The following is a 57,671-nucleotide window of genomic DNA, read 5'->3' on the forward strand; positions in this document are numbered from 1 at the left end:
CTGACGCCGCAGGAGCTCATCATCAACGCGAACGGCCAGGCACCGATCCACGATGAGTTCATGGTGTTCCTCATCGCGAACAGTAACTCGGTTGGCGGTTTCGAGAAGCTAGCCCCCGGCGCCAGCATCGACGACGGTCTGTTCGACGTCATTGCGCTGCGCAAATGCAATCTAGCAGAGTTCGTCCGTGTCGTTCACCTGGCCCTGCGCGGAGAGCATTTGAACGATAAGAGGGTCATCCACTTCCGGACCGATTATATGGAGGTTGTCTCCCCGGGTCCAGTGCAGCTGAATCTCGACGGCGAGTTCGGCGGTGTGCTGCCAGGAACATTCCGCAACTTGCCGCAGCATCTGCGGATTTTTACGTGAGGCATGAATTAGATTGAATGTAATAGGAAGCTCCCGTATAATGATGGACGGAGCTTTTTCGACAAGCTCCCCTATGGGGGCTTTTTGTTGTTGGGTAAGATTTTGATTATGGATGTGCTCAATACAGGGAATATAGAGTGGTATGGGTGCACGCATTTGATATATACGGTAAAAGAGCTTTATAAGTCGAATGGAAAGAAGTGAGCAGCACATCATGAAGAAGAACCGTAGCGGACGCGGTCCGCACCGTAGCAGCAAGCCCTCGGCGGTAATTGCCGGATTGCCGGTGGCAAAGAATGACGAGGTTATCATAGACATCATCGGGATGAATCATGACGGAGAAGGGGTCGGCCGTGCGGAAGGCTACACCCTGTTCGTGCAGGGCGCGTTGCCGGGCGAGAAGGTCCGCGTGAAGGTGCTTAAGACAAAGAAGCAGTACGGTTATGCGAAGCTGATGGAGCTGGTGGAGGCAAGCAAGGCTAGGACTTCGGCACCTTGTCCGATCTATGACCAATGTGGCGGCTGTCAGCTGCAGCATATGGACTATGCTGCCCAGCTGGAGTGGAAACGCCAACTTGTGGTGGACAACCTGGAGCGGATCGGGAAGCTGCGGGTGCAGGATAGAGCGACTAGAGCTGGGATGAACGGTCAGGACGGGGAGCAGGGCGATGAGCCAAGTGGAGAAGCTGTAACTCAAGAAGGGATTATCGTGCGTCCAACGCTCGGCATGAGCGAGCCTTGGCGTTACCGTAACAAGTCACAGGTTCCGATCGGTGTTACCGAAGGCGGACTTGTTGGTGGATTCTATGCCCGGGGCAGTCACCGTATTGTAGATATGGAGACATGTCTTATCCAGCATGAGCAGAACGACGCTGTCGTTAGCCGTGTGAAAGCCATTGGCCGGAAGCTTGGCATTACCGCTTATAATGAAGAAACAGGACAAGGCCTGCTTCGCCATGTTGTTGTGAAGATCGGCTTTGCAACTGGGGAAATGATGATCGTTCTTGTCACCAATGGCGAGCGTATCCCTCACCTTGACCAATGGATCGCTGCGATTCGCGAGGAACTGCCAGCCGTCGTGAGCATCTGTCAGAACGTCAATACGCGTAAGACGAATGTTATTTTCGGAGATGTTACCCGTGTCCTGTGGGGACGCGAGGTTATCCATGACTATATCGGTGACGTGAAGTTTGCCATCTCTGCACGTTCTTTCTATCAGGTGAATCCAGCACAGACGGAGATCTTGTATGGTAAAACTGTGGAATATGCTGGGCTGACCGGCAATGAGACAGTTATCGATGCCTACTGCGGCATCGGTACGATTTCATTGTTCTTGGCGCAACACGCCAAGAAGGTGTACGGCGTCGAGATTGTCAAAGAAGCGATTGAGGATGCACGTGCAAATGCTGAACTAAATGGTATGAGCCATGTGGAGTTCGAGGTAGGAGCTTCCGAGGATGTTATTCCACGCTGGAAAGAGCAGGGCGTCGAGGCGGACGTGATTGTAGTGGACCCACCCCGCAAGGGCTGCGACCCTCGCTTGCTAGAAACAATCCTTCAGATGAAGCCGGAGCGGGTTGTGTATGTAAGCTGTAATCCATCGACGCTGGCAAGGGATTTGAGAGTACTCGAGGATGGTGGGTACCGCACCGTTGAGGTGCAACCGGTGGATATGTTTCCGCATACGGTGCATGTGGAGTCGGTTGCATTGCTACAAAGACAATAAGGCTGGAAATCTTTAATTCCAAGTACTAGAGTGTGGGAACACATATAGAATAATGATTTAAAAAGGTGCTATTAAAAATAGCACCTTTTTAATTTGAATCAACATCAATTCCCTCCTGCAAATCCTTATGCACTTAATCTCAACTGTTTTAAGCTTCAGACCACCCGCAATTTAATAAATCATCGTACTCAAGTTTTTTCCTAACTACGCATTAAATGTCGACCATTGTTGGTTTACTATTAGCGAAGTAAGGAGGTTTTCCGAAATAAAACTAGAAAAATATCTAAGAGGCTTTTGGAAACTAAGGAGGTAGTGTTATGGAAAAAGATCTTTTGGAACAGCTAAACCTATGGCATGAAGATGATGAATTTGAAAAAATAGTAGACAAGATTGCGGAAATTCCCGAACAGGACAGAGACTATGATTTAGTCGGCCATTTAGCGAGAGCATTAAACAATCTGGAACGTTACAATGAAGCATTGCAGCAGCTTTTGATGATCAAAACGTTAGGCGAACATGATCCTCTTTGGCATTTCCGTGTAGGTTACGCCTACTACTACCTATCGCAATATGAGGACGCAGTAACAGCATTCGAAATAGCGAATAAACTTGATCCTGAGGATGAAGATACTTCGTTGTTATTGAAATGGAGCCGTCACGAGGTTGGCCTAACAGACCGTCAAGAGAACTCAGTGACAGTGCAGCCAAACGCAATTGCTTCGGTGAAGAATGATATTGAGGCGAATGAGATGCTTGAACAGGAAAAGGACTTTGGTTTTGCCCGGGTGTACGCTGTGGAGCTAAAATACAAGCAGCCGCCGAAGCTGGACCGAAACCTGCTTTACGAGAAGATGGAACTTTACACGGGTAAGGTTGATCGCGGAGAACATCATCCGGATGCCGCGGGACTTGCTGTGTGGGAAGCGAACAGTCAGGAAGATCAGAATTTGCTGCATTTTTTCCATTTGAATTATATGGTTGAATATAAGGAAGGCGAAATGCCGGCGCAAACCAACCTGATGGATACAGAAAGCCGCCCGGTTACGGACTACGAGACGGCCATTCAGCAGTCCTGGCATTGGCAGGAAGCCGCTCAAGTCGTGAGTGATTGCGAGCACTCGCTGCTGTTGATCGACATGATGGCATCGGGACTCGATCCCAAATCGCGGTTGCAACTGTTCACCGGCTCGCTGCGGGCGGTGCTGGAAACGGCGCCTTGCGACGCCATCTATTTCCGGGAAAGCGACAAGCTCGTCGAACCTAGCGCTTACCTGGCGGCGATTGAAGAAGGAGAACTGTTATATGGTGCGCTGAACATTCGTTTTTATAATGTTGAAGGCACAGGCAGCGGCCGCCCTGAAGGTCTGATGGATTCATTGGGACTCGCCGCGCTTGGCATTCCGGATGTTCAGTGTCATTATTACGATCTGGAGCCTGATGAAGTAGCCGGGGATTTGCTTAATATCGCCTATTATTTATTCGACCGCGGGGACGTTATTGTCGACGGAGAAACAGTTGGTTTCACCGAAGAGATGCGCTGGCGCTGCGAACACCAATACGGGCTGGCCGTACCGCACCGGGTTGTCATCGATATAGATCCGGGAGAACCTTATTATGCCGGAAGACAAGGCGCAGAGCAGTCGTAACCAGCAGTTACCCATTCGCGATGGTGCCTATGTTGCATAGATAGAAAAATTAAAAGAAAATTTAGTTGCATTTTTAATACCACGAGTTGTTCTCACTGATCACTCGTAACATATGGAGAGTGTGGCACTGTTGGTGCGGACGGACAAATAGTTGAGATGTATTGGCGGAAATAGTAAAGAGGGGCGACGAACCCCTCTTTTTTAATGGGCTTGTTATCGTACTATGTTGATTTTTGAACAAAAAAATGACCACCATTTAGGTTTTCAGGCGGTCATGTGATTTCCATTAACGTTACCTTAATATTACCGTAAATACCTTCATCGCTTATATCTCTAACAGTAACAACTTCGGAAGCTAATTTCTTGTGTAATGATTCAACTTTGATCAAAGCAGGAGAATGGATCATCCAACCAGAAGAATTTATATCTAAGATATTTCATTGATTAGGTGGAAATGATGCCAATAAATAATAAGAGTATTCAGGGCTATAGTCCGATTCTCCATGCCAGGAGCGAGAAATATTTTTGGAAGGGTAAAGGCGCATTATCAATTAAAACATTTAAGAATGGACGAGCGTTCTATCATGCTGGTCATGGGCACTTTGCTGTTGATGAAGGGAACTATCTTTTGCTTATAAAGTCTGAATATACAAATAAGTATCTTGATATAACATGGCTAGAAGAAAAGTTATACGAATTAGCACATAGACTCCTAAAGGTTAATCGACAGGTTAATAAAGAAATATTGAAACTTCAGTCCCTAAGAGCCTCAACGCGTAAAGAATTGTATAAAAGAATACATATAGGTCATGAGTTTATATCTGCATACTTTGATCAATCAATAACCCTAACGGATGTGGCCAGAACTGCATGTTTATCGCCAAACCACTTCCTTAGAAGTTATAAGCAAATGTTTGGCATTTCTCCTCATCAATATTTAAGTGAAAGAAGGCTTCAAGAATCTAAGAGGCTTCTTCTTCAAACAACCCGTATTACATAGGATAAAACAGTCGGAATGGAGGCTAGATGAATGGAGTTAACACAAATCATTGATGAAGTATTTCAAGTAGTTCAGTCAGATGAAGCTTCACGGCTAAAAGATATTTTAGAATCTCACCCGCAACTTGCAAATACGGAAAATGGTGATGGACTTACACCTTTGGGATATGCGGCACATTTTGGTAATAAAGATGCAGTGCAGATATTGCTAAATTATGGCGCAGATGTTGTGGCGGTATCTCATTCCAAGATTTCTTACATTCCTTCGAATACAGCATTACATGCAGCAATAGCTGGAGAGCGTAACGTGGATGTTATCAGACTGCTTTTGACTCATAATGCTCAGACAAATATTTTCGACAGCAATGGTCATACTTGTCTGCACACTGCTGTATTCCATGACGATAACCTAGAAATTATTCGCTTATTGATCGAACATGGAGCCGATGTTAACGCTAGAATTGAAGGTGGAGAAACTGCGTTGTCTCTTGCAATCAAGCAAGGTAATAATAACGTAGCGGAACTTCTTCGCCAAAATGGAGCGCTACTCTAATTTTTTAGAGTAGCTTGCTACAAGTAGGTTTAGGTCTTGAATTTGACCTAGCCTCATCATCACTTATCATTGTAAAACATGGTGCGTGGTGTGTGTTACCTTTGTACAGGATCTCGATAAAAAACCGGATTTGGGCGTTATGCTTCTGAATCCGGTTTTTTAGTCCTGACAACTGGACGTCAGTCTCATTGTTCAGGGAGCGCGCTGGCATGTAAAATAATAGGCGTGTGCGAACATTAATACGTATTTTTATAATAGAGACGTTAACGGAGATGGCGAGATCAGCCGATGAATACGTAGAAAGGCGGGAGACAATGAACGAATTACAGAAAGAAGCGCTGGAAGAGATGAAAAAGGCAATTCATAAATGGTTTGAGGAACAGGAAAATCGAGTTGACGTAGAGGGATTGGGCAAACGCACCCCGCTGCAAATAGGCATCTTTAACTTTGTCATGCTGGATTATCGGCCGGGCAGGACCAGGGTTGACAGTTCGAAATCTGTGGGGAGTGCCGCAGGCAAAAAGTCGATGAAAGCTTCACCCTTTACACGGGAGCAGGTATTGCATGAGGTTCAGCCTCTGCTGGCGCAAATCGTAAGAGAGAGGCTGGACAAGCTGGAAACGTCGCCATTGATCGACTACCGGTTTACCTTTCAAGGAACCTTCGCAACGATGGACGGGCTTGCGGAATTAACGGTGCTGGAAACGATATATGAAGAGAAAAAGCGGCAGCTTCTGGAGCGAATTCAGTCCTATATTGAGAACGAACTGGAGAAGGGCTCTTACCCGACAAAGCGGTTGGAAACTTTCTTTTTGGCACGCCATCTGTTGGACCCGCATTTGTTTCCCGAACCGGAAGCCGAAAGGACGATCGCTTTATTTGACCGAATTCAGGAGTTAAATAAAGAACGGGTTGAGGCTCTTGCGGAGCATCGAAGAGATATCATTCGGGCTTTGACCCACTGGGCCGAGAATATATTCTTGCCACGTTATTACGATATCACCCGTAACGACTACAGGGCCAATGAATATGAAATCAAGTCGGATGCGGTACTGGAAAACAAGGATGAGCCGAATCAGCCTTTTGACCTTCTGTTGTACGGAGCGGTAATGATTATTCGTTATGAGCCGAATTTCAGCAAATTTAGGGGACAGACTTTTCTGGAGCTGGCGAAGCAGCTTGGCAGCGGCAAAGCCGCACGCATGTTGAAGGAGGGCAGCGACAGCTTTTCGCACGACGAAGTTCATATTTGCCATGAGTTGGTTGAATGCAAGGCTAATGATGTTTTTTCCAACTTTATGGTCGTTATTCGCAAAGAAGAAGCCGGGGCGTATGAGCGGGCAATTTTGTTTATTCTCTCTCTACTCAGAAAGGGCTTCCCGAAAAGCTATAAAATCAAGTTAAAATCCAGTGTCAGAGAGACTTTGCCTATCAAGGGGCTTGCCAAATCGGATACGCATCGATTTTTTGCAAATGCGTTGGCTTATTCCGAGCTGCATCCTTTATTGGAGGAATACGCTCGTGAGGCGATGGTAGAGTTTGAATGGTACGAGGATACGGAAAGCGAGAGAAGCGTAATGCCGGGCAGTTATGCTGTGTTCGGGCTGGGGCTTTTGTCTGAGCGGTATTTTCCGCTTGTTGAAGCTTACATGGACCTTGTGGATGATGAGCATCAGCTGGTGCATGACAAGTTCACAGCCATTTTTGCCGAAACCTATGGTATAACGGAACGCTCGACTCCCACCTTGATCGCCTGCCTGCTACGCTCCCACGATTCGCTAAAGCTGAAGATTCAGCCAGAGCTGGAAAGCGAAGACAAGCTGTCGCTATTCGTACAGCATATAGAGACTCTGTCGGATGACGAGGCCGAGCGCGTACTGTACCCGATCTGGGGCGAGGCGGAGAAACTGGCTGCATTGGCTCGCAAGGCGCGGGAACCACGCAAGGAACTGATAGCTCGTTTGATAATGAAATTATCTTAGTTGGGATAATTCCTAGGCTGAGTAGAACTTAATATTGTCTGCTCAGCTCAAATTGATCTGTCAGCCATTGTGTTGGAGTCTCATAAATCAGGCTATGTCGATCTGCATGATTTGGATGAGGCTAGGCAGCTGTGCAAATTTTATATAGATGCCTCCGAAGAGAATAGGAACCTGCTTCGGGATGAATTGTACAAGTTTTCCCGTAATCCGCTGGCCTGGAATGCTATGTGAAGAGATTGATTGGACTGTAGATCTTGATAAATAAATATAGTTTTATGTTCGCAGACTCACTAAAGATTAGTGTTGAAGCAGATATAAAGGATACGTTCAGCTTCGGGTTGAGAGGAAGGATGCCAGTGCACAAAAATTCATATTACTCTATAGGGCAGACGGCGAAGATTTGCAATATCTCCATCCAGACCCTGCGATATTATGACAAGATTGGCCTTATGAAGCCTAGTGAAATTGATAGAAGCTCTGGCTATCGGTATTATTCCAATCTGGATATCCTGCATATTAAAATCGTTCAAGATATGAAATCGCTCGATTTTTCACTTGAGGAAATTCGCCATGCATTACAAAGCGGGAGCCTGAACCGGGTCATGGGGTTGATGAAAGCCAAACATGAGGAAGCACTGCAGGAAATACGTCGACTGGAGCATATTACGACTTCCATTGAACAAAGAATCACGCAAATTGATGCTCTATTGGAGATGAACAGGGATACAAAGGATTCCGAAGTTCTTATTGAGTTGAAAGAACTTGAAGATCGTTATGTCGCTTTTGATCGGAAGCGATCCGTTTGTGGAATGGAGACTATGGTGCTGAAGTTTACCGAGCTGTTTGGAACGATTTATGAAAACGGAATGACCCAAAACGGATATATGATGACGATCTACCATGAGAATATAATGACGTTCGATCGGAACGATACCGATCTTGAAGTTGCTATTCCCATCAAGAGGGTCGGGACAAACTACAACTTCACACGCGTGATTCCAGGGGGGACTTATATTACGGCAATGTACACCGGGATTCCTACGGAACAAACGTACAAATACATATATGGGAAATTGCTGGAATGGATGGCCATGAACGGCTACTGTCAGGATGGTCCGGCTGTGGAGCAATATTTGGTGGATATGACGCAGATGGCGAAGCATGGGGATTATTTGATCGAGCTTCAAGTGCCTGTTAGTCAAAGAGATTGACCCTATAGTTGCTATAGGGTTTATTGTATTTGGCATGCAGACTTGAGAGGGGAGAATATCATGCACGTAATATTGGGAACGGGGCCATTAGGGATGTCCATCATGAGAGAGCTTATAGAACAGGGAAAGCGAGTAAAAATGGTTAGTTATAGCGGGAAAGACGCACTGCCTTCTGGCGTACAGCACGAGAAAGCCGATCTCCTGGATGCGAAGCAAGCTGCAAAAATCATGCAAGAGGCCACGGTCATCTATCACTGTGCGCAGCCGGCATATCATCAATGGGGAAAACTGTTCATGCGAATGCAGGATAACATCGTATCCGGTGCGATGGCTGCCGGGGGGAAGCTGGTAGTGGCCGAGAATTTGTATATGTATGGGTTGGTCAAGGGAAGTATGCACGAACAATTGCCCCATGCGGCCACGACTAGGAAAGGAGTTCTCCGGTCCGAAATGTCCCGCAAACTGCTGAAGCTGCATCAGGATGGATTGCTTCAGGTCGTCATCGGAAGAGGGTCCGATTTCTTTGGGCCGGGTGTTCTTGGTTCTGCGGTTGGGGAGCGCTTCTTTAAACCAATTGTAGCGGGAAAGCCTTGTACGGTGCTTGGCGACCCTGACAAGAAGCATACCTATACGTTCATCCACGATTTCGGTAAGGCGCTTGTTGCATTGGGAGGTCAGGAGGATACCTACGGCCAAGCCTGGCATGTACCGAATGCAGACGCAGTTACGACGAGGCAGTTTGCCGAAATGGCTTATTGTGCTGCCGGATTTCCGGCATCCATTCGGACAATGGGCAAGGGCATGCTCCGCATAGGAGGATTGTTTATTCCAGAGGCGCGCGAAACGATTGAGATGACGTATCAATTTGAGCATGATTTTGTCGTGGACCACCGCAAATTCAGCGCGAGATTCGAGCTTCCTGCAACGCCGCTGGAGCATGCGATCGCCCAAACGTTGGAATGGTTTCAATCCGCAAAATCCTAAGGTGGCTGGTTGACGCATAGTCCATGTGCATGGGGCGGAATCAAGTGAGGAAATGGTGGCGACTTGTGATAAATAACGTGATTATTAGGCTCCTGAGACTTCGTGGTTCAGGAGCTGCTTTGTGTTTTCGGAAACGACTAGAATAAAAGATATTCCGGAGTAACGAGGAACTCAGTCAGACGACGCATGTTTTAGCTTGCCGTTACAACTAGCGCGGAGAACCTTATTCTGAGCCTAAGCTGGTTTCCCTTGTAGGTGGGGAGGATGGAAACATGCCCGTACAAGCCGAAGTATTTGAGTCATATGGGACAATTCGATTCGTAAATATGTTTCCCATCATAATGAGTGCATTGGTTAGTGGAGGCACTTTGGTTATCGATGAGTTCGATGCTCCCCTACATCCAATGGCTTTAATGAGTATCGTGAACATCTTCCATAACGATGAGGTAAATAAGAATAAAGCTCAGCTGATCTTTAACACCCATAATCCGATATTCCTCAACTCGAATTTGTTTAGGAGGGATGAGATCAAGTTTGTAGAGCGTGATGATGATACCTTCTGTAGTACTCATTACTCGCTGTTCGACTTCGGCACCTCCGGCAGGAACGGGGTAAGGAACGGCGGTGAATATATGAAGAATTATTTCGTGAACCAATATGGAGCGATTAAGGATATCGACTTTACCTCTGTTTTTGAAAACCTTTTGGAAAGCAGAGGTGAACTATTCAAAGATGGCACCGAATCGGAAGGATAACAAGCAATACTTTTTCACCGTAGAGGGAGAAACAGAGAAATGGTATCTAGATTGGCTTGAAGCTGAAATTAATGCTGTCTTAGACGCTAATCCTGCATCCAATATCAAAGTATCGATAAAGAGCAAGGTAGAAAAGAATCCACTAAAGTACGCAAAAAGTCTCCCTATTATCTCTAAAGTGGAAGTTACTCATTTGTTGACTACGAAAGCCATGAACCGGTGCATGTTAAACAGTTCCTAGAAACTTTGGATCTTCCTAAAGAAGCTAACAGTATCAAGGGAAAACAGATTAAGTACCGCTTGGGGTATAGTAACCTTACTTTTGAGCTTTGGATGGCTATGCATAAAAGTAACTTTAACGCATATACCGAACATCGATTCCATTACCTCCGCCTACTGTTCTATTAATCTATATTCTTGACGAGGCTATTTCATTTTAATCAGCGAAGAAGCTAAAATTTGTTATAGTTTTAATAGTATATATCGATACTAACGGATGCGGGAACTGTCTTCTGTATGAGAGTCCAAAATTTCGAGCAGGATATATTGATCAGGGTAAATGCTCCGAACTTCTTGCCATTGCATAGTACTCACCTTGCTAATGGCATTTCATAAAAGGCTTAGCCTGCAGCTGCAGATGTGAACAAAATAGCATATTTGAAGGGAGAAATTAATATGACAACGAGTCCCAGCAGCAGTAAAAAGGAGTTATCACTAGAACAACATGAAGAACTACTCAAATTATTAAAAGCACGCTTCGAGAAAAACATGGACCGCCATCAAGGTCTTGAATGGGCTAATGTACAAGCAAAGCTTGAAGCTCAGACAGAAAAATTATGGTCGCTTTATGAAATGGAGAGAACTGGCGGCGAACCGGATGTCGTTGATCATGACAATAAGACGAACGAATACATTTTTTACGATTGTTCAGTGGAAAGTCCTAAAGGTCGCAGAAGTGTTTGTTACGATCATGAAGCGTTGGAGTCCAGGAAACAACACAAACCAGAAAATAGCGCTATTAACATGGCGGCTGTCATGGGAATTGAGCTTTTAACGGAAGAAAAATACCGAGAACTCCAGAAACTTGGAAACTTCGATTCGAAAACTTCGAGCTGGGTGAAGACACCTGATAGTATTAGAAAACTCGGCGGGGCTATCTTTTGCGATCGTCGCTATGACACTGTCTTCGTGTACCATAATGGAGCAGAATCCTATTACGCTGCTAGAGGGTTCCGTGGCTCACTAAGGGTCTAAATACTGGTGAAGGCTGGTTGCCGCATACTTCAAAGACGAATAGTCTTATCCATCGGAAAAATAAAACATGCATATTACTATCGCACCTCGTCACATGTGGAGTGTGTAGTATTGATGTCAAGGATTGATGGCTGAAAGGCTGATTTATTGAGGTTATCAAGGATATAGGAGAAAAATAGAGTGTTGGCAATCATCGTCGACACTCTATTTTTTGCGTTTGTGGGGAAACAGGTCTATTGGTGTAATGTGACCAAGAGTTCTACGGTTAGTTCGAAGTATTAAAACGTTGGGCGATCAGTTTCTATTACGAATATTTGTAAAAACACTTGTCAAAACATATGCCAGTTAAGATTTAGTCTGCAAAATGAGACTGTACTAAAATTTGCCTCAAGATCGTTAACTTTTTGGGGGTGAATTTTCTTATAATATTCTATAGGGGGCTATATCCAGATTCATTGATGAAATATGCAATCTTTTATAACTATTTTTTTATAAGGCCTATTAAGCGGAATAGGCAAGGAGGCATATATGAAACCAATCACAGAAGTTGCAGCACAACTGGGCCTTGCGCCGGGTCAGCTTGAGCTTTACGGAAAATGGAAAGCGAAGTTAACCGAGGATGTATGGGCATCTGTCTCGCAGCGGCCGGACGGAAAGCTTATCCTCGTTACCGCCATGAATCCGACGCCGGCGGGTGAAGGCAAGACGTTGACAACGATCGGGCTCACGCAAGGATTGAATCGGATTGGACGGAAGGCGGCGGCCGCGCTGCGCGAGCCATCCCTTGGACCGTGCATGGGCATGAAGGGCGGCGCCACAGGCAGTGGCAAAGCCCAGATTGTGCCGGCTGAGGATATTAATCTGCACTTTACGGGCGATATTCATGCGATTACATCAGCGCACAATCTGCTCGCGGCACTCATTGACAACCATATTCACCAAGGCAACGCGTTGCGTCTTGACCCGGCGCGCATTGTATGGAAACGGGCGCTCGATATGAATGATCGGCCGCTGCGCCAGATCGTAATCGGCATCGGCGACAACAACGGCACTGTGCGTGAAGACGGCTTCCTTATTACGACCGCTTCGGAAGTGATGGCGGTGTTGTGTTTAGCGGAAAATATGACTGATTTGCGGGCGCGGCTCGGCCGAATCGTCGTGGCGTATGACATGGACGGGCGGCCGGTGACGGCAGATGAGTTCCAGGCGGTGAACGCGATGTGCGCCCTGCTGAAGGATGCGATCCATCCGAATCTGGTGCAGACGCTCGAAGGCGATCCGGTGTTTGTTCACGGCGGGCCGTTCGCCAACATCGCCCACGGGTGCAGCAGCATACGGGCGACCCGTCATGCTCTCAAGCTGGCCGATTACGTCGTGACAGAAGCGGGATTCGGCGCCGATCTAGGCGCGGAAAAATTCATAAACATCAAGTGCCGCCTGGGAGGACTGCATCCGTCGGCTGCGGTCATCGTTGCGACCGTGCGTGCGCTGAAATACAACGGTGGTGTACCGAAGAAGGAACTCTTGAAGGAGAATGCCGAGGCGATACGGTCCGGATTCGGCAACTTGCGGCGCCACGTGGAGAACATGCGAGGCTTCGGTGTGCCGGTAATAGTCGCTATTAATCGCTTTGCGGCGGATACGGAGGCAGAGCTGGCGCAGGTTGCCGATCTCTGCGCAGAGCTTGGCGTGAAGGCGATTCTATCGGACGCCTGGGAGCGTGGCGGTGAAGGCTGCCGCGAGTTGGCGCAGGAAGTGGCTGCGCTGGCCGACGGATCGACGGAGGATACGTTCCAACTGCTCTATCCAGATAATATGCCGCTTGCGGAAAAGATTGAGACGGTCGTTACGCGTATTTATCGCGGAGCCGGGGTTAAATACCGCCCGGCTGCGAAGCGGGCGTTACAGGAACTGGAGCGGCTAGGCGTGCGTGACCTTCCTGTCTGCATGGCGAAGACGCCGTATTCGTTCACAGACCGTCCCGCCGTGCTCGGGGCGCCAGAGCAGTTTACGATTGAGGTGCAGGATATCCGCTGGTCGGCCGGCGCGGGATTCGCCGTCGTGCTGACGGGGCAGGTGGTCACGATGCCAGGACTGCCCGCGGAACCGGCGGCGTGGCGCATAAGGCTGGATGAGGCGGGACATATCGAAGGCCTGAGCTGATATGGCGAAATTATTATCAAAGGGAAGTAAGTTCTTGAAGTGAGCGAGTTTCTAGGTTATGGGGAAATAAACTCAAATCACTTCATAGGAAGTGGTTTTCAGATAGTAGAGGTAGAGAAACCCGATGTCTTTTTCAAAGACATCGGGTTTCTCTTTTGTTTACGGCATGTTCCTCATATTATTTTGCCAAGCTGTTAGCTAATTGTTTTTCTTTCCACAACATCGTAATTACAAGACCAATAATCATAATGACAGCAGCAAAGAGATACGGATAGTTGATGTTTACATCAAATAATATACCGCTTAATGCGGGCCCGATGATATTGCCCAAGCTTGTATATGTTGAGTTCATTCCAGCGACAAATCCTTGTTCTTGTTCAGCCGTTTTAGATAAATAGGTCGTTAATGCTGGTCGCAGCAAGTCAAATGCGAGAAAGATGAAGCAAGTTACTAGCAAAATGGCTAAATAGCCGGAGATCATGGTGGATACTACCGCAAAAAATACGCCAGCAATTAAGCATATCTGGATGAGTTTCTTTTCACCAAGTTTATCTACCATTTTACCAAACAGAAAGACCTGAACCACAACCCCGAAGATTGCACTTATTGTAATAACGGTTGCAATGTCTTTTGGTGTGAAACCAAATTTTTGATCTGAAAACAGACTAAATACGGTTTCATATGCTGATAGACCAAAGGCCAGTACAAACACAATAATAAAAGCGATAATGTATTGTGGATGAATTGATCGTTTCAGATCAGTTACAAAGCTGGTATCTTTTTTGAGCTGATTGATTTCCAAGAGCTGTTGTTTGGTTAGCGGCTCTTTTAAAATAAATAGGGATGAAATACATGTTATTAATGCGAAGCCTGCAGCAAAGTAGAATGGGGCACGCACACCCAGCTCAGCAATAAAACCTCCGATACCTGGGCCAATAATAAAACCGACACTAATAGCAGCAGAAATATAACCCATCGCTTTGGGCCTTTCCTCTACTGAGGTAATATCTGCAACAAAAGCAGTTACGCCTGGCATAATAAATGCACCACTAATGCCACCTAGAATTCTAGATAAATATAAAACGGATACGTGTGTGCCTAATCCAAAGATCAGCTCTGATATACTGAAGAGTAATAAGCCGATTATGATCATTTTCTTTCTGCCATAAGTGTCAATCCATCGTCCTGCCAGTGGAGACATGAGTAATTGTGCAAACGCAAAGGCTGCCATAAGATAACCCATCGTTTGGCCTGATAGATGCATAATATTCTTAAAGGATGGCATAACAGGGACGATAAGTCCGACTCCTAGAAAAACAATGAATATATTACTTAGTAGAATAAGTAAGACTGTTTTTTGTTCTTTCAATGGTTTCTTCATGAAGCAATACCTCTCTCTGTAAAATCATAGCTGTGAAATACCTCTCCCAAATACAGTTGGAATATTGAGCTCGACACAAACATCTGCTACAGACTTGGTCTGTCCTGAATGTATTTCACCGTCTGTTTTTTGAATTCTTCATTGTAACGCTGCCGTTGTTCCCCCATCAAGGACAGTTCTTTCGTTAAGTGATATTATCCGTGTCTCTAAACGTTGTGTCCACTGTTTATTCTAGTTTTAGAACAATCTGCTCGCAACACATTGGATTATCTATAAGAGGTTGTTCAAAAAGTCCGCTTTTGATCACGAAGTGAATCAAGAAGTGGGCTCGGCATCGAATCTTGAATTCAGCCGGTCCTTCTGGTGCTCACGTACCCAATACGTACGCTCCGCTCCTCAGTACCTAGCTTCATCCAACCTTCTCGGTGCTGAAAACCGACCTTTTTGAACACGTACTATAATGGAAAATTTAGTATCAGGAGTAAAAACCAGTTTACCAGTGCTAATAAACAATGCCGCCAAATATACTGTTCAAACTAGTACAATTACAAACACTTAAAAAATTTGATATAGTCTTAATAGTACGTATCGATACTAACGGATGTGGGAACTATGGAGTCTGAGCTGAGTTAAATTATCGAACATTGTACCTCCGGAGGAAGTGATAAACGATGAATTTAGAAATGGTTATGCAAGAGCTTGAAGCTCTCAGCAAGGAACGAACCAAGAAAATTTACGAATCCAATGGCGCGCACGCACCTCTTTTTGGCGTGGCTACAGGTGCTATGAAGCCCATAGCTAAGAAAATTAAAAAAGATCAGCCTTTGGCTGAGCAACTTTATGCCACAGGGAACTACGATGCAATGTACTTTGCCGGTATCATTGCAGACCCAGAAGCAATGACTGAAGATGATTTTGAGCGTTGGATGGATACGGCGTATTTTTATATGCTGTCCGATTATGTAGTTGCAGTAACTTTGGCAGAAACAGATATTGCACAAGAAGTTGCCGATAAATGGATCGCAAGCGGGGAAGAGCTGAGAATGTCAGCGGGCTGGAGTTGTTACTGCTGGCTTTTGGGTAATCGCCCGGACCGTGAATTTTCCGAAAGCAAAATCGCTAACATGCTTGAAATTGTGGAAAAGACAATTCACGATTCTCCCGAACGTACTAAATACGCTATGAATAATTTTATTTACACAGTGGCGGTATCCTATGTGCCGCTGCATGATAAGGCGATCGAGACAGCAAAGGCAGTAGGCCCAGTAGAAGTCAAACGGGACAAGAAAAAAAGCAGTTTTCTGAACGCTTCCGAAAATATTCAAAAGGCAGTAGATAAAGGGCAAATTGGTTTCAAACGCAAATATGTAAGGTGTTAAACTATCATGCTTAAATAAAATAATAATGTTTTAATCGGAGTAGCCTATTAGAGGTTACTCCGTTTTTTTTGCGAGCAAGTTGAATAACAATCGTAACTAGAGGGCGTACGGCAGATTCGTTTGGTGATGCCGTGACACGCTATTTCTTGGGCTTGTCTTCTGCCCCTTGACGGTTCAGCGCGGAAGCAGCGGCGAGGTCAAACTCCTTCTGGAGACCAGAGTCAAAATACATCGGCTGCAGGAAGCAATTTTTTTATTTGGTATATGATGGAAGAAATTGTTTCCTGAGAAGAAGCTTGTTGATCCTATTGTCCTATAGACAGGTTCAAGATGCTATATAGATTGAAACTAAAGAAAGGGGTGCTTAAACGAAGAAGGCGGAATTATTCTGGAGAAGCGCAGCGGGCGCCTAAAAGCTTACCAAAGGAAAGCTCACATCGGAAGCATAAGCTGTCCCCAGATTTCAACGTTATATAAAGACATGAAAGAAATCTGGGGGCAAGAGCGATCGTAAGAATAATCCGCATTCGTCTGGGAATCAGGTCAAACCAAGCTTCAAAAAATTTTCGATATCGAATTAACAAACGTAACTAGAGGAATCGTGAACTTACAACACTGAAGGTATTAGGCCATCAAAAAAATAACAGACTTATCTTTTCTAAAATATCATCCTAACCGCCTTGGAGGTAATTGTAGCTATACCGATAAGCGGCTATGTCTATAGTATTATTGTAAAGGCACTGTCGAGTAGCCATCAGCAAATTCCGGATCAATTAAATGTTATTGTAATGCTGGTATCTGTTATTCTTGCGTTTTTACTTACGATTCTCTCTAGCTTGCTGCTTCTGAAGAAAGTGGCTCGGATTGATATGATTGAGTCGTTGAAGAATGTGGAATGAGACTTTTGAGGGGATGGTGCGGATTGGCATAAATCGGAGATGTTTTGGTGGAAGCAGCAATGAGGGGGGGGAGGGTCCCTCTTTTTTTGTTATCTAATTAAATTTCGTAAAGTACCTTATTTCTTCTTGATCCGCACAGAATCCAACCGATTCGTATAGAGACAAGGCGGATTTATTTGTAGTTAATACCATAAGATTAGCTTTTTGTAGCTGATTAACTTTGAGATATCTCAGAGCTTGTGTAAGCAAATACTTGGCGATGCCACGGTTCCTCTATGGTTCGCGTACAAAAACATCCTCTATGACACCATGGTCTTCCTGCCATGCCATCAGTTCGCCAACAATGGTATCTGCTTGACGTATGACCATAGCTGTCCATAGTTTTGTTATTCTTGTATTCAGATAACCTATTAAGTCCTAGTGGAGTGTCGGGCCAAATTGCAGCTTCTACCTCAAGGAATCTCTTTCTTCGCTAGATGTCTCCATCTTCCAGTATGAGAATTGAAACTCCTCTTGTAGCTTTAACTCAGGAATTCATTAAAATCTCGATTCATGCGATACAATTTATTCAGATGAAGGTATCCCTTTTGGACAAAATACTGATTGTTTGCTGTTTCTGAAAGTCGTTACCAACACAAAGTATAGTTCCATATTATCTAGGCAAAGTTTCCTTTAATTGATGTGTTCTTATGACAAGATATTGATAGACTTGGGAGAAACTCAACGTCATTTTCTCTTTCGGGAATGGTTTTAATGCGAGTTCCCATTAATAAATGTGCCCCTTGCTAACAGTTGTTTACTCACAGCGAACGCTTCAAGTAACTATTATTACAATTGACATTGGACCATCGTATCAAATATAATTAACAAGTTTAATTATTTTCTACACCATGAATTAATTACCAATACCACAAAAGTGTCCAAATTATTATAAATATGCGATAAACCCGATGCTTAGCCTTCTCTAATACACATAACGTGCCTACTTTCAAAGATAGGTGGGGAAATACGTCTGTTTTTTGACAGAAGAAGATGTTTTCACTTGAACATTTCTTGCCATTACTAAGGAGAAAGGACGTTTCTTGGATTTCCTATATAGTACCGGCTGTAGGGTTGGAGTGGTAGAGAAGACCAACATGGAGGACCTGAACTGGAGAATTGCCCTGCAATTGTAAATGGAAAAAGTGTAAAACAAAGAGAGGTTTATTTCACAACTGAATGTAAAGTGTGGTTGAAGAAATATATTGAGAGCAGGGAAGATGCTTGTAAAGCTTTATTTGTAACAGATATGCTTCCTACATTAAGGTGCTCCTTTATAACATCTCACTCAAGGTATGTTGGGACATGAAAAAGCATTGCGCACTTAAGTCTATGGCAAACTGCTTGGGGAACGCCGGTGAAAACTAATTGAATAACGGTGGACTTAAAGAACTGCGGTTGCTCACTAACAGGCAGGATAGTTTAATTTAAGATCATATGAGGGGAACCGTATCATAAGTAAATGAGGTTTTTTGGAAATAATAAAACAGCACAATACCATTATTAGTGGAAGGTGCTGTTTTTGGTAAACGATATTTATAAATTTGATTGATATTCAGCTTCAAATTCAGCTTTTAATTCGTTTCTTTGATCTAATAGTGCTAACAAATAAGATGACATATTATCTAAATCTTTATATACGTCATTAAAGAACTGCACGAAGTTTTCTAAATCAATAACGATATTGTTGAATTCTGTAATATAAAATTGTGGTTCCAAATCTCTTGTTAAAGAATAACGAGTAAAAGTAATATCATAAACTTTTTTTCCATTATCTTTGACAGTTTCAATTTTTGTATAGAGTTCATCAATATATTTTTCTAATTGGAAAGACCATTGTAATGCTTCAGTTATATTATCAAACTCTACTGTTAGTTTTTTCGTTTCCGCTATTAAATTTTTAAGATTATGCGATGACTCAAAGGTTTCAGTTTTATTTAATAGCTGATTTAGGTTCCAACAGATGACTTTTAAATAAACTTCGATACCATGATTTAAATTAAATAGAATCGGAAAAATTAGCATATCTGCCTTTTTGTCATGATTATCTTTTAAGCAGGTTTCGGCTAATGAAATTGCAGAATTCATAAAACCTTCTGCTATTACATGCATATTATGAATATGATCAAATCGCCTTGTTCTCCAATTCATGTAGGCATTTTTATTGATGTCAGCATTATAGGAAAAAATATCTTTCATCGAGAAAACCTCCTTTTAGTTAAATAAATATTTGCTGCATAAAGGCTTGTTTTTGATTTTGTAATTCTCTCAATTTTTTCTCTTCAATAGAAATTTTTCGATCTTGTAAATCTAAAAATTGAGCAACTTTTTTCTGCTCTTCTATGCTTGGTACATCAAATTTTAAAGTTGAAAAATCTTTGTAACTAATAGCTTTACCATCTCTAATACCGTAAGTAGTTGAGTTTAATCTTGATATAAAATTATCTGTCTTAAAGACTTTTGCAAAGTACAAATTATATACAGAATCATTTTTTTTCCTAAAAACTGTATATGCAGGACTAACTAGGCCTTGTAATGTAGAGATTTCGATTCCTCCTTGGAATGAACGTAAGCTAATGATAAAATCATCTTCCTCTACAAGTTTGTATGATTTTAGGTTGTTATCATTGAATGACATATGTCTTTCTAAGCTATCTCTATAGACCATCCCACTTTCTTGAGTAGCAGAAAGGACAGGGTAATCACCATTATGGTTTTTATTAGAAACTGATTCAAATAATTCATCAGCTTTAATATTAGTTTTCCACTCAGGGAAATTGTCTCCATTTTCATTCTTGAATCGCAATTCCTGACTAAAAACTTTCTGTATATATCCTTTTTTCTGCTCCTTCAGCAAGTCGATTTTTTCTTGATGAAGATGAAGCTTAGTCTCAATTTTTTTTAAGAAAGATGAAATATACTTTTGTGATTCAAGTGTCGGTAATGCAACTTCTATATTGAAAAATTCTTTTTGGCCAAGTGTTTTATTTCGTCCTGCTCCACCAGGAGAAGCTGACTCCAAAAGTGTTTGTCCTTTCTTAGTTAAGAACAATCGAGTAAAATACTCTAAGTCTGCTTTTGAATTATTTACTTTATACATAGGAAATCGATGTGAGGCAATAAGTCCGTCAAGTTCTGAAGTCGTTCTTGCTACAGCTCTTTCCCAAGCAAAAACAATATTTACAATAAAACAATCGGGCTCTATCCAAAATACACGCTTGTTTCCTAATTCTCTACCTGTTACTTCTTCTTTTATAAATATTCCTTTGCCATGTGAACGAATGCCGATTTGCGTGTATTTTTGCTCAGGCACTACTTCAACAATGTTAGCGATTCTTTCAACAATATCTTTTAATTTGTAATGTTTCCATCCATCATTAAATCTCAATTTAGGTGCGTTCATATCTTACACCCCCAACTCTTTAAAGTACTTCTCTAGTTCACGATCCACTTCTACAATTTCTTCATCAATTTCTTTCAAACGTTGTGCTACAGCTTGTAGATCAATTTCGTCCTCTTCTTCGAAGGTATCTACATAGCGAGGAATATTTAGATTGTATTCGTTCCCCTTAATTTCCTCTAGTGTTGCTGCATATGAATATTTGTTGATGGTTTCACGGCTAAGATAAGTAGAGATAATCTTGTCTACATGATCATCAGCTAGAAGGTTTTGATTCTTCCCTTTTTCAAATTCGTTAGATGCATCAATGAAAAGTACGTTATCATCATGCTTACGGCATTTTTTGAATATCAAAATACAAGTAGGAATGCTTGTCCCATAGAAGATATTCGCTGGTAAGCCGATAACAGCATCTAAATAGTTTTTCTCCTCAATCAGATACTTACGAATAGCTTCTTCAGCAGCACCACGGAATAGAACACCATGTGGTAATACGACAGCCATTGCCCCATTATCATCTAATTGATGAATAAAGTGCTGGATGAAGGCAAAGTCTGCTTTTGATTTTGGAGCAAGCTTTGCATAGGCACTAAAACGTTCATCTTCTATGAACTTATCATCTGCACTCCATTTTGCCGAGTATGGAGGATTAGCAACAATCGCTTCAAAGCGTTGGTCGATGTGTTGTGGCTCTTCTAATGTATCTGCATTACGAATATCAAAACGTTGGTATGAAATGTCATGCAGCAACATATTCATTCGAGCCAAGTTGTATGTTGTAGACACTTTTTCTTGTCCATAGTATTTGTGCACTTTCGCTTCTTTCCCTACACGCAGTAGTAATGAACCTGAACCACAAGTGCCGTCATAAACATCACGAATTTCAGTTTTCCCAGCTGTGACGATTTTAGCTAAAATTTTCGATACTTGTTGTGGTGTGTAGAATTCGCCAGCCTTTTTCCCAGCATTTGCTGCGAATTGAGAAATCATATATTCATAAGCATCACCTAAAATATCAATCTCTACATCGTCTTGTAAGAATGGAATGTCTGCAATGTTCACAATTACTTTACTAATTAAATTAGTACGATCCTTTACTGTACGTCCTAAACGTGATGAAGTAAGGTCCATATCGTCAAATAGATTTTGGAAATCATCTTGACTATCTGTTCCAAAAGTAGAGGATTCAATAGCTTTGACACCGTTTTGCAGCATTTCAACATCAAAGTTACCTTTTGCACCTTTTTCGATTTCTTTAAGGAAATGAGAGAATAGGAATTGCGGCTCTACGACATAACCTAATTCATCGATTAAATACTCTGCTAAGTCCTCGCGATATTCTTCGTTTCTCCAAGCATCAGCGAATGAAATGTTATCATCTTTTAGTAATACATTTGCGCGAGTTTCTACTTTTTCCGAAAGGTAACGGTAGAAGATTAACCCTAAAATATAGTCTTTAAATTCGCTGGCATCCATTTGACCTCGTAAGTCATTTGCCATTGCCCATAATTTTTTATGCAGTTCCGCTTGTTGTTGACGTTGTTTTTCACTTGTTGTCATCGTTATTTCCTCCTAAGATGGTGGATTAGTTATTAGAAATACTCTGAATTAGTTTTTGTTGAATATACAGCTGCTGTAATTCACTTTTTTCGGCCATCAATGATTCTTTTCTCTTTTTAAGCTGAGCGATTTTTCCGATAATGATTTGCTGTTGGATAGGGGGTAAGTCAATTTCTAAATCTTTTAAATGGGATAGTTTCAATAATGAAATGACTGTCCCTTCACTTAATACCGCCAGCTGTTTCTGAATGAATGGATGGTCATTAAAGTACCATTCAAAAAAGGCTTGATCTACATCACTTTTTAATTGAATTTTAATAAAGTTGTTGGTTAACAATAACCCACTATATTTCTCCGGTAACAAAGCAACCTTTTGCGTATGCGTATGTAGAACAAGACTATTTGTATCTGTTAAAAGTTGGGGCACCAATTTTTCTTTCGGTACAGAAATCTCCGCATTTTTTTCATTTGAAATTCGATAAGCTAAACCAAGTGTTTCGTTAAATTCTTTTAATGAAAGAAGTTTAACTTTTGACGTTTCAATATCAGAAGATAATGTTTCTAAACGGTTCGTAAATGCACCCTGTGTTAATTCAGAGATTTCATAAAGTTTCATTGTACACCTCCTTGATATTTTTTAATATATCATATTCCATGGAAACTACTATAATTGATATTTTAAAAAATATCAATAGTTTTTTGTGTTTTTTTATGATATTTTTTAAAATATCATAAAAAAGAGCGCCTGATTAGCGCTCTTTAATCAAATGAAACAGAATCTATGTACCGTACTTTTCAGTAAAGTCACGGATAAAGGATGTAATAGCTTTAATTGCTTTGTTCTTTTTTAGGAATGAACCTGATAAAGAATCCATAATCGCATTTTTTTCGATTAAATTGGAATACTCATAAGTTGATACTTGTTCACGTAATACACTATTCTCAATATCTACTTCTTTCGCAAACGTTGAGAGCTCTTGCTCACTCATTTCTTCTTCGTAACGATTGTATGCATCTATAACAGATTCATCAGGTGCTAACGTTGGCGCAACCTTATCTAAGAAACCTTTAATTAATTCAATTTTTAGACGTAACTTCGGATCAGATGCATGGTCTAATTCTTGTTTGATGAAACGAATCTCTTTGTCACGTTCTTTTTCATTTTTTGTGTTAAGGGTCGCAATCAGATTCAAAATGTAGCTGACATTAATCTTGTCTGTATGCATCAGCTCTAACTCAAAGTCAATGTCATGTAAAATCGACTCTTTTGGAACTTCGCTACGTTTAAAATCTTCGTATACCTTGAAGTATTTACTCTTGAAATCTTCATATGATTGCTGTGAAATTGTTAGCTCTGTTTCATCAAACTCAAAATCAGAAAATGACTGTAAACGTTGAAGCAATTTCGTCACATTTTTGAATACAATGATAAATTGACGTTTATCTTCTTCTCTCTCTAGCTCGTCTACTTCTTCTGGGATGACTGTAATTGCTCGTAAATTCTTCACAGCTTCTTTGAACGCTTTTAAATATTCATCGAAGCTACCCATTAGAACGGTATCAACATTGTCAGTTCTAGAGAATAATTTAATTGCATCATCTGTATTATCTTTTAAATTTCGATAGCAAACAATATTTCCGTATGGCTTAGTCGATTTCTCTATACGATTTGTACGGCTGTATGCTTGCAACAAGTCGTGATACACCATGTTCTTATCTACATAGAGTGTATTGAGAGGCTTACTATCGAATCCAGTGAGGAACATTTTTACGACAAGTAAAATATCAACTTGGGCATTTTTTACTTTTTTCGATACATCAGAAAAATAACGATCCCATGTTTCTGTCGAGAAGTCTGTGTCGTACATTTTGTTATAATCTGTAATCATACGGTCTAACGCTTCACGAGAATGTTCACCTGTTCCATCACTGTCCTCATTTTGCCCATATGAATAAATCCCAGCGAGTTTTAGATCGTGATTTTTTGATTTGAAAATATCGTAATACTTAATTAATGTTGGAATGGAATCTACTGCAAACATTGCACAATAACCTTTACTCTTTGAACGTCGTAGATGATTATCAATAATATGGTCAGCTACGAGGTTTAAACGTCGTTCATCATGCCAAACTTCATCTGTATCAATCGCTTGTACTTTTGTATCATCTGTTTCATCAATATGGGCGTTAAATGTACGAATATATTCGACTGAGAAACCTAATACGTTACCATCACGAATCGCATCTTTAATGAGGTAATGATGCAGGCACTTCTCAAAAAGATCAGCAGTTGTACGTCCATCTTGGCTCTTGTTCTCGACAAAGCGTGGCGTTCCTGTAAAGCCGAAGTACTGTGCATTTTGGAAATGCTGATCGATTTCTTTTCGCATATCACCAAATTGGCTGCGATGACATTCATCAATGATGAATACAACATGCTCTTGTTTATATGGCTCCATGACGTTTGCATATTTTGGATTCTTAACAGCATTATTCATTTTTTGAATCGTTGTCACAATGAATCGCTTCATTGGATTTTGTATTTGCTCTATAAGGATTTCGGTTTTGTCTGTACGGTCAACCGCACCTTTTTGGAACTTGTTGAACTCTGCAATCGTTTGGCTGTCTAGGTCTTGGCGATCGACAAGGAAGAATACCTTTTTGATGTTTTCCTCATCGGCTAAAATTTGCCCTGCTTTAAAAGAGGTTAGGGTTTTACCAGAACCGGTTGTATGCCAAATGTAGCCGTTATTATTTGTTTCCGTTGCACGTTGTACCAATGCTTCTACTGCATACACTTGGTAAGGACGCATGACCATTAATGCTTTGTCTGTATCATTAATGACCATATAGCGGCTAATCATTTTTGCTAAATGGCATGGTTTTAGGAATGCGCTCGCAAAATCTTGTAAGTTCGTAATGAGTTCATTGTTTTCATTTGTCCAAAAGAACGTAAAGCCAAACTGAATGTCATAGTCTGAGTTGGAGAAGTACTTCGTATCTATTCCGTTACTCACGACAAAGATTTGTAAGAATCTATACAGACCAGTAAACGTATGACGACGATAACGTTGAATTTGATTGAATGCTTCTTTAAAATCTAAGCCACGACGTTTCAGTTCAATTTGTACAAGTGGCAAACCATTAATAAGTATGGTTACATCATAACGATTTGTGTAGGTTCCTTTTACTGTTGTTTGCGTTGTTACTTGGAATAAGTTCTTGCACCAGTCTTTTGTATTCATGAGTTCTACATATAGCTGTGTACCATCTTCACGTTCGATTAATAACTTATCGCGCAAAATCTTCGCTGAATCATATATGCTTTTTCCTTCAATCAGCGTTAAAATACGGTTGAATTCAATATCAGTTAATGGTTGCCCATCTAGTTTATGTTCGTTAAATTGATTTAGTTGATTTTTAAAGTTTATAAGGAGTGCATCATAATCTGCAATCTTTACGGGGTTATAGCCTTGATTAACGAGCTGTGTATGTAAACTTTTTTCGAGTTGTGCTTCTGGTTGGTAACCCATTATTGAAATCTCCTTTGATGCTGGTTTTCTTTATTATACTGAAAATAAGCACAATAGGGCTTCATGAATATGAATATATAATAAATACTTTTAAATAATGGTTTAAAGTGAAGAAAAAATATATTATTTATTTGAATAGGGGCTCCAGTAGAAGGGTTCGAGAATCTGTAGAAGATGATCGAACCTTTTTGCTTTAATCTCGATACGATTAACCATACAATGAATTACATTTTACGGTAAGATAGTGGTGGTAGTTTATTCTCGCCGAAAATGACGGAAGGGGTGACGTGTTTTGAATAGAACGGAAGATCAAAATTATATGTTTATGAAAGGGGGCTTGCCTTTTAGCGGAGGTCAGTCCTCTCATAAATAATGGGAGGAACGAACAAAATGACGAAGTTAAGTATCATGGTTAAAGGGTTGACTTCCGATTCCGTAGCTAGGAGTCTTATTCAAAACTGGGAACAGGACGAAGGTACATTAAAGTTCTGACGGGCCAGTTCAAAACCTCGTGTGTGTCTTCGAGAAAAACCAGGAGAAATATTTTTTGCGATTCAGCTTTGAACAGGAGACTTCGATGGAACAAATTGAATGGCTTCAATCCTTGCAGTAATAATGGATTAAATCAATTATGACTTTTTAATTGGACAACATATTTTATGAAGGGAATAACCGAACTTCAACATTTGTGATCTTCAGCAGCTCTCTATAGATTTTTGGTTAATTGAAATTCAGATAACTGGAGGTAAGAATTTTACCTGTTATTTCACGCATTTAGATCAGCCAGAATTTAAGTGTGGCTAGTCCACTCTCTGTTATTAATGAAACGTAGAAAATAAACGATCGATAGTGATCGATCCAATAAAGAAGTAAGCACATAATTACTGGTCTCTGTGTTGATAACCAAAAGCTTAGGTTTGTACTTGTTCAAAGATTCCTACTCATGATTAATGAACGCTCAGCTTAAGGAGTTTAATGGGATCTTTAATCTTATTTGATGAGCCTCTCTTGAATTTTTTTCACAGCGGGTATATCAGCAGGTGACCAATCCAGAGACATCAGTTCATCCGGTGACAGCCAGGATATCGCCACATGTTCAGTCAATGTAGGCTTTTATCAGATGACAATAGAAAGTAGTAAGATGGACAAAGCCAAAATCATATTCATAAACGGTGGTTTCGATCCCTTCTCCAATCTTAATGGTGCGCAATCCATTTCTTCGTTGATCTTACGTTTTATGCTGCCTGAGGTGTTTCGACTTCTTCAATTTTTTCACCTGGATTCCCATCTATATACTAATGTTTTCGTAGCTCCGCGCTGTGTATACAGAATTTTTACATCTTCGATGATTACAGCTCCAACGACGTGAATATGTTTTTTCATTTAAGTTACCTCTGGTCATGCAGCCTGATATTTATAGTGAATCCTGTAATTAATATTATTTCTATTAATGTTTCTCGAAATTGAGTCAATGATAGGGTATTGGTTCTTTTAAAAAGTGAGGGGATGGAAGTTATTATATAAGGTCCGATTGATGCAGATTCCAACTTCAATGGCAATAAGAAAAATACAGGGATATCATCAGCAAGCATGTTTAGGCGCAGGATACACAAGTTGATTCTGATGTATATACGCTTAACAACGACCAGTAATAAGATGAGGTGGCTTTCATGAAGAAGATAGAGACCTGGAAATACAGAATAATGGCGTTTAAACTTGGAGACAAATTTAATCATGATAGAGGGTCTGCCGTTTCAGCAAATCGAAGGCCAGTATGATTCATGATATTCTTGCCGAACGAAACATCAATGTCTGGTTTGTGATGGAAGGGGATGTAGACCATCGCCTCCATCTAGGCGGGGACTTTAATCAGGCCGACAAGCCATTGTGGTCTTGAGCATTGGCAAGGAAGCCATGTTGGTGACTTGCCAAATTTGGATGCAAGAGCAGAGGAATCATGGAAGTGGAGATGCTCATTTAGATGGAATACTTGAAATGGATCGGTCTAATTCGGTGATGGGACGATCGCTGATCATTCATGGCGGCAAAGATGAAGGCGTAAACGATTCAGCGGGAAATTCCGGCAAGCTGCCGGTACATGCGGTTTGCGATATGAATGCCAGCGATAAACGCATCTTTATATGGAAATGCGTTTTTTGTGTGGTTGAGCAACGGACTCCAAAGACATGGAAGGACCCGGTGGTCATACCATGGAGTCATGGAAGTAGCTCCAGCTGGAACACGGAAGATGTATTTCTTTTCCGTTATTTGGTCCGACCTAATATAGCAAATCAAGTTATGAGGGTTATACTGGTTTATTGTTAGAGTTGTACTAATCTTCTATCCCATTTTTTAATGATATTATCCATTTATTTATTATAAGACATTTATAGAGGACGACTCTAGGGTATTCAAAGCCGATCGTGCGGAGCATGTGTGTATTGCACTACGATGGCATTCGAAATGAATAGTATATCGAGATGCGGTCGGATCGATCGCGGAACCAAGGGTAGTGCCACGGATGCCTTATGGAAAACAATCCTAGAGTAGGATCGATTTCTCCGATAAGGATTCGAAACGGCTTTGGTAGTACAATGAGAGTAGAATAGGGAAGTTATCCAGTCATTTCCTTCTATTAATCGTGACTTAAGCCGGTGCATATGTAATCAGTGAATTATTGGTATGGGAATCATGAGATTCAGATTATATACCTAATGAAACTAAGTATGGAATGCTACAAGAACGCGCTTGCTTTTTGTTATGGGTTAGCTAAATCCTAATATCTTCATATACAAAAGAACTATTCATTAAGAAGGTAATATTATAGGTTTTCCAATTCCAGAAAAAAATATTTTCATAGAAGCTATAACTTACTTTTAATCTATTAAAGTTTAAAGATTGGGAAAATTCTTTTCGAATCAGATCTGAACGTGAATTCTCCAGCCATTTATTCCAATGGGAGGGAAGAAGATAAGAGTGTAAATAAAGTGATTGTAAGAATGAGTCAGGAAGCATTGAATTATAATCCATTCGTTGATATGAGTATATTTCGCCTTTTTTGCTTGATGCAATCATTAAAGCATGGTCAAAATAAAAACAGAACGCAACTAACCCGTTGGAGATCTCCGTTTTATAACTTTTATTGAACTGTTGGACTAATAAATGGCTGATGTGCTCTTTAATGAATGAATCTGGTTTGGAATTAAAGATTTGTTCGCTTACCGTCAGTTCTGGCATGTTATACCTCCATAAAAGCGTTAGAATAGAACGTATGTTCTTATCCTAACGCTATTGTACCATTCTATTCGATTCAATAAAACCTCTATTTTTTCCTACCTGTTAATTTCCTTGTAATTGTAGCAGTATCTAAAAATGAGTAACTTCTTGCTGCAATGTCGATATCTTCGAGTTTCTCATCAATATATTCTTTTGTAATTATGATATCATCAGTTGAAAAGATGGCAGTCAATTGTTTGTAAAAAATATCAGGTATTTTATCGATTTTATCCTTATGGTAGATAAATTGATCATATAAGTAGGCTAGGTCTTTAGAATTGATAAATACTGGTTTTGTATGATGACCTTTAGATATCTCTTCACGTATGAACTTGCTCATTGCTCGTGCTTGTCGATCTCTAAATTTGTTGCCAATAAAAATATGAGAAGTAATTTCTCTTGAGGTACAGTAATATGAAATATCGACCAGTTCGTTCAGTCGTTTTATATAATGTAAACCTTTACGATTCTCGGAAGCTCCTAACTTATAACCTGCGTTTTCCAAAGTGAATTTGCAATCATAAGTAAATCCATGTTTTATTTCGATTGACATAGCCCCTGTATCTTCCTTATATTGCACTGCAAATATTCCTTCAGGAACTGCATGACCCGAGTATTCTTTACCCCATTTTTCAGAATTAGGAAAAAGATGCTTGATTATAGTAAATACATCGTCTTCAAGCATATTCTCATCATATATATCTTTCAGATCGACCGTTTTATCACCGATATATGTGAGACTTTTTTTTGACTTCATAGCAGCAGTCACAACCTGATGATGGATGCGTTTTTCTAAATCTTCCAGATAATTATCCATTAACTTATGGAGTTGATCTTTTTCGTGATGAATATAAACCTCGCCGAAGGTTACCTGCTCAATCGTTTCGAGAGCATGACGGTCACTTGTTTGTTTATCGATTCCATAACACACGATGATTGTTGGAATTAACTTTTTTTCGATCCATTCAAGTGTCTTTCTGGTTAGAAGACTGTCTGTGACTAGTACCTGGTAAGGACGTTTGTTGTAAAGGAAACGTTTAAAAGTGAACTCGCTTTTTTTGAATTTTTGTTTGGAAATTTTTGGGTTATCACAGTTTTCATGGTTATTGACAAACTCATCGATCAGGCGATGAATGTATTTCTCAATCTTCTCTTTGTTTGGAATCAACTCTTCCAGAGTGGATTGATTGACCGATTCCTCACACTCAGGGCATATCAGTTTTCCTTTTTCTTCGTCATTTACAGAAACCAATTTGCGATCTATGGTTGTGAAGCTGCACTGCGAGCAATTAAAGCTGGTTTCTTCAATCACATCAATCAATTGAGAGGATTGCAGCCCAGCATATATATCCGTATGTTCATCAGTGAATTGATCAGTGCTGGCGAATCTGAAAACTTGATCAACCTTAAACGCTTCGCCGCCATCAAATTTGTTTTGCACAGGCTGATCAAGCGGAAAACCAAATTTCTTTAAAAACTTCTCTTTTATCGCACTTTTAGTAGAACCACTTAAACCGCCGTCATTGAGCTTGAAAATCACATTACCGTTTTCCAGCACGATGGAGCGAATCGACTTAGAGTGTTTTTCAGAACGAAAACCAATTTTTTTAATATCTTTAAGACTATAAAGATCAACAATTCCTCTTTTAAAAGCATCATTCACGCTGGGCCAAATATCACTACGTTTAAGCTGCAAAATGACATCAGGTGACTTGATTAGTAGTGAATTGGAAAATGTAATAGACTCGATGGAAAAATCTTCGGGTTCTTCATCGCCAACAGGTGTACCTTCCCGAAACAGTTGCACAATATCATTTGTGTTATAGTCGGAGAAAAGCTCGGTATCCATTTTTCGTAGCACTGTGTTAAACTGCTCATCAAAATATCTTTTTACACCCTTCACATCCGTAATTGCTGCCTTGATCTCCAACGTTTTTGTATTGGTATCGATTGCAAATAAAATTTCATCACGGTCTTTAATTCGCTTATTCTGGTCATAGCCAGGCCTCTTGGAGTCTTTTACCTTTTTATACATCAGATAGATCGAATGTTTTTCGCCCGTATCACAGTGTGCGACAACCCTGTAATCATTGTTCTGGCCAGAGTTTTTACGCATTATTTCGAGAAGTTTCGTTTGGTAACTGTTATCACTGCTAAGTTTGTTCCTTACATCGGGAAAATTTTTATCAGTAACGTAAAGATCACCGGAAGCTTTGTTTCTCCATTCATGAAGAACGAGAACTTCAAACAACCAGGAAGGACTTGTAAAGAACATATATATCAGTTTGATAAGTGGAGATACGGATGGATTGGAATAATCCGGTACTTTAAATCTGAAAACTTCTTCTACAGCTTTTTTCTTTCTCCGTAAGAAATCTTTCAAATAAAGAAAATTCAAAAAATTTGGGGTCTCTTTTAGATGTTGATTCCATTTTTGTTCATCCTCGAATTCAGGTATTTGAAGGATGGATTGCAGGGCTTCTTTATCCGTTGGGTTTAAAAAAGCAATGAATGCAGCCTGATCAGCTTCTGAATATGTCTCAGATATTCTTTCATGATTGACGAGTAGCTCATCCCAGTAGGATTCAGTAATATGTTCCATATCTTTAAATTTTAATGAGTACGACATGATTTCATACCTCCGACAATCTATTTCTACAAAAACTAGTTGAATGGATCGATAGGCCTAATTCCTTTATACTATATTTTAGGAATAAAACCAATAACATTAGGTCTATGGGTTTTGTTTCGAATGTTTTCTGAAAATGCAGAGATGAACTTGGAATCGTTGATATTTATACAATCCTCAACCTTTTTATCAGAGGAAAGTTTCTTGATCAGCAAGATACAACTTACACATCTAATAAATCTGATCAAGAGAGCGGACGCACTCTTTCTTTAGTTATTCAGCCAACTAGAATTGCCCTACGAAACATACCACTCTGTTTTTGAAAAATAAAGCTGGCCATCATTTTTTTAAGTAGCAATTATTTAAACTTCCCTCATCATACGTGCAAAAAAATAGAATCAATATACGCAGTTATTGAAGGTATCCTCATTAATTATCCGCTGGTTAATTTTGAAGTGAATTCCGGACAATTGGTTACCGTAGATCCTTATCCTGGATCGTCTAGAAAAATGAGGGTGACTGCTCATTTTCCTCAAATCCGTAAACAAGAGAAGCATGTGCTTTATTATAAACTCTCCAACTATTCACTGATGATGAAGTTAAGTACCATGGTTAAAGGGGGGGCTGATTCCGTTAGAAATTGTCGCTAAAGCAAACGCCTGTCCATCCTGTGCATATTCTCGAATCTACAGTATATTTAGAGAAGGAAATGAAAATCCCAGGACGCATTCTGAGGAGGTTGACTCAAATACATGGAAGCGAATATAGAAGGACTCCTTCGTGTATTGGGAGAGCATCATAAGAAGGTCGACAGCATTCCGGAGGCGGACATTCAGGCAAAAGAACAAAGCCTGGGCTTTCCATTACCGACGGCGCTGCGGAATTATTACAAAACTTTGGGACGTTCCCCATATATCACCCAAAGGTGCAATAACCAATATGAACCTCTGCCACTACAGGAAGTGTTCATTCCCGATAACACGTTTTTTACGGCAGACAAGGCGTTTCTGGTCTTCTATCAAGTGGAGGAGTCCGTGATATATTGCGGGATCCGAATTCAGGATCTGAAGGAGCAAGACCCACCGGTCTATCTGTGCGCGTGGAACTCCCCCGATTGGCAGCTGGAAAATCGATCGCTTCAACGTTTTCTCGCTGGCAAGGCGCTTGTTCAGCTGGGCGTGGAGGATCGGCTTCCGTATTGGGCCATTTTTGATGAGAGCATGTGGAGCTTGTCCGATTACCGCAGATGTATACGTCTGGAGGAACCGGAGCATGAGATAGATGAGGGATCAGAACTGAATGCGTGGAAAATCTATGTAAAGGACGATGTGCTGATCGTATTTGAACTCGACGTATCCGAAGAAGAGACGGATGAGCTGTTGGCCGTATATCTGTCATCCTTTCAGCGAGCGAGTATAGAGGATTTACTGAACGAGATGGGAAAGGCAGTTAGCTTGCCTGCGTTTCGAACGAATCTGTCAGTGAAATGATGGATTGAGGGGAGAAGTAGAAAGTGGATAGTGCATGCCGGAAATTCACAAGTATCAAGAGGATCTTTCTATTTCTCTTCCAACTCCCTCTCATCCCCCTCTATCAAAACAGAAGCCTTAACATGAAGCGCCCTTGCTAATGCCGTAATCGTTAGCAGAGTAGGCGCTTTTTCTCCGTTCTCTAGTTCACTAATATAAGATCGGTCGACACGGGAATACAGGCTGAGCTCATCTTGGGTGAGCTTATTTTCTTTGCGGATATTTCGAAGTGCTCTGCCGAAGGCAAGTAACTCTATGGGTTTATCACTATGATTAGTCACGTTATAACCCCTTAGAGAAAGCAGGCTGCTTTTACCAGGATACGATTCTTCTTCATATCAGTTGCCCTTAAGAATATATGAATTTATCCCTGCATTTCTTGGACAAAAACCTGCTTCACGTCAGTTTATTGCTATGCAACAGGGCACTAGAATCCAAGCTAAACGTCTTATATAAGGCAGGAGAGAGGGCAGCTTATTTCAAATATTTTACTATAATAGTTAGCTTTTAATCGATTTTATAATCTTTGGTGATAACTCTAAAAAAGCTGATCGGAATCCGATCAGCTTTTTTAACTATCTCCATCAATTCGCCTAAAAATTTCATTTAGTATATTTCGGACCATCTCAATATCTTTTGAATCACGTTCTCTCAATAAAGAGATAATGTCTTTCATACCCGACTCCTCTGTTAGTTCTTCCTGTTCTTTCAAATATGTAAAAAGCTCATACACTCCAACATCTAATGCACTAGCAATCTTCGCCAGATTCTTCATGGAAACATTACGTTCGGCTCGTTCAATAAATCCTATATAACTTATATTGAAGCCAGCCTTTTCTGCTAATGCTTCTTGAGATAATCCTCTTATTTTACGAAGATCCTTTATACGTGCTCCGACTAATTTTAGAACATCAGGCATCGTTACACCTCTCTTTAATAGAAGTGTAGGGAATGTTTTGATTTGCAATAATACATAGATAATAAGTTATTTGAATAAATTACTACTATACGGTAATATTGTATGTAGTTTGTATTTATTTATTCATCCTAAGTGAGTATTTATTTCTATATGTTTACTCTTTCTGATGAACTGAGCTAGAACTACTTCTTATGCACCTACAATTTTGGAAAGACCAATAAAGGAATTCAGTCGCAGCTGGGGTATCGCCAATAACCGAATAGGAGCTGACGTATGTGAATCATTTAACCTCCATCGACGAATGCAGAGATAGCAAAGATAGCAAAGATAGGCTGTTAAAAAATCAGGAGTCCTCTATTCATTCCAAATCAATGATTAAGATGCAGCATTTCGTACAGATCTATATGAACTCAGCAGCCCGGATGATGCATCCGATCTCTGCTTATGTATGTATCTTGTTTAGTGACCGCGCTTTAGGATGCATGCTCAAGGCATTGTATATGAAGAAGAATAATTGCATGTTTTCTCCATCTTACTTTTCGCTTCAGGATATCATCCAGCTAACGGGACAGAATTCCATCCCGGATTTGGATAAGGTGATGTTTATTCATACCCTTAATTTTGTGGTCGGATGCAATGATGCTTCAATTTTTCAACATATGGATGCCTTGCAGCTTCAGAAGCTTCTGAACCGCGTGGACGATGTGCTGATTCACCTATCGGGTAGAGTAGTATCCAATCCTTCCGAGTTGTATCGTTCGATTTTTTAATGGTATGATAGACCTTCACCCAAGGCCAATATTTTAACTTTAGAAATTTTGTTATTATAAATCAAACTAGTCTGGCACTATAGGTGTCATTGCCATAAATCTGCCGCGAAATACTGGTAGTCAGGCTTTGAGAACATAGGAGGATACATGTCCTGGAGCAAATTAAAGCAACAACTGGAGAGCTTTCTCTCTCCTGCGTTAAATGGAAGGGTCGAATACCGGGCAACCAGTTATCGTTATCTACCTGATAAATCCGGAATTTGTTATCTTGCAGTAGATAAAAAGAACGTACTCAATATGAGTGATACAACTGGCTCAATCAGATGGTATCAGACGGAGCAGGAAATTAAGAATGATCCGGATATCCAAATTCCTATCAACAATGATGAAATTGAAGCGATCAGAAAGGATACCAAGGGGACCGTTCCCGAGGATCGTCTTACAGTCATTGCAAGAAGCAGAAAAATTTCAGAACTTGCAAAAGAGCTTTTGTCAGCACAGGCCGCATTAAGTAAATCAAATTTTGCCGTAGTAGCTACTACGTTTTTATCGATTTCTATAGATGAAAGCTTGGAGAGTAATGATATTTTATTGAATATTTTAGCTTTGGTGGACAGACGAGTTGGCAAAAAGCGAATTTTAAACATGGCCGAGAAGATGAAGTTAAAGCATCCAATTGTGCAGTATTTTTATGAACTACGGCGCAGTACGTTATGAAAATGAACTTGCATTTACAAGTAAACCGGAGATCCATTGGAGAAATAGCAAGGAGGGGCATCGCCCCTCCTTTTTTTCGAATCTATGGGGAGTATGCTCCTCTCTGGGTTATGATATATGCATTGAAGTGTCTACGATTAACATATACTGCCGTTTGATTTACGTTGCTTAAACATGCTATAAGTGAAGAAAAAGCAAGAGCATAAACAGGTTGTATTTACCATTTCGGATAAAGATTTTTCCTGGTATTTATAGAGGGGTATTTGATATGACGGATAATTTTTGGCGCGATTTACCACGGCCTTTTTTTGTACTGGCGCCCATGGAAGATGTGACGGATGTGGTGTTTCGCCATGTCGTAAGTGAAGCAGCCAGACCGGATGTGTTTTTTACGGAGTTTGCGAATACAGAGAGCTATTGTCACCCGGAGGGGAACCATAGTGTGCGCGGACGTTTGACTTTTACAGAGGATGAACAGCCCATTGTAGCCCATATCTGGGGAGATAAGCCGGAATACTTTCGTCAAATGAGTATCGGCATGGCGAAAGAAGGGTTTAAAGGCATCGATATTAATATGGGTTGTCCTGTAGCGAATGTAGCAGAGAATGGGAAGGGAAGCGGCCTGATCTGCCGTCCCGACATTGCAGCGGATATTATCCAGGCCGCAAAAGCCGGGGGACTGCCCGTCAGTGTAAAAACAAGGCTCGGTTTTAGTAGCGTAGACGAATGGCGCGACTGGTTAACCCATATTTTGAAACAAGACATTGTTAATCTGTCCATTCATCTGCGGACAAGAGAGGAAATGAGCAAAGTAGACGCTCATTGGGAACTGATTCCGGAGATTAAGAAACTTCGTGATGAGGTGGCACCAGATACACTTCTAACCATTAACGGGGATATTCCTGACCGTCAGACTGGCTTGAAGCTCGCCGAACAATACGGTGTAGATGGAATTATGATTGGGCGTGGTATTTTTCATAATCCATTTGCTTTTGAGAAGGAGCCGAAGGATCATAGCAGTGAGGAATTGCTTGATCTGCTACGGCTGCATCTGGATCTCCATGATCAATATTCAGCACAGGAGCCACGTTCATTCAGACCCCTTGCCCGCTTCTTCAAAATATATGTCCGTGGATTTCGAGGGGCAAGTGAATTGAGAAATAGCTTAATGAACGCAAAGTCAACAAGTGAAGTACGTGCGTTGCTCGATGAATTTGGAAGCAAGGATCATGATGAGGTAGATGAACGGTAAAAGTTCAATAGGATGGATAGATTACTGCTTACGATGCCTGTCGAGAATGTGGCATTGTCGGAGTTAGTTTAATAAGAAGCAGCCAATATGTGAATTCGCATATTGGCTAATTTATTTTATGTAACAAAAATAAATCACTATAAAACTCTGAAGTTAATTCATTGCGAATCTCCAACCGTAAGTTCTAGTTGTAATTCCATCTTTTTTAGCATTTATGATTTCAGTTTCATAATATTTTGAAATGCTGCTACCAATGATAATACCTTTTACAATTGGAAGGCCCAATTCTTTTTGACACTGTTTAATATAGTGCTTATTATTCGGTATTAGAAAATGTATCATGCTTTAGATTTTTAAAATCACTTACCTGAAAGTAGTATTTGATACCTTGTTTTGGCCAATTGTTTTCTGTTTTCCGTTGATCCATCCAACGCATAAACTCCTACTGTATAGCTACGATAACTATTCAACTGTTAATTCACTCCAGTTTGATAGTAATCGCATAAATCAGTTAAAGAGCATTCTAAACATTTTGGCTTACGTGCGACACAAATTTTCATGCCATGTTGAATGATCCATTCGTGAGCATGTGTTTAAATTTAAATGGAGTTATTTCATTTATCGTATCTGCTGTGTCCTCTCTTGAGGTTGTGTCAATCCCTAAACGATTTACGACCCTATGAACGTGTGTATCTACAGCAATGGTTGGCTCGCTAAAAGTGAAGTGCATCAGTATGTCAGTACATTTACGTCCAACTCCAGTTAAAGCAAGAAGTTCATCTCTTGTATTTGGAACTTCCCCATTATGTCTTAGAATTAACTGTTGGCACATTTTTTTTAAGTTCTTTGTTTTTCTGTTGTAATGCGCAACCGGTTTGATTAATGAAGCTAATTCTTCATCTTCAAGTGCAATTAATTGTTTGGGGGTAGAGATTCGTTCATAAAGAGCTGTACATGCGTCAATCGTCCTTTTTTCCGTTGTCATCGTAGAAAGGGCTATTGACACTAACGCTTTGAAAGGAGTACTAGATAATCCTTTTGCAATCCACTCGTTATCTGTAGGTAGTTATTCTAGAACTTTTTAGATTTTGGAGACTTATTTCTCGAACGAGTGAGGTGAAATCGCTCTTTTTTCCTCTCAGACGCAAGTCGATACTCTTTTCCAAATTACTACTTGCTTCATCATTGGATAATTTTGCAACATACATAAGTTCATTTATTAACAAATGACATGCTCTTTGTAGTGAATCTTTGTCATGTGAAGTAAGTTTGAGTTCATATTTTGGTGCATAAACCAAATCGCGGATCACCTCGGCCAGGTTGAAAATTTCTCCTGATTTTAACTTAGCATTTAACAGTTGTCTTCTCTCTGATACAAGAATAGGTAACTTGCTGAACTTTGTAAAAAAGTGACTTTTCCAAAATGGCTAAGCTGGAGAGAGGGCGGATTCCAAATTGTTCTGCCGATTCCTGAGGAACTAAAACATCCATCTTGAGCTCTCTAAAGTAAAGTGTTATATCAATCATGTTTCTCCCTCAAGTTCATTAGTAATATATTTAATTATAACATTTCCCTGTCAACCCCCCCTTTAGATGCAATTTTGTCAATGTATATTTGAACATCATTGCAAGCAAAGTTAAAATAAAAAACTTGAATTAAAAAAAGCTTGACTAGTACGATAATAAAAAGTGTATGCTTACAAAATAAGTTACAAATATTGATCATAGTTAGGAAGTGAAGAGGTAAAAGTCTTATGTAGCCTGTTATTCACTTATACCAAGTAAACAGATGTGTTTAGTTTTTTTTATTTTGTTTTTAAATCCTTATCTTAGTCACAAGGTAGGTAAGTGACAATGTTTTGAAAGAAAAAGAGGTCTTGAAAAATGGATGTTAAAACTGATGGACAAATAGTAGAGCGGGATATAAGCATAGAAATGCGTGAATCTTTTATCGGCTATGCGATGAGTGTGATTGTCAGTCGAGCTCTGCCTGATGTGAGAGATGGACTTAAACCAGTACATCGTCGGATCCTGTATGCAATGTCAGAGCTTGGTATAACCTCTGATAAACCCTATAAGAAGTCCGCAAGGATTGTTGGAGAAGTCATTGGTAAGTATCATCCACATGGTGATGTTGCTGTGTATGAAACAATGGTTAGAATGGCTCAAGACTTTTCTCTACGTTACATGCTGGTAGATGGGCATGGGAACTTTGGATCCATAGATGGGGACCGGGCTGCAGCAATGCGCTATACGGAAGCACGGTTATCTAAGATGGCTACAGAGATGTTGCGTGATATCAACAAAGACACAATAGATTTTCAACCGAACTATGATGGTGAAGAGCAAGAACCTCTCATATTACCTGCCAGATACCCCAATCTTCTTGTAAATGGTGTGGGAGGTATTGCTGTCGGAATGGCAACGAATATCCCCCCTCACAATTTAGGAGAGGTAATTGATGCTGTGAATGCCTTGATAGATAACCCGGATTTGACGTCTCTAGAACTGATGGATCATATTTCTGGACCGGATTTTCCCACCGCAGCTTATATCATGGGGCGTTCTGGTATTCGCAAGGCTTATGAAACCGGTCGTGGTTCGATAACGATGAGGGCCAAGACGAGCATAGAAGAAGTTGAAAATAAATCAAGAATAGTTGTACACGAAATACCTTATCAAGTAAACAAAGCACGTCTTGTAGAAAAGATAGCAGAACTTGTACGAAACAAAACAATTGATGGTATCACTGATTTACGTGACGAATCCGATCGGAGGGGTTTGAGGATTGTCATTGAAATTCGACGTGGGACTAATCCAAATGTATTACTGAACAATTTGTTCAAAAATACGTCGTTACAGTCTAATTTTGTCATTAACATGCTCGCAATTGTCAATAACGAACCCAAAGTTTTAAACTTACGAGAGATCATCCATCATTATTTACAGCATCAAATGGTTGTCATTCGTCGTCGTACTGAGTTTGAACTGCGTAAAGCAGAAGCTAGGGCTCATATTTTGATAGGTATGCGGATCGGTTTAGATCATATTGATGAGATTATCGCTTTGATCAAGGGATCTTCTTCAAGTGAGAGAGCTAAAGAGAGCTTGATTCAACGTTTTGAGCTCAGTCATGATCAATCACAGGCTATTCTTGATATGCGATTGCAGAGACTTACTGGACTAGAACGCGAGAAAATAGAAGATGAATACAATGAAATTTCAGCAAAAATAACGGAGTATCGTGAGATTCTGGCTAGTGAGTCAGTATTATTAGAAATCATTCGAGAAGAACTTAAAAGCATCAAAGATCGTTTTGCTGATGCTAGACGTACTGAAATTATGTCAAATACTGAGGACATTTTAGATGAGGATTTAATCCCACGTGAGGATGTTATTGTCACGATTACTCACACCGGCTATACGAAGCGACTCCCCATTTCAACGTATCGTTCGCAAAAACGTGGTGGAAGAGGGGTCGTCGGTACAGATACCAAAGGTACTGATTTTGTAGAGCATTTGTTTATAACCCATTCACATAGTTACTTATTAATTTTCACAAATAAAGGAAAAGTGTATCGATTGAAAGCTTATGAAATTCCTGAACTTGGGCGCACGGCTCGTGGAACAGCAATAATTAACCTTATTCAAATTGAACCTGGTGAAATAATCAATGCAGTTATAGAGGTTGAAAACTTTGAAAGTGATGGATATATATTTTTTGCTACTAAACAAGGCGTTGTAAAGAAAACAGCGCTATCTAATTACAAGAATGTTAGAAAACCTGGGCTAATAGCTATTTTTCTGCGCGATGATGACTCACTTGTAGACGCAAAACTCACTGATGGCACAAAGGAAATAATATTAGGGACTTTGAAGGGGATGTCAATTCGGTTCCCAGAAGAAAATGTACGGGCAATGGGACGGACTGCGGTAGGGGTTAAAGGAATTGATTTAAACACAGATGACACTGTTGTTGGCATGGACATCATGGAATCGAACAAGGACATCCTCGTGGTAACTTCTAATGGGTTTGGTAAACGGACCTCGGAAAAGGAATATCGGAGCCAAAGTCGTGGTGGAAAAGGGATCAAAACGATCAATACCACCAAAAAGAATGGTTTGATGGTCAGTTTAAAAGTTGTGAGCAATGAAGAGGACTTAATGATTATAACTTCTAGCGGTACGCTCATCCGCATGAGAATGCAAAGCATCTCGACTATGGGACGCTCCACTCAAGGAGTTAAGCTAATAAACACACGTGAGGATGACTTCGTGGCTTCAGTTTGTCGATCTGATCAATCTAAAACGGAAGATTAGTCATTTGATTGTGTGAATTGCAAACAACTGAAGAACGGTAATAATCTTGTTCAACTATGGCTACTATTGATGCGGTTGACGAAGCTTGTTTTAAACGAATGGTACAAGGAGTAAGTGATGATGAATCTTTACAAATTTGAAATAAGTGTAAATGGTTTTCTTCTGAAAGTGCATTATTGTGCGAATGAAGAAAGCGGACTTATTTACACTAAAAATTATATTTCAAAATTCCAAAAAGAAGTGGCCAACTTAGAAATGAAAGTGAACATTTACAAAAGAGAACAGCAAAAGCAACGCAGGTATAATCGAAAACCATACATGTTCACAAAAACACTGCATGAGAAGGCAGGCGTACCTGTCTAGAACGCTTCAATTTTTTTTTATAAAGGAGGCCCACCAATGCAAAATTTCATTCATGTCAGAGGTGCAAGAGAGAATAACTTGAAAAATATCAACGTTGATGTACCTCGAGATCAAATTGTAGTGTTCACAGGAGTAAGTGGCTCGGGGAAATCGAGCTTGGCATTCGATACATTGTATGCTGAGGGTCAAAAGAGATACGTGGAGTCATTCTCAGCCTATGCACGACAATTTTTAGGCCAAGCCACTACGCCAGACGTAGACTCTATTGAGGGACTTTCTCCTGCTGTAGCTATTGAACAGAAAACAACCTCACGAAATCCACGCTCTACTGTAGGGACAATGACAGAGATTTATGATTATCTGCGTCTACTCTGGGCAAGAGCCGGTACACCGCATTGTCCGGATTGCAAAATAGAAATTGGGTGTCAATCTGTTGATGAGATCGTTGAGCGTATTTATAAGTTACCTCAAGGAACTAAATTTGCTGTAATAGCACCGATTATAAGTGGACAAAAAGGAGAGCATAGCAACGTATTGGATCAAGCACGGAAAAATGGTTTCGCACGTGTTCGCGTAGACGGGACATTTTACACCTTGTCGGATGAAATACAAATCGACAAGGGTGAAAAGCATACTATCGACATCGTTGTTGATAGACTAACGGTCAGAACAGAGGATGCTCAACGTTTAGTGGACTCTCTTGAATTGGCACTCTCTCTGTCAGGAGATACTGTCTTGATTTATGATTATGAGAGTATGCAAGAAACTAGTTTCTCTCAAAGCTACAGCTGCTCCAACTGTGGAACGTCACTCACTGAATTGTCTCCTCGTTTATTTTCCTTTAATCATCAGCTAGGGGCATGCCCAACATGTCATGGGCTGGGCATCCATCTTAGCCCTGAGGATTATGAACGTTTCAATAATTCGCAGTATGAAACCGATGGTGAGCTGATTGTCTCATCTTGCCCGGATTGTCTGGGGGATCGCTTGTCGGCACAGCCCCTTGCAGTTACGGTTGGAGGAATGAATATCGCTGAATTCTGCAAGTTATCTGTTAATGATGCTATTGATATGGTGGAAAGCTTAGACTTATTGGGAGCAAAGAGGACAATTGCAGATCCTATAATTGCCGAAATCCGTGCTAGGCTTCTTTTCATGAAAAAGGTAGGTTTGACATATCTAACGCTTGCTCGGGTTTCAGCTACACTATCTGGTGGGGAGAGTCAGCGAATTCGGTTAGCATCCCAAATTGGATCGGGTTTGGCCGGTGTACTCTACGTACTTGATGAACCCTCCATTGGATTACATCAACGTGACCACTCACTCTTGTTAGCGGCTCTTCGTGATTTGTGTGACCTAGGAAACTCACTCCTTATTGTGGAGCATGATGAAGAAACAATTCGGCAAGCAGACTGGATTATAGATATAGGGCCAGGAGCAGGAAAACACGGTGGAGAAATTGTGGCACAGGGCCCAATGGATAGCATAATGAACTCACCAAAATCAATAACTGGTCAATATCTGTCGGGCAAAAAAAGAATTGAAGTGCCTGAGAAAAGACGCTCTGGCAATGGGCAAACATTAGGGATAATTGGTGCGTCTGAAAATAGTCTGAAAGATATTGATGTCTACATTCCTTTAGGGACACTGACCTGTGTCACAGGTGTCTCGGGCTCAGGAAAATCTAGTCTGATCAATGAGATCTTGTATAAGAAGCTGGCTGCTCAACTGAACAGAGCCCAGACAAGACCAGGAAAGCATAAGGATATTGTGGGCACACAATATCTCGACAAAGTAATCCATATCGATCAGAGTCCAATTGGACGTTCGCCTCGATCTAACCCAGCGACTTATACAGGGCTGTTCGACCTCATCCGCTCCCATTATGCACTAACAAGTGAGTCAAAAGTGCGTGGATACGAAGCAAGAAGATTCTCTTTTAATGTCAAGGGGGGGCGATGTGAGGCTTGTGCTGGAGAAGGCCTGATGAAGATTCGAATGCACTTTCTTCCTGATGTGTTTGTTCCTTGCGAGGTATGCATAGGTAAGCGCTTTAACCGTGAAACGTTAGAAATCCACTACAAAGGCAAAAATATTGCGGATGTGTTGGCGATGACCGCAGAAGAGGCATTAGCGTTCTTCGAGAATATGCCTAAAATACGTAAAAGAATTGAGGCGATTTGCAAAGTAGGACTTGGTTATGTCCAACTGGGGCAAGCGTCTACTACGTTGTCTGGTGGGGAGGCTCAGCGAGTCAAGCTTGCTGCAGAGCTTTTAAAGCCAGCCACTGGTAAAACCCTCTATGTAATGGACGAACCGACCACAGGCTTGCACACAGCCGATGTGCATCAATTGATTAATATCATGCATGAACTTGTCAATAGCGGAAACACCGTGGTTGTAATAGAGCACAGTATGGCAGTGATCAAAAACGCTGACTATATCATTGATTTGGGGCCTGACGGTGGAGTAAATGGAGGAGGGCTTGTTTGTGCCGGTTCACCAGAGGAAGTTTCCAAATGCGAAGCAAGTTACACTGGAAGATTTCTAAAAAAAGAGTTGAAGGAGCACTGAATGCAATGGAACTGATTAGCCAAAAAGTCACGCATATTCGTTTCGGTGAGGGATGTGTTGTGAGCAAAACAGAAAACCGAATTGGCATTCATTTTTCAGACCCGATAGGACAAAAATTATTCATTTTTCCTGATGCATTTGTACAGTACTTGCGGATGCACGATCCTAAGGCTCAAGAATATGTGATTAATCAATATTATCGAAATCAAAAGGAAATGGAAGCAGAGAAACAGCGGAAACTGCATCTTCAAAGGGAAGAAGAGGAACGTGAAGCCGCTGCTGATGCAGCCCGTATAACAGCCAATCGCAAAAAAGCAGCATCAAAGAGAAGAACCTCTGGAAATAAGAAATAAAAATTCCTAATTGCACCGCATTGAAGTTCAATTGGGTGTTGCTTTGGCATGAGAGTCTTAATTTGGCAAGTAGCAAAAATCGGTTCTTAATCACATTATAGTAATAATGTTCAAAAAATAGACACAATGTACTGGTCAAAGCTGCTTGACACGCATGTGATATAATAAAATAGATTGAGTAGAATGATTGTCTTCAGCATTAAAAAGTAATGGGAATGTTTATCTAGATAAATCATCAGAATTAAATACCATGTATAACTATAAGTTTAGTTTAATTTGATTGGTGTTTGTAGAAATTAATTTTCCTTTTCCACTGAAAAAAAGTTTTAACAGAATTAATCTAGGCTAACTTGCTTTAGATGTTGTTATCTACTGAGGGGGCAATAACTATGAACATGGAATTAACTGCAACATCAAGGAATGATAGACAAAAATCGTTGGAAAAAGCATTAACAGAGATTGAACGAGCATTTGGGAAAGGGTCCATCATGCGTCTAGGGGAACATTCAATGAACAGAACGGTTGAAACAATTTCAACTGGTTCTATTGGCCTCGATATAGCATTGGGAATAGGTGGAGTGCCAAAAGGTAGGGTCATTGAAATTTATGGTCCAGAGTCATCTGGTAAAACCACATTAGCGCTTCATGTTGTTGCAGAAGTTCAAAAATTGGGTGGAACAGGGGCATATATAGATGCTGAACACGCCTTGGATCCAACCTATGCAAAAGCATTAGGTGTTGATGTTGATTCGATGCTTATCTCCCAGCCTGATACAGGAGAGCAAGCATTAGAGATAACAGAAGCATTAGTAAGGTCTGGTTCGGTAGATGTGATTGTTGTGGATTCGGTGGCAGCTCTGGTTCCTCGTGCTGAAATCGAAGGTGAGATGGGGGATGTTCACATGGGGCTTCAAGCGCGATTAATGAGTCAAGCATTAAGAAAGCTGACAGGTTCAATCTCAAAAACACAGAGTATAATCATTTTTATAAATCAACTGAGAGAAAAAATTGGTGTTATGTTTGGTAGTCCGGAAGTAACTTCAGGTGGGCGAGCATTAAAATTTTTTTCCTCCATTCGGCTTGATATTCGTCGTATAGAATCCATTAAGAACGGATCTGAAATAGTAGGAAACCATATACGTGTTAAAGTTGTAAAAAATAAGCTAGCTCCACCATTTCGTATGACTGAATTTGACATCATGTATGGTGAAGGGATTTCAAAAATGGGGGAACTTATTGATATAGGGATTGAACGTGGGCTGGTTCAGAAGTCTGGATCTTGGTTTTTTAGAGGAGAAATTAGGCTTGGACAAGGAAGAGATTCAGCAAAGAAGTATTTTATGGATCATCCTGATGAAGCAAAAACTCTTGAAGATGAAATTCGGATATTCGAGCAAAATTCTCATGATAATAATGAAAGAGATGAAGTACAGGTTAAAGATAACTTATTTTCTAATGGGATGAATGAGGAATCAGAAGTGAATGATGAATAGTTATGGATGGGAGTTGTTAGGTGATTGATTCTCATAACAATGCAATTATGAACTTAAATTAGTGGGAATTAACTATATGTCTTGATAATAGGGTAGGAACACTTTAGCAGGATTGGTTCCTCAAGGAAATAAATGGTGTAGGAGGGCCCATGTGATTATGAAATATTTCGAAGAAAGTGCGACAAAGGATTCCGTTCAATTTTACTTGGATAAAATCGGCAAAGTACAACTTCTCTCCATAGAAGATGAAAGGATTTTGGCAGGGAAAATCAAACAAGGGGACCAGACGGCAAAGCTGAGATTCATAGAAGCGAATTTACGCTTAGTTGTCAATATTGCAAGCAAGTATAAGTGGAGTCAGATGTCCCTTCTTGATCTAATTCAGGAGGGAAATCTAGGTCTATTGAGAGCAGTTGATAAATTCGATTCTGAGAAGGGGTTTAAGTTTAGTACCTATGCGACTTGGTGGATCCGTGGAGCAATAGAACAGGCTGTTATTGATAAAGGAAGGGTAATAAGATACCCCACACATATTTTTGATTCGTTGAGAAAATGGACAAAGACCTTCCAACACTTTTTTTCGGAATTTGGTCGTGAACCTACTCCCGAAGAGATGGCCCACAAGATGAATATGCCAGTAAACAGAATTCTCAAACTAAAAAAACTCGCAGACAAGCAAATTTTATCTTTAGACATGGAGATCGGGGTAGACCCGGTCATGAAACTCGGAGATTTGCTTGAAGACAATAATAGTAGAAAAACAGAAGCTCTCATAGAGCAAAAAATTCTTCAGGAAAAAATTAATGAAGTTCTCCAAACATTAAACAAGAGGGAAGAAAGCGTACTTCGGTTGCGGTATGGATTTGATGATGGAGAGTTGCACAGTTTTCAAGAAATTGGCAAGGCACACGGTGTTTCACGTCAACGAATTAACCAGATTGAAATTAAGGCTTTAAAGAAAGTAGGCCAATATTTTGCTGAAGAACAACTTCAAGATTATCTTGAGATGTAAAATGTTTGAGTTATAAAAAAGAAGCATTATATTTCGCTATTTCTAGGAATCATAAGGAGGGATATCATGAATGGAATTAAGACAGGCGAATTGGTTTTCTATCCATTGTATGGTGTTGGACTTTTGGAAGAAAAAGTAACCCTTCCACATGAAGACGAAAAAAAGGATTATTTTAAAGTCTATTTTGAAGAATTGAAAATGAATATTTTCATTCCCGAAGATTCTGCAGAACATCAAGGAGTAAGACCTCTTAGTAGCCCGGAAACATTAGAACGGTCAAAGGCTCTTTTCTTTGGAAGATTTTGTGAATTACCTGAGCTTGCATCAGACAGAAAAAAAATATTGTTTCAAAAACTGAAATCAGGAGATATTCTCAACGTATCTGAAGTGATCCGAGATTTAGTGTGTGCACCTAAATATGATCTTAGGCTAAATTCCCAGGACAAACAATTACTTGATACGGCATGTAACATGCTAAAAATTGAGCTGATGCATGTGCTCAGCATATCGAGTGAAAGGGCAGCGGATAGTCTAAAACAAACTATGAAGTTACGACTAAAGGGAAAATTTGACTAGTGATATTAGTGTGAAAGTTAATCCTATAAATTACAGACAAGGTGGAAAAAAAAGCATATGAAACGAGTACTTTATGCATGATTGAGCAAACCATTCATTTTCGATTAAAAGAGGATACTGAGCGTGAGATTGCAGTAAGAGCTGTTCAAGCAGAAGTCGAATATGGAATGAAATTGATTCCCTCTTCTGGTAAGTCTATCGCGAATATGAGTATATGAAGAGATAATCAAACGAAAAGAAACGAGGAGCAAATCGGAGACAGTTTTATGTTAGGAGTGAAGGGAAACATAATGTTTGATCATTCCGATTAGCATATGGGGAGGAAAATATGATTCTTACAAAAAGAGAGGCCGCTGTAATTAAGATGCTTCGTGGCAGTGAAACTCGAAGAAACATTGCCCGCAAACTTAATATAAGGATGCATGAATTAGATAGTATCGTTTCAGAGTTAGAGAATCAATCAGCTATCCAGAGACTGAAATCTGAGAAATATGAGTATAGAGTACTCTTGGGCACATATGAAGTTGATGAAAATAGCGAACAAGCGGTTATGCCTAAAAAAACAAAAGTGATCGAGGTCTTGATTCCTGAAGAATACGAAAATTACATTAGAAATCAATATGGATTAATCCCTCGAAGGGAGATCGCACGTCAACTTAACTTAAATAAGGTGACTTTGAATCTAATGATTATGAACCTTGGGTTAGCAGACAAGGAGATGTTACAGCATAATAATCAGCAGTATTTCAAGCAAAATGAGATGTGAATAATAAAAGTTGATTATAAACATATTTTCGCCGTATTCAGGAATTGATCAGGTGTTTTTCTTTTGAATCCCCAATAAAACATAGAATAGTAATTTCTATAAAGACAGTCGACTAATTAGTGGCTGTCTTTTCGATAAGCTGACGGAAACGGTACTTCAAAAAAAGCTAGGTGTTGATTGCTCATTTCCATTAAGCTAACGGTCAGATAAGTAAGAGACCAAGAACATTGTTCTTGGTCTTTGTTAAATCCTAAAGTTCCTCACCATTGCTTTCAATAACGCGTTGATACCAATAGAACGAATTCTTTTTCAACCTTATTAAGGTTCCGCTTCCGTCATCATTTTGATCGACATAAACAAAACCATATCGTTTAGACATTTCAGATGTGGATGAGCTAACGATGTCAATGGCACTCCACGTTGTATACCCGAGTAGATCGACTCCGTCTTTGATGGACTCTTTCATTTGTTGAATGTATTCTCTGAAATAATCGATCCGGTAATCATCATGTCATAGAGCTGATTTAAGGAGTAACGAAGCCCGATCGGATCAATCTGCCATCCCCAGTCTGATGCTGTGAGATGTGGATTTTTAAAACCACCAACGAGGTTGCCTGCAGTTTGTTCGAGATGTTCAGGATCTGAACTGGAAATAAGGGACATGTAGTAACTGAAACTCACAAAATCAACCGTACCAGCTAGCAGAGTAGCCTTATCCTCTTTTTCAAAAGTTACTTGAATTCCTCGTTCAGCAAAGTAGCGTTCCATGTAGCTAGGATTATATCCACGTGCCTGAACATCAGTGAAAAAGAAATTCCGATACTGGTCATCGTGAACCATCTTCATAACATCTTCGGGTTTGGACGTCGCTGCATAGGTTGTAAAGCGAGCGATCATACATCCTACCTGTGAACCAGGGATTAAATTATGTGCTAGTAGAAAATACGGATGCATTGATCTCATTAAAAATAATCCAGTATTTTACCTTTGAATATCTTATAAATAAAGTTAGGGCGTGAATATAGATTGTGTGCCTAGCTTCCACCATACATAAGAAGGCTGCAAAGGCCGATTCCATAGGCTAAGTCGGTTTGAAATGTCGCATCGAAAAGGAGAAGCCTTCGCTTATGAAGAAGTTATATACTTCCCAGGAGAGCTTGCGTAAATCGGTTACGGAGAAATTTTGATCGATTATAAGAACATGAGGGGAGATGAAATGTTGACATATAACAATGATCTGATGAACAAAGAGCAATTGCTCATGGAGCTGGACTCGCTGGGTTATTCGGACAGGATGAAGCGGATGGCGCTTCTGGGGCGCCAGCATAAAGGAGATGCGGATTATTCTGCTCTGCTCGTAACCTTGCTAGAAAGCGGCACCGCCTATGAGGCGCATCTGGCTTTGACCGGTGCCGACGTAGTGAATGATGCTCGTGCGGTTTTGTTTGCCCTGAAGCATTCTAAGGCAGGGGTCAGAGGGCGGGCGGCTGGACTACTGCCAGAAGTGATTACAGATCCGGACTTTTCGGTTGAGTCCGAAATCACTCTGATGTCGTATCATTGCCGACAACAATTGCTGCGGAGCATCTTGAATACATATCGTCAGGATTGGGCGGAACGGCTGTTGCCGCTCGTGCTTGACCGGTGGGGGGCACAAGAAGCGTCCTTATTATTGGCCGTGTGCAGCGAAGAGACGGTTCGCAGCAGGCTTCCTGAGCTGGGGTATGCGTTACGCAATTGGCGGCTCCTAACGAAGTACTATCCCGATCTTGTTGCAGCGTATTTCAAGAATGCTTTGCAGAACGCAACGCAGCGGGAAAAGGTCAATATATGGTGGACGCTCTCATCGGCAATTGAAGTATTGAGTGTTTTAAGACCGGCGATCGTGTTGGAATGTGCGCTTACGCTTGGGCCGACGGATATGATTCATCCTGTACTCAAGCAGCAATTGGGCATTCTGATTCAGGCCAGCCCTGAAGACGTATTCGAACTGCTGACACGTGAGGAGACACGGGGTTATCTTTTGGATCATGGCGTTCCGGCAGGCGTTTTGAAGAAGAGAAAATGGTTTACCACAGCGCAGTGGACCACGCTGACTACCTTGCTCGCAAATCAGCCTGTACATGTAGCCAAGGTGCTGGATAACCTTGCGCCATCTTGCCGCGAAGCGATGTTTGATGCCGCTTATAAGGAAGACGAGCGAAAGACACGCATTTTCCCTATGCCATTACTGGATGTACTGCCGCATCGACTGCGTGACAAGGAAGCTGCCCGCATGCTGGAACTTCGCGACATTCGTGATCATCGGGATGACATGCTCGAAACGACGGCGCGCCGTTTAATTGTTAACGCCAGGGAGAAGCTGGAGCAAGCCGTCCAGGTGTCTAATAGCGATGAGCGTGCTGCGGCCTATGCCCACCTCGTTCGGAGTACAGCTCTATCCCGAAGCGGAATGGATGAGACGCTGCGCTTCCTGACTCGAATAAAGAACGACCAGGATCCGGTGCGCTGGCAAGTTATGGTCGAGCTCTCAAACTGTCCTGCTCCAATGTTTAAGGAAGAACATGTGAACGATCTGACTGTGCTGGTGGATAGCGTGGTTGAAGCCAGGGACACTTCGTACGGGACAAGGTCCGCCACGGAGAAACTGGCTTTTGCCATACTGCGTGAACATGCATTGGAGCCGAAAAGCGATCTATTCAAGTTCGCTTTGAGAACGTTTGGAAGATTGACGATGCGGGATGGTCAGTTTGCGTTGTTCTCCATGGATTGGGATAGCATACCAAGTTCTGCACTGGAAGCGTTGTTCGATGAGATTTATGCCTTTGGTGTAGAAGCGAACAAGCGCGAAAACGTAAGTGTGGTCCTGCGTATGGCTGATTTGTTCGGAAAAGCCGTGGATCGATTGCCGAAGCTTCAGCTTCTGCTGGAGGAACTGCTGAAGGCTAAAACGGTATCGCCGCAGGCGGTCCATTATTGGCTGGCACCGTATGGAACTCGGGATGCGAGGGTTAGAGAACTGCTGGACAGAGACCCATCCTTCATCTCATTCCACGACGTATTTATGCATCTGCATCTGAAGCGTCAGGAGTGGTTGGACCCGTTCATCTCGGGGAAAATCATCAAAGGCAAGCATTTATCGGGAAAAACGATTTATGCTGTGCCCGCCTATAATGGGTTTCATCGTTGGCTGCCGCGCCAGCAAAAGGCATTAGCTTCCTTGCTGGAACGGGTGGCATTGGATGCCAAACGGAGTTTCCATGAACGTGCGGCGGCGATGCGGAGCTTGGCAGTCATGCCGGATTATGGCTCCGATCAACTGGAGGTCCTGCTGCAGGATCAGGAAGTGCATGTCGTCGAGGCAGCGCTCTACGCATATTCGTTATGGGAAGAGCCGGAGAAGGCACTTCCTGTATTGTTGGGGAACCTGGATGGAGACCGTGCTCGGGTCGCCATGTACTCGATCCCCAGATGCATGCGCAGGGTGAGCCCGGTCTTGTTGGCGTCCATGCTGTCGGACCTGCTGAATCGGGAGAAATTGAAAATCACGGTCAGAAAAGAGGCCATCCGGCTGCTTGGGGCTTATAAAAGCAGTGAGAGCATGGCGCTTCTTATCCGTGAATACGAGAAACCGAATGTACACAAAGACGTGATGATCGCCATAGGTCACGCTGCCAGACAATGGCTCGATGATGAACGCAGCTGGACCATGATGAGTGCCATGGCAGCTTCTTCGCAGCGTGATATCGCAAGAAGCCTGCTTAACCAGTATTCTGGCGGACTTCCCGTGGAGGCTCGGCCAAGGTATTTGCAATTGATTATCGAAATCGCAGGGCATGCCGATCCGGTTGTGGCAAGAGAGGCTTTCCAAGCCATGAGCCTTTGGGTGAATGGAAGTGAGGAGAAGGTAGCGGCTTCCGCCAGCAGAACGATTCTTGATTTGGAGGATAACGCCAGATGGAAGGCCGCGTTGGATACCCTCATTGTCGCTAGTCGTGACGGGAAGGTGAATGATCGGGTCATCGGCGTTTGCACACAGTTGGCCGACACGGAGACGAAGGCCGAATGGAATGCTGCCCCCGAGAGAGACCTTCCAGAGCGGCAGCGTCTGGTGGCATTGATTGACAAGCTGATCTCATTGCCTCCAAATGCAAGGCGGGTGCTCGTTCCTTTATATACGGGCATGATCGATGCTCTTAAATCCAAAGAAACCCTGAGATCAGCCGTGATCAAGTTATATTTAGCGATGGTTGAATGGAACCAGGCGGATCAGGCTGCCCTGCATTTAGACCCTGTGATTCAAATGGTGGAGACCTATCCGCATCTGTTGGATTATGCCTACAGACAGATCGCTCGGGCAGCAAATGCCAGCCAGGCGTATTGGAGACCGGAGACTATTCTGGAACTGGTGGACAATTTGAGAGATCGGCAGCCGTTAGCGGCCCAATATATCGGTCTTTCTTTGCTGAAGGTTGCGGGAACATCCTTATTGTGGAACCAGGCTTGTACCGACCGTTTAAGAGCGTACCGGAATCATGAGCATGAGGCGATTCGTCTGGCGGCACTGGATATTTGGACCGTGCTTGAATAGAAAGGCTGTTTGGGTCGGATGGATGCACCCGTAGAATGGCCAGGTATGAATATCAAACTTGCATTATTTCATTTTCCGAGAGGTGAGCGAGACGATGCTATATTTAAGTAACTTCAAACTCTCTTCTACCATTTCCAGCAACCCGAATATATATCCCGATCATGTGTTCAGGCACATTGCAGGGGAAGTTCTGCTGTTTGATCGAATCACGGTATTATACGGCAGTAATGGCTCCGGCAAATCCACCTTGCTGAATCTAATCGCCAACAAATTGGGAATCGCGGGCTCTGAGCGAATGACAAGCTATGGTCACAACGTGTACGCGCAGCGGTTTATCGAGGAAAGCAGCTACCAACTCGGGCATGATGATCAGGAGCATCCCATATATAAGCTTCCCGACGGGAGCCGGTACATCAAGTCAGAGGATCTGTTGTATGAAATCAAGAAAATACAGCAGGAGAGCGTGCTTCGCGAAGGGCTGCTGCATGAGCAGTTCGTACAGGGAAAGAGCAAGGCTGAGGTAGAAGAGCTGGAGCAGTCGTATGAATTCAATAAGAAGATGGATATCATTCAATTCTCTCAGGAGAAATATTCGAACGGGGAGACCTCGATGCAGTTTTTTGAGGAATATTTGCTTCCCGGGCAACTGTATTTAATGGATGAACCGGAAACGTCTCTTTCTCCGGCGAATCAAATCAAGCTGGCCGAGCAAATGAACGATCTGGCGCGTTATTTTGACAGTCAATTTATTATTGCTACGCACTCTCCTTTTGTTCTGGGTACGCTCCATGCGAAGATCTACAATCTCGATGCCAAGATTTTGCAAACGGCAGAATGGTTTGAACTGGACAATGTACAATTCTTTTACCGATTTTTTCATAAGCATCAAAGATTGTTTGAATGAATAGGTTTGAGTTTCCAGAAGAGGTATCCTTCGAGTAAGGATATCTCTTTTTGGTATGGGTTCCCACAAGGGTATGTCCTCGACTCGGGTATTCAAATATGCAACAATAGAGGATCAGGTGCACAGGAGAATTGACCAAAGGCACAGCAATGCAAGCCGCAAGATCGCTTACAAATTTACGTTCCAATAATTTATACTAAATAAGTCAGAATATATCTAAGGAGCTGCCGAATCCAATATGAACAAAAAAGAAGTTGCCAATATACGCAAGCAATTTAAGCTGGATCACGATTTACTGAATATTTACGATATTCTCAATGTCTATATTACGAAGGAAACGAATGAAATCTATCACTGGGAGCGCCTGCCGTTCGAACTGGTGGATCGGGAGAAGCAAGAGTTATACATGGGTAATTTCAAAAAACTGCTGACCGGCGAACTGGATCAAAAATTGTTCGAATTGAGGTTTCAGGAAGCAGCGGAGGAACCGGCGCAGGTACTGCTTCACCAAGCTCTCGTGTCGGGTGATCCGGAAGAATGGCAGGACTTGATGCTGATGCTTGTGGAGAGAATGCTGACGGATGCCAAATATGAGCGGGATATGGTGGTCACGTTCGTTCGGGGACAGTATTATTTGCCGACCAAGGCGAGAAACGATGAAGCGGAAGAGAGCGAGAAGAACGAGGTGTTCGCCCATCCGTTCATTTTATGCAGTGTGAATTCTACGGAGAAACAACGGAAGACTCTCTTGTTCGATTATGTGGAGAGGGAGTTCAAGTACAATGTCATTGTAGATCCGATTATCAAGTTAAGTACGCCGGAGCAAGGATTCCTGTACCCTAGCGTGACGGACAATTATTCCGATGTGAATCGTATTTTGTATTGTACGGGAAAATCGAATTTTCCGGATCCGCATTTTGTCGAACAGGTCTTGAACGGAGAAAGATCCGTGACGGCACTTGAAGAGCGAGCGATCTTCGAAGATATCGTCAAGGAAGTGGCCGGCGAACAGCTCGATTCAGCCACCATTGCACAGGTGTACGAGGAAATCAACCGGGTGATCGAAATTAACGAAGAGACGAAGGAGGAAGAACCTCCGAAGCTGGATTATAAAGATCTGGAGCGCGTACTGAACGCAAGCGGCGTAGAGGACGTGACGACCGAGAAGGTGGAGCGGGCATTCGAAACAATCGTGGACAACAAGAACTATGAAATGAAAGCAACCAGCGTCATGCCGAAGTATACTTCCAAATCCATTAAGATCGATACCAAGGTAGCCACGATTACCGTCAGCCCGCAGGATTTAAGGTATGTGAAACAGGTGAATTATCAAGGGAGACGATGCATCCTGATTGAGGTCGACGAGGATGCCGTCATCGAAGGCTTTACGCTTAGTACAGAAACGCTATTATAGACTCGTTCATCTATAATAGGGGACGTGCATGCAATGGCAAAATTCAATCGTCAATGGAATAGGAGAACAGGATGAACAAACAGAAAATGGCCGTCATCGGCTTAGGTCACATGGGCCGGATTATGATTCACCGATTACTGCCCCAATATGGTGAGAAGATCGAATTAGTCGCACTTTGCGACAGTGATGAGTCTAGTTTGCACACTGAAGTCGAAGCAGCAGGAATTAGTCCCCGGCTGTACACCGACTACCGCCAGCTGCTGAACGAGGTTGCGCTTGACCTGGTGTATATCGCGGTTCCGCCGTCTCTGCATTATGACGTTGCCCAGATCGCATTTGAGAAAGGCATCCACGTCTTCTGCGAGAAGCCACTTGCTAACAGCTTGACCGAAGCCCGGGGCATGGTGGAGCTGGCAGAGAAGGCCGATGTGCTCCATGCCGTTCATTTCTCGCTTCCGCTCGACCCGGCCGTCCTGAAGTTGAAGGGATTAATTGAAGAGCAGGCGATCGGCCAGATCCTCAAGATGGATCTATACCTGGAGTTTCCGCAGTGGCCGAGGTCCTGGCAACAGAATCCATGGATCACCTCAAGACAGCAGGGCGGATATCTGCTGGAAGTCGGGATTCACTGGATCCAAATGATCCAGCAGGTGTTCGGTCCGATTACGCATGTGAAGAGCGAGATCGAGTTTCCGCTGGATTCGAATCAGTCCGAAAGCCGTGTCCGGGCCGTTTTACGATTACATAATGATATCGAGATTCACCTGTCTGGAACCGATCAACGGGAAGGGGAGGAACGTGTCTCCCTGGTGGTCCATGGTGAGGAAGGAACTATGGCGTTGGAAAACTGGCGCAGCCTGTTCAGAAGCGGCAAGGATGCCCAACTTCAGCCTGTACCTGTGGACGACGTCGCTAACCCGCTGCCGATCCTGAAGCAAATCATTCAGATTTTGAACGGAGAGCCTGGTCTCATCTATAATTTCTATGACGGGTATAACGCACAAGTTGTATTAGAAGCTCTGCGTAAGCCGGGTGAGGGCTTTACGGATTTAAGACCTCAATTGATGGGGGCTAAGCAATAGAATTCTCGTGAACAATCGGAAACCGACCGAGGGTAGTATAATACCGTGATGAAATCGGGGAATGGATGAATGGAGAGATCTGACGTATAGATGCCCACTGATTTCGTCCTCTCTTAATGATGACGGCTTTTCGAGACAGACTTCCGTATTGTACGGTCAATCCTATCCCATATTTGGAGAAGTGATTATGGAGGCTGCCAAAAACGCGGTCAGAAAATGATGATGAAAAGTAAATAAGAGCAGTGCGGCATGAAGGTTTCGATTACAGTAACTGAACGCAGACATGAGGTTAATATAAATTAAGAGGGGTGAGAACCCCTCTTTTGTTATTGTACCTATGTAGATGATAAATGTCTGTAGAAGATCTGGAATTACGTGGCATGTAAAAAGTAACGCAGTCGGATTAGGCTGCGTTACTTTTTGTAATGTGGACGACTGCTAACGAACAAATCGTTAAAGCAGATATCGAGGACATATTGATTGTTTTCTCTCTTTATCGATTTATTCATTGATATAATGATTCTGATGATGGCGAGGAAAAAAATGAAATACAGAATTCACGTTTATGCATAGGGGGTTGAATTATGGATGCTAAAGAAGTCAGACAAAATATCGAACAGATCAGAAACTCCAGAGACTTATGGACAGAGTTTGAATATCAAGCTCCAGACATAAACTATGTCAAACGGCATGCAGCAGCAGTTGCGATTCAATATGATTGGAAGCCTGAGGATTACGATTTAATCAAGTTTTTAATGGAGAATGAGGTTAAGAGTAGGATTCATGATCCTTACCAAGGTTGTGGGGACTCTTTAACTCTTATTTCTTATTTGTTAGCCAAGTTCCGCAGGCCGGAAAATGTATGGCTTTTTGAGAAAGCCAAATGCGCAAATTTTGATACGTATTGTGGTTATTTTGATGAATTTATTTTTTCTGCCGGAGTTGAACTGACTTGCAAGTACCTTGAGGGGGTTGAACTTACCGAATCCAATAAATATCTGTTCGAACATAAAAACCAATTGCATTCACTTTTTTCAGAGCAAGATATAGGAAATTTCTTTCATAGGATGACTTTATGGTTTCCCGATAGCATGGAAAAAGAGACAACTGAAAGTTTATTAACAATGGCTATAGATTTTGACGACCTCGAAGAGGCTGAGAAGCTTTTTGATATCCTGGAAAAGCAAGCCGAACCTGACCGGAAGGCATTATATTATAGAGCAAAAGAATTGAAGAAATATGAAAAGGCCATTTTTTATAAACAGAAGGAATTAGAGTTGATTACTGACGCTCGGGAT

47 protein-coding genes and 3 pseudogenes (2 of these 50 running past the window's edge) are annotated in these 57,671 nt (G+C 41.6%); 34 read left to right on the forward strand and 16 right to left on the reverse strand.

Translation table 11 applies throughout. The annotated features are described in order from the left end of the window. The 13 genes from MNQ98_RS04725 to MNQ98_RS04790 form a co-directional block, all read left to right on the forward strand. Nucleotides 1-369, forward strand: the end of a protein-coding gene (locus tag MNQ98_RS04725) for a diacylglycerol kinase (RefSeq protein ID WP_241932142.1). The gene continues 513 nt to the left of window position 1, outside the view; the window shows 369 of its 882 coding nt (coding positions 514-882); the start codon falls outside the window, past its left edge; it ends in the stop codon at nucleotides 367-369. Nucleotides 370-583: 214 nt separating this feature from the next. Continuing rightward, on the forward strand, nucleotides 584-2,095 hold the full coding sequence (gene rlmD, locus MNQ98_RS04730) for a 23S rRNA (uracil(1939)-C(5))-methyltransferase RlmD (RefSeq protein ID WP_241932143.1): 1,512 nt from the start codon (nucleotides 584-586) through the stop codon (nucleotides 2,093-2,095). Between the two features lie 317 nt (nucleotides 2,096-2,412). Further along, the gene (locus tag MNQ98_RS04740) at nucleotides 2,413-3,741 is read left to right on the forward strand and encodes a DUF4261 domain-containing protein (RefSeq protein ID WP_347272240.1); all 1,329 of its coding nucleotides are present in this window, start codon (nucleotides 2,413-2,415) and stop codon (nucleotides 3,739-3,741) included. A gap of 454 nt (nucleotides 3,742-4,195) precedes the next feature. Further along, nucleotides 4,196-4,741 carry a helix-turn-helix transcriptional regulator gene (locus MNQ98_RS04745; protein WP_241932144.1) on the forward strand — a complete coding sequence of 182 codons (546 nt, stop codon included), beginning with the start codon at nucleotides 4,196-4,198 and terminating at the stop codon, nucleotides 4,739-4,741. A 30-nt stretch (nucleotides 4,742-4,771) separates the two neighbouring features. Next, nucleotides 4,772-5,293, forward strand: a complete 522-nt coding sequence (locus MNQ98_RS04750) for an ankyrin repeat domain-containing protein (RefSeq protein WP_241932145.1) — start codon at nucleotides 4,772-4,774, stop codon at nucleotides 5,291-5,293. A gap of 314 nt (nucleotides 5,294-5,607) precedes the next feature. Next, nucleotides 5,608-7,275: a DUF6138 family protein gene (locus MNQ98_RS04755; protein WP_241932146.1), complete on the forward strand. Its 1,668-nt coding sequence runs from the start codon at nucleotides 5,608-5,610 to the stop codon at nucleotides 7,273-7,275. A 69-nt stretch (nucleotides 7,276-7,344) separates the two neighbouring features. Then, nucleotides 7,345-7,506 carry an imm68 putative immunity domain-containing protein gene (locus MNQ98_RS04760; RefSeq protein ID WP_241932147.1) on the forward strand — a complete coding sequence of 54 codons (162 nt, stop codon included), beginning with the start codon at nucleotides 7,345-7,347 and terminating at the stop codon, nucleotides 7,504-7,506. A gap of 125 nt (nucleotides 7,507-7,631) precedes the next feature. Further along, nucleotides 7,632-8,486, forward strand: a complete 855-nt coding sequence (locus MNQ98_RS04765; RefSeq protein ID WP_241932148.1) for a MerR family transcriptional regulator — start codon at nucleotides 7,632-7,634, stop codon at nucleotides 8,484-8,486. 60 nt (nucleotides 8,487-8,546) lie between these two features. Next, nucleotides 8,547-9,470: an NAD-dependent epimerase/dehydratase family protein gene (locus tag MNQ98_RS04770; protein WP_241932149.1), complete on the forward strand. Its 924-nt coding sequence runs from the start codon at nucleotides 8,547-8,549 to the stop codon at nucleotides 9,468-9,470. A 272-nt stretch (nucleotides 9,471-9,742) separates the two neighbouring features. Then, nucleotides 9,743-10,225 carry an AAA family ATPase gene (locus MNQ98_RS04775; protein WP_241932150.1) on the forward strand — a complete coding sequence of 161 codons (483 nt, stop codon included), beginning with the start codon at nucleotides 9,743-9,745 and terminating at the stop codon, nucleotides 10,223-10,225. Continuing rightward, nucleotides 10,203-10,466 carry a hypothetical protein gene (locus MNQ98_RS04780; protein ID WP_241932151.1) on the forward strand — a complete coding sequence of 88 codons (264 nt, stop codon included), beginning with the start codon at nucleotides 10,203-10,205 and terminating at the stop codon, nucleotides 10,464-10,466. Before MNQ98_RS04775 ends, MNQ98_RS04780 begins: the two co-directional genes overlap by 23 nt. 434 nt (nucleotides 10,467-10,900) lie before the next feature. Next, entirely contained in the window at nucleotides 10,901-11,479 is a 579-nt protein-coding gene (locus tag MNQ98_RS04785) for a DUF4256 domain-containing protein (RefSeq protein WP_241932152.1), read from the forward strand. A gap of 528 nt (nucleotides 11,480-12,007) precedes the next feature. Then, nucleotides 12,008-13,642, forward strand: a complete 1,635-nt coding sequence (locus MNQ98_RS04790; RefSeq protein ID WP_241932153.1) for a formate--tetrahydrofolate ligase — start codon at nucleotides 12,008-12,010, stop codon at nucleotides 13,640-13,642. A 178-nt stretch (nucleotides 13,643-13,820) separates the two neighbouring features. Here MNQ98_RS04790 and MNQ98_RS04795 read toward each other — a convergent pair whose 3' ends face one another. Next, on the reverse strand, nucleotides 13,821-15,023 hold the full coding sequence (locus MNQ98_RS04795) for an MFS transporter (protein ID WP_241932154.1): 1,203 nt from the start codon (nucleotides 15,021-15,023) through the stop codon (nucleotides 13,821-13,823). A 671-nt stretch (nucleotides 15,024-15,694) separates the two neighbouring features. Between MNQ98_RS04795 and MNQ98_RS04800 the strand changes: the two genes are divergently transcribed. Beyond that, nucleotides 15,695-16,402, forward strand: coding sequence for a DNA alkylation repair protein (locus MNQ98_RS04800; protein WP_241932155.1), 708 nt, complete (start codon nucleotides 15,695-15,697; stop codon nucleotides 16,400-16,402). Between the two features lie 594 nt (nucleotides 16,403-16,996). Next, nucleotides 16,997-17,301: pseudogene (locus tag MNQ98_RS04805) on the forward strand (FtsX-like permease family protein); the annotation flags it as partial. Nucleotides 17,302-17,394: 93 nt separating this feature from the next. On the opposite strand, the gene MNQ98_RS04810 reads toward MNQ98_RS04805, so the two are convergent. From MNQ98_RS04810 to MNQ98_RS04840, 7 genes and pseudogenes are all read right to left on the reverse strand, one after another. Then, nucleotides 17,395-17,550 carry an N-acetyltransferase gene (locus MNQ98_RS04810; protein WP_241932156.1) on the reverse strand — a complete coding sequence of 52 codons (156 nt, stop codon included), beginning with the start codon at nucleotides 17,548-17,550 and terminating at the stop codon, nucleotides 17,395-17,397. A gap of 1,326 nt (nucleotides 17,551-18,876) precedes the next feature. After that, nucleotides 18,877-19,539, reverse strand: a complete 663-nt coding sequence (locus MNQ98_RS04815; protein WP_241932157.1) for a hypothetical protein — start codon at nucleotides 19,537-19,539, stop codon at nucleotides 18,877-18,879. 19 nt (nucleotides 19,540-19,558) lie between these two features. Beyond that, on the reverse strand, nucleotides 19,559-20,743 hold the full coding sequence (locus MNQ98_RS04820) for a restriction endonuclease subunit S (protein WP_241932158.1): 1,185 nt from the start codon (nucleotides 20,741-20,743) through the stop codon (nucleotides 19,559-19,561). A 3-nt stretch (nucleotides 20,744-20,746) separates the two neighbouring features. Then, nucleotides 20,747-22,300, reverse strand: coding sequence for a type I restriction-modification system subunit M (locus tag MNQ98_RS04825; RefSeq protein WP_241932159.1), 1,554 nt, complete (start codon nucleotides 22,298-22,300; stop codon nucleotides 20,747-20,749). 25 nt (nucleotides 22,301-22,325) lie between these two features. Next, nucleotides 22,326-22,916, reverse strand: coding sequence for a restriction endonuclease subunit S (locus MNQ98_RS04830; RefSeq protein ID WP_241932160.1), 591 nt, complete (start codon nucleotides 22,914-22,916; stop codon nucleotides 22,326-22,328). Between the two features lie 163 nt (nucleotides 22,917-23,079). Continuing rightward, nucleotides 23,080-25,833 carry a type I restriction endonuclease subunit R gene (locus MNQ98_RS04835; RefSeq protein ID WP_241932161.1) on the reverse strand — a complete coding sequence of 918 codons (2,754 nt, stop codon included), beginning with the start codon at nucleotides 25,831-25,833 and terminating at the stop codon, nucleotides 23,080-23,082. Nucleotides 25,834-26,823: 990 nt separating this feature from the next. Continuing rightward, nucleotides 26,824-27,216, reverse strand: a pseudogene (locus MNQ98_RS04840) ((deoxy)nucleoside triphosphate pyrophosphohydrolase). A gap of 537 nt (nucleotides 27,217-27,753) precedes the next feature. Here MNQ98_RS04840 and MNQ98_RS04845 point away from each other — a divergent pair. Then, nucleotides 27,754-28,158, forward strand: coding sequence for a superoxide dismutase family protein (locus MNQ98_RS04845; RefSeq protein WP_241932162.1), 405 nt, complete (start codon nucleotides 27,754-27,756; stop codon nucleotides 28,156-28,158). A gap of 444 nt (nucleotides 28,159-28,602) precedes the next feature. On the opposite strand, the gene MNQ98_RS04850 is transcribed toward MNQ98_RS04845, so the two are convergent. Beyond that, nucleotides 28,603-29,070, reverse strand: coding sequence for a hypothetical protein (locus tag MNQ98_RS04850; protein ID WP_241932163.1), 468 nt, complete (start codon nucleotides 29,068-29,070; stop codon nucleotides 28,603-28,605). A gap of 85 nt (nucleotides 29,071-29,155) precedes the next feature. Further along, nucleotides 29,156-31,738, reverse strand: coding sequence for a hypothetical protein (locus MNQ98_RS04855; RefSeq protein WP_241932164.1), 2,583 nt, complete (start codon nucleotides 31,736-31,738; stop codon nucleotides 29,156-29,158). A gap of 752 nt (nucleotides 31,739-32,490) precedes the next feature. Between MNQ98_RS04855 and MNQ98_RS04860 the strand changes: the two genes are divergently transcribed. Beyond that, on the forward strand, nucleotides 32,491-33,228 hold the full coding sequence (locus tag MNQ98_RS04860) for an SMI1/KNR4 family protein (protein ID WP_241932165.1): 738 nt from the start codon (nucleotides 32,491-32,493) through the stop codon (nucleotides 33,226-33,228). Between the two features lie 68 nt (nucleotides 33,229-33,296). Here the strand turns inward: MNQ98_RS04860 and MNQ98_RS04865 are convergent, their stop codons facing one another. Beyond that, complete coding sequence (locus MNQ98_RS04865; protein WP_241932166.1) at nucleotides 33,297-33,548, reverse strand: helix-turn-helix domain-containing protein; 252 nt, start codon at nucleotides 33,546-33,548, stop codon at nucleotides 33,297-33,299. A 290-nt stretch (nucleotides 33,549-33,838) separates the two neighbouring features. Further along, the gene (locus tag MNQ98_RS04870; RefSeq protein ID WP_241932167.1) at nucleotides 33,839-34,186 is read right to left on the reverse strand and encodes a helix-turn-helix domain-containing protein; all 348 of its coding nucleotides are present in this window, start codon (nucleotides 34,184-34,186) and stop codon (nucleotides 33,839-33,841) included. Nucleotides 34,187-34,461: 275 nt separating this feature from the next. On the opposite strand from MNQ98_RS04870, the gene MNQ98_RS04875 reads away from it, so the two are divergent. From MNQ98_RS04875 to MNQ98_RS04885, 3 genes are all read left to right on the forward strand, one after another. Further along, nucleotides 34,462-34,956 (forward strand): hypothetical protein, encoded by a 495-nt coding sequence (locus MNQ98_RS04875; protein WP_241932168.1) that lies wholly within the window; start codon nucleotides 34,462-34,464, stop codon nucleotides 34,954-34,956. A 147-nt stretch (nucleotides 34,957-35,103) separates the two neighbouring features. Next, complete coding sequence (locus MNQ98_RS04880) at nucleotides 35,104-35,673, forward strand: SF0329 family protein (protein ID WP_241932169.1); 570 nt, start codon at nucleotides 35,104-35,106, stop codon at nucleotides 35,671-35,673. Nucleotides 35,674-35,941: 268 nt separating this feature from the next. Further along, nucleotides 35,942-36,925 carry a tRNA dihydrouridine synthase gene (locus tag MNQ98_RS04885; RefSeq protein WP_241932170.1) on the forward strand — a complete coding sequence of 328 codons (984 nt, stop codon included), beginning with the start codon at nucleotides 35,942-35,944 and terminating at the stop codon, nucleotides 36,923-36,925. Between the two features lie 473 nt (nucleotides 36,926-37,398). On the opposite strand, the gene MNQ98_RS29795 is transcribed toward MNQ98_RS04885, so the two are convergent. The 3 genes from MNQ98_RS29795 to MNQ98_RS29800 form a co-directional block, all read right to left on the reverse strand. Then, complete coding sequence (locus tag MNQ98_RS29795) at nucleotides 37,399-37,485, reverse strand: hypothetical protein (protein WP_481856758.1); 87 nt, start codon at nucleotides 37,483-37,485, stop codon at nucleotides 37,399-37,401. Next, nucleotides 37,482-37,910: an endonuclease III domain-containing protein gene (locus tag MNQ98_RS04890; protein WP_241932171.1), complete on the reverse strand. Its 429-nt coding sequence runs from the start codon at nucleotides 37,908-37,910 to the stop codon at nucleotides 37,482-37,484. Before MNQ98_RS04890 ends, MNQ98_RS29795 begins: the two co-directional genes overlap by 4 nt. Nucleotides 37,911-37,977: 67 nt before the next feature. After that, entirely contained in the window at nucleotides 37,978-38,307 is a 330-nt protein-coding gene (locus MNQ98_RS29800; protein ID WP_481856759.1) for a hypothetical protein, read from the reverse strand. A 502-nt stretch (nucleotides 38,308-38,809) separates the two neighbouring features. On the opposite strand from MNQ98_RS29800, the gene gyrA reads away from it, so the two are divergent. The 9 genes from gyrA to MNQ98_RS04935 all read left to right on the forward strand — a co-directional run bounded on the left by gyrA (nucleotide 38,810) and on the right by MNQ98_RS04935 (nucleotide 48,382). After that, nucleotides 38,810-41,245 (forward strand): DNA gyrase subunit A, encoded by a 2,436-nt coding sequence (gyrA, locus tag MNQ98_RS04895; RefSeq protein ID WP_241932172.1) that lies wholly within the window; start codon nucleotides 38,810-38,812, stop codon nucleotides 41,243-41,245. Between the two features lie 117 nt (nucleotides 41,246-41,362). After that, complete coding sequence (locus tag MNQ98_RS04900) at nucleotides 41,363-41,608, forward strand: hypothetical protein (RefSeq protein ID WP_241932173.1); 246 nt, start codon at nucleotides 41,363-41,365, stop codon at nucleotides 41,606-41,608. Nucleotides 41,609-41,644: 36 nt separating this feature from the next. Continuing rightward, entirely contained in the window at nucleotides 41,645-44,182 is a 2,538-nt protein-coding gene (gene uvrA, locus MNQ98_RS04905; RefSeq protein ID WP_241932174.1) for an excinuclease ABC subunit UvrA, read from the forward strand. Nucleotides 44,183-44,187: 5 nt separating this feature from the next. Continuing rightward, nucleotides 44,188-44,535 (forward strand): hypothetical protein, encoded by a 348-nt coding sequence (locus tag MNQ98_RS04910; RefSeq protein WP_241932175.1) that lies wholly within the window; start codon nucleotides 44,188-44,190, stop codon nucleotides 44,533-44,535. Between the two features lie 395 nt (nucleotides 44,536-44,930). Beyond that, nucleotides 44,931-46,028 carry a recombinase RecA gene (gene recA / locus MNQ98_RS04915; protein ID WP_241933848.1) on the forward strand — a complete coding sequence of 366 codons (1,098 nt, stop codon included), beginning with the start codon at nucleotides 44,931-44,933 and terminating at the stop codon, nucleotides 46,026-46,028. A gap of 157 nt (nucleotides 46,029-46,185) precedes the next feature. After that, nucleotides 46,186-47,040, forward strand: a complete 855-nt coding sequence (locus MNQ98_RS04920) for a sigma-70 family RNA polymerase sigma factor (protein WP_241932176.1) — start codon at nucleotides 46,186-46,188, stop codon at nucleotides 47,038-47,040. A gap of 66 nt (nucleotides 47,041-47,106) precedes the next feature. Continuing rightward, nucleotides 47,107-47,616, forward strand: a complete 510-nt coding sequence (locus tag MNQ98_RS04925) for a CarD family transcriptional regulator (RefSeq protein WP_241932177.1) — start codon at nucleotides 47,107-47,109, stop codon at nucleotides 47,614-47,616. 77 nt (nucleotides 47,617-47,693) lie between these two features. Next, complete coding sequence (locus tag MNQ98_RS04930; RefSeq protein WP_241932178.1) at nucleotides 47,694-47,834, forward strand: hypothetical protein; 141 nt, start codon at nucleotides 47,694-47,696, stop codon at nucleotides 47,832-47,834. Nucleotides 47,835-47,944: 110 nt separating this feature from the next. Further along, complete coding sequence (locus MNQ98_RS04935; RefSeq protein ID WP_241932179.1) at nucleotides 47,945-48,382, forward strand: hypothetical protein; 438 nt, start codon at nucleotides 47,945-47,947, stop codon at nucleotides 48,380-48,382. A 250-nt stretch (nucleotides 48,383-48,632) separates the two neighbouring features. Here MNQ98_RS04935 and MNQ98_RS04940 read toward each other — a convergent pair. After that, nucleotides 48,633-49,400, reverse strand: a pseudogene (locus tag MNQ98_RS04940) (family 1 glycosylhydrolase); the annotation flags it as partial. A 198-nt stretch (nucleotides 49,401-49,598) separates the two neighbouring features. On the opposite strand from MNQ98_RS04940, the gene MNQ98_RS04945 reads away from it, so the two are divergent. The 5 genes from MNQ98_RS04945 to MNQ98_RS04965 form a co-directional block, all read left to right on the forward strand. Beyond that, the gene (locus MNQ98_RS04945; protein WP_241932180.1) at nucleotides 49,599-52,973 is read left to right on the forward strand and encodes a HEAT repeat domain-containing protein; all 3,375 of its coding nucleotides are present in this window, start codon (nucleotides 49,599-49,601) and stop codon (nucleotides 52,971-52,973) included. A 94-nt stretch (nucleotides 52,974-53,067) separates the two neighbouring features. Beyond that, the gene (locus tag MNQ98_RS04950; protein ID WP_241932181.1) at nucleotides 53,068-53,877 is read left to right on the forward strand and encodes an AAA family ATPase; all 810 of its coding nucleotides are present in this window, start codon (nucleotides 53,068-53,070) and stop codon (nucleotides 53,875-53,877) included. Nucleotides 53,878-54,115: 238 nt separating this feature from the next. Next, the gene (locus MNQ98_RS04955) at nucleotides 54,116-55,291 is read left to right on the forward strand and encodes a DUF4317 domain-containing protein (protein WP_241932182.1); all 1,176 of its coding nucleotides are present in this window, start codon (nucleotides 54,116-54,118) and stop codon (nucleotides 55,289-55,291) included. Between the two features lie 71 nt (nucleotides 55,292-55,362). Then, nucleotides 55,363-56,373: a Gfo/Idh/MocA family protein gene (locus MNQ98_RS04960; RefSeq protein WP_241932183.1), complete on the forward strand. Its 1,011-nt coding sequence runs from the start codon at nucleotides 55,363-55,365 to the stop codon at nucleotides 56,371-56,373. A gap of 584 nt (nucleotides 56,374-56,957) precedes the next feature. After that, on the forward strand, nucleotides 56,958-57,671 hold the 5' portion of the coding sequence (locus MNQ98_RS04965; RefSeq protein WP_241932184.1) for a hypothetical protein. The gene runs 381 nt beyond the window's last position; only the first 714 of its 1,095 coding nucleotides appear in the window; it begins with the start codon at nucleotides 56,958-56,960; its stop codon lies beyond the right edge, outside the window.

The sequence above is a fragment of the Paenibacillus sp. N3/727 genome (assembly GCF_022637315.1).
Classification (GTDB): domain Bacteria; phylum Bacillota; class Bacilli; order Paenibacillales; family Paenibacillaceae; genus Paenibacillus_AQ; species Paenibacillus_AQ uliginis.

Excerpts from the sequence above, each read along its gene's own strand:
- rlmD (WP_241932143.1), top strand. The coding sequence starts at position 584 with ATGAAGAAGAACCGTAGCGGACGCGGTCCGCACCGTAGCAGCAAGCCC.
- MNQ98_RS04740 (WP_347272240.1), top strand. The coding sequence starts at position 2,413 with ATGGAAAAAGATCTTTTGGAACAGCTAAACCTATGGCATGAAGATGAT.
- MNQ98_RS04745 (WP_241932144.1), top strand. The coding sequence starts at position 4,196 with ATGATGCCAATAAATAATAAGAGTATTCAGGGCTATAGTCCGATTCTC.
- MNQ98_RS04750 (WP_241932145.1), top strand. The coding sequence starts at position 4,772 with ATGGAGTTAACACAAATCATTGATGAAGTATTTCAAGTAGTTCAGTCA.
- MNQ98_RS04755 (WP_241932146.1), top strand. The coding sequence starts at position 5,608 with ATGAACGAATTACAGAAAGAAGCGCTGGAAGAGATGAAAAAGGCAATT.
- MNQ98_RS04770 (WP_241932149.1), top strand. The coding sequence starts at position 8,547 with ATGCACGTAATATTGGGAACGGGGCCATTAGGGATGTCCATCATGAGA.
- MNQ98_RS04775 (WP_241932150.1), top strand. The coding sequence starts at position 9,743 with ATGCCCGTACAAGCCGAAGTATTTGAGTCATATGGGACAATTCGATTC.
- MNQ98_RS04780 (WP_241932151.1), top strand. The coding sequence starts at position 10,203 with ATGGCACCGAATCGGAAGGATAACAAGCAATACTTTTTCACCGTAGAG.
- MNQ98_RS04785 (WP_241932152.1), top strand. The coding sequence starts at position 10,901 with ATGACAACGAGTCCCAGCAGCAGTAAAAAGGAGTTATCACTAGAACAA.
- MNQ98_RS04790 (WP_241932153.1), top strand. The coding sequence starts at position 12,008 with ATGAAACCAATCACAGAAGTTGCAGCACAACTGGGCCTTGCGCCGGGT.
- MNQ98_RS04795 (WP_241932154.1), bottom strand. The coding sequence starts at position 15,023 with ATGAAGAAACCATTGAAAGAACAAAAAACAGTCTTACTTATTCTACTA.
- MNQ98_RS04800 (WP_241932155.1), top strand. The coding sequence starts at position 15,695 with ATGAATTTAGAAATGGTTATGCAAGAGCTTGAAGCTCTCAGCAAGGAA.
- MNQ98_RS04815 (WP_241932157.1), bottom strand. The coding sequence starts at position 19,539 with ATGAAAGATATTTTTTCCTATAATGCTGACATCAATAAAAATGCCTAC.
- MNQ98_RS04820 (WP_241932158.1), bottom strand. The coding sequence starts at position 20,743 with ATGAACGCACCTAAATTGAGATTTAATGATGGATGGAAACATTACAAA.
- MNQ98_RS04825 (WP_241932159.1), bottom strand. The coding sequence starts at position 22,300 with ATGACAACAAGTGAAAAACAACGTCAACAACAAGCGGAACTGCATAAA.
- MNQ98_RS04830 (WP_241932160.1), bottom strand. The coding sequence starts at position 22,916 with ATGAAACTTTATGAAATCTCTGAATTAACACAGGGTGCATTTACGAAC.
- MNQ98_RS04835 (WP_241932161.1), bottom strand. The coding sequence starts at position 25,833 with ATGGGTTACCAACCAGAAGCACAACTCGAAAAAAGTTTACATACACAG.
- MNQ98_RS04850 (WP_241932163.1), bottom strand. The coding sequence starts at position 29,070 with ATGCCAGAACTGACGGTAAGCGAACAAATCTTTAATTCCAAACCAGAT.
- MNQ98_RS04855 (WP_241932164.1), bottom strand. The coding sequence starts at position 31,738 with ATGTCGTACTCATTAAAATTTAAAGATATGGAACATATTACTGAATCC.
- MNQ98_RS04860 (WP_241932165.1), top strand. The coding sequence starts at position 32,491 with ATGGAAGCGAATATAGAAGGACTCCTTCGTGTATTGGGAGAGCATCAT.
- MNQ98_RS04870 (WP_241932167.1), bottom strand. The coding sequence starts at position 34,186 with ATGCCTGATGTTCTAAAATTAGTCGGAGCACGTATAAAGGATCTTCGT.
- MNQ98_RS04880 (WP_241932169.1), top strand. The coding sequence starts at position 35,104 with ATGTCCTGGAGCAAATTAAAGCAACAACTGGAGAGCTTTCTCTCTCCT.
- MNQ98_RS04885 (WP_241932170.1), top strand. The coding sequence starts at position 35,942 with ATGACGGATAATTTTTGGCGCGATTTACCACGGCCTTTTTTTGTACTG.
- MNQ98_RS29795 (WP_481856758.1), bottom strand. The coding sequence starts at position 37,485 with ATGAAAATTTGTGTCGCACGTAAGCCAAAATGTTTAGAATGCTCTTTA.
- MNQ98_RS04890 (WP_241932171.1), bottom strand. The coding sequence starts at position 37,910 with ATGACAACGGAAAAAAGGACGATTGACGCATGTACAGCTCTTTATGAA.
- gyrA (WP_241932172.1), top strand. The coding sequence starts at position 38,810 with ATGGATGTTAAAACTGATGGACAAATAGTAGAGCGGGATATAAGCATA.
- MNQ98_RS04900 (WP_241932173.1), top strand. The coding sequence starts at position 41,363 with ATGATGAATCTTTACAAATTTGAAATAAGTGTAAATGGTTTTCTTCTG.
- uvrA (WP_241932174.1), top strand. The coding sequence starts at position 41,645 with ATGCAAAATTTCATTCATGTCAGAGGTGCAAGAGAGAATAACTTGAAA.
- MNQ98_RS04910 (WP_241932175.1), top strand. The coding sequence starts at position 44,188 with ATGGAACTGATTAGCCAAAAAGTCACGCATATTCGTTTCGGTGAGGGA.
- recA (WP_241933848.1), top strand. The coding sequence starts at position 44,931 with ATGGAATTAACTGCAACATCAAGGAATGATAGACAAAAATCGTTGGAA.
- MNQ98_RS04920 (WP_241932176.1), top strand. The coding sequence starts at position 46,186 with ATGAAATATTTCGAAGAAAGTGCGACAAAGGATTCCGTTCAATTTTAC.
- MNQ98_RS04925 (WP_241932177.1), top strand. The coding sequence starts at position 47,107 with ATGAATGGAATTAAGACAGGCGAATTGGTTTTCTATCCATTGTATGGT.
- MNQ98_RS04930 (WP_241932178.1), top strand. The coding sequence starts at position 47,694 with ATGATTGAGCAAACCATTCATTTTCGATTAAAAGAGGATACTGAGCGT.
- MNQ98_RS04935 (WP_241932179.1), top strand. The coding sequence starts at position 47,945 with ATGATTCTTACAAAAAGAGAGGCCGCTGTAATTAAGATGCTTCGTGGC.
- MNQ98_RS04945 (WP_241932180.1), top strand. The coding sequence starts at position 49,599 with ATGTTGACATATAACAATGATCTGATGAACAAAGAGCAATTGCTCATG.
- MNQ98_RS04950 (WP_241932181.1), top strand. The coding sequence starts at position 53,068 with ATGCTATATTTAAGTAACTTCAAACTCTCTTCTACCATTTCCAGCAAC.
- MNQ98_RS04955 (WP_241932182.1), top strand. The coding sequence starts at position 54,116 with ATGAACAAAAAAGAAGTTGCCAATATACGCAAGCAATTTAAGCTGGAT.
- MNQ98_RS04960 (WP_241932183.1), top strand. The coding sequence starts at position 55,363 with ATGAACAAACAGAAAATGGCCGTCATCGGCTTAGGTCACATGGGCCGG.